We start from the raw sequence: 57,671 nt of genomic DNA on the forward strand, positions 1-57,671 counted from the left end.
CTGATAGCCAAAAGCGCCCATTGTATCTCTTAATGTCGCTTCAATTTTTTGCCAGATCTGAGTCGTGCCTGGCAGGCAATCTTTCATGCCACGAATTGCCTTAATTTGCTTTGCCACTGAAATTCCTAATTTTTAACTATTCTTTTCTCAAAATTACAAGCGCAGGATACAATAAAACCCTGAATACGGTACGAGTAAATGCCTCTATTATACCCTGCTCGATTAAAACGTAAACGAAATAAATTCAACCTACAAAAGGCTTATTCTTCAATGATTTTTACGTCTATGCTTGGTTGCGCTTCTTTTTTTGCAACATAGTCTCGCACCTGCTCTTCGAGTTGCTCAACAATATTGTCATTGTCAATTCGTGTTTTCTGACGCTCACCATTAATATAGAGTCCAGAGCGTCGATTCGCACCAGCTAAGCCCAAGTCACTCACGAGTGCTTCACCAGGGCCATTCACGACACAGCCAATCACAGAAACAGTGATAGGCGAGATGATATCTTCTAACCTTTCTTCTAGCTGATTCATAGTATTAACAACATCAAACTCTTGTCTTGAACAGCTTGGGCAAGCGATAAAGTTAATGCCACGAGAACGGATCCGCAAAGATTTTAGAATATCAAAACCCACTTTGATCTCTTGTACTGGGTCAGCGGCAAGCGATACACGTAACGTGTCACCAATGCCCTCAGCCAGTAGCATGCCTAATCCAACCGCTGATTTCACAGAGCCCGCTCTAAAACCGCCAGCTTCAGTAATACCAAGGTGAAGGGGCTGATCAATTTCTTTGGCAAGCAAACGATATGCGCCTACCGCTAAAAATACGTCTGACGCTTTAACGGACACTTTGAATTGATCAAAGTTTAGTCTTTGAAGAATTTCTACATGACGCATCGCAGACTCAAGCAATGCCTCTGGTGTTGGCTCACCATACTTCTCTTGCAAATCACGTTCAAGCGAGCCACCATTTACCCCGATTCGAATAGGGATATTTCGCTCTTGCGCGGCGTCTACAACGGCTCTAATTCGGTCTTCACTGCCTATATTACCAGGATTAATGCGCAAGCAATCAACACCATACTGTGCCACTTTTAACGCAATACGGTAATCAAAATGAATGTCTGCAACCAGTGGGATATCAACTTGTTCTTTGATGCTTTTGAAAGCCTCAGCGGCATCCATGGTTGGTACTGATACACGAACGATGTCTGCACCTGCATCTTGAATGGCACGGATCTGGGCTACTGTGGCATCTACATCGAGTGTATCCGTATTTGTCATTGATTGCACAGCAATTGGAGCGCCATCACCAATGGGGACATTACCCACGTTGATACGTGTAGATTTTCTTCGTTTAATGGGAGATTCTGAAAACATGACGACTACTCTGCTAACGGTAATTTAAACTTTGCTAAACGGTTTCTTGGTAACCCTGAAATATCGACTGGTTGACCATCCAACTCGATATTAACCACTTGATGTTTGCCTAAAACAACAGAAAAAGGCGCTTGACCTGTCACTGTCATTGTATATCCAGCCTTTTTTACACCAAATGCAACGCGCTCTTCGGTTGCATCAAAAATTTCGACCCAGCTATCTTCTTCAAAAAACATGACAACCGTACTTTGTTCAAGCGCAGTTGCATTTGATTCAACAGCCACAGCCGCAATTGGCTCGTTCTGCACACTCTGACCATTATCTTCAATGACGATCGGTGCAACTTCAGCTGTGCGCTCAGGCATAACGCCGGAGTCTGACTCATCGCCTGGCACAACCTCCGCTATTGTGTTGTCAATCACGGGCTGCGGCTCTGATGCTGGCATATTCAAGTTAGCGGTGTCGGTGTTTTGCACCGGTGTATTGATTGCTTGCGTATCCAAACCAGTTGAGCGCTCTAGAGTACGCGCTGCAGCTACAGAACTTGACGCTGAAGCCTGTTCAGTTAACCCGCTGACGTCATCAGAACTATCGCCATTGCTTGCAGTTTGCCACCACCAAAATGCTGATAAGCCAACAAACACTACTAACATTAAATAGCTGACGATCATCAATCGACTATCGTTGGCTTCTTTTTCAGTGCGCCTTGAAAAGCTCTTCATATTTCGCTTTTGCTCAGGGATATCTGACGACTCATATAGCGCGAGTACTTGCTCACTTTCCAAGCCTAAAAACGCACTGTAACTTTTAACGTAGCCGCGCACAAATGTTTCAGGTCCCAAGCTCTGATACTCATCATTTTCAAGCTTGGTAATTTGCGTATGGTTTAATTTTAAACGGGCAGCAATGTCATCAAAACTAAGGTTTTGCTCAGCTCTGGCTTTTGCTAGGGTCTGACCGAGTGACATTGACTCACTCGTCGTTTCATTCTCTTCTAAATTCATAAGATATAGTTATTGGGATCTACTATTAAAATGCGTCGCCCAGGCGTTAGGGCAACATCAGGTGTTAATCTGTTCCAGCGCATCAAATCATCGATGAGTAACTTGTGCTTCATTGCAATATCAAACAATGACTCTCCTTTGACAATTGCATGTGTCGTGTTAGGGTCATTTAAATAAATAACTTGATCAACGGACACCCTGTCTGACTTTTTCAACGCATTCCATTTTAGCAACTTTTCGAGCTTAATATTATATTTTACAGACACACTGAATAAGTTTTCTCCCATTTCGATGCGATGCGTTGGCACCTCGGGAAGTAGTACTTCTTCATTTAGTAATCGTCCAGAGCTATCATGCTCTACATGACGCACTTGTGGTTGCTGCGAAAACGTTATTTTACTCGGGTCAATACGGTGAAACACAACTTGCTCGGAGTCGGCTGCTTTTTTAGTCGTTGTTGAGAAACGTACCTTCGGCTCTTCCGTCGCTGTACTGATAACGTTCTCATCCAACTTAGTCACTTCACGGGAAGGTACTGTACTCACTGAGCGTGAACCACTCGTGAACACTTGAGGCTCAGATGAAACTGGCTCAGTCACTGTTGTAGTGCGATGCTGTATTTCAGCTTTTTGTGGCACATCATCCCGTGTTTTTGTCAGTAAAGAACGAGCAGTCAAAGTCGTGGCTGTGGGCCTTTCACTGGGCTGTTTTTGCGTTTTATCAACAACGGGAGTTGGTACCTTTCGCTTTATCTTAATTTGAGGATTAGCCACCACACGATTCTCATCAAGTTGAGTGATTTTATTGAGTTGAGCAGTTCTATATTGCTCTTTTAATTGCTCAAATTCACTTAACTGTAATGTATTATTCAGTACTAAACGCGCTTCAACAGAACTTGGATAAGTTTGTAATAGCAAAGTCTCTAATTCCTGGGCATATTGCAATCGACCCATTCTGGCCGACAATAAATGCTCAAGCAGCATTCCTCGTGCTGATACAAACCCTTTATTGGCATAGACCTTTAATACATCTTCAGCTCGGTGTAACTCACTTTTTGCATAAAACACACTGGCCATCAAAATCAACACAGACTGACGCTGCGAGTTATGGTCTAAAGCACGTTTCAAATAATCTAGCGCGAGGTCAAAGTTGTCTTGACGCAATGCGCACAAAGCGAGATTTTCATAACTCTCTGCCACACGCAAATAACTGGGAATATCGATGGCCTTAAAAAACTGTTCCGTCGCCGCATCGTAATCGCCTATGCGACATAAAAAAGCGCCATAGTTGTTACGCGTGTTGGGATCATTCGGGCCATATTTTAGGGCGCTAATATACGCGCTTTGTGCTTTTTCATTTTCGCCAACTTGCTCAAAATAGTAAGCAAGTGCATAGTGACTTTCAGGTAATTTTGGGGCTAGGGTTAAAGCTCGGTCAAGGTTATATTTTGCTTGAGTATTGTTACCCGTATTAAGGTACTGTAAGGCAAGGGCAATACGGGTTTTAGCCGCATCTTGGTTGTTGGTCTTCTTCTGCACCACAGGCTTGTTATTGTTGGCGTAACGTGTCTCCGTTACACAACCACTTAAACTCGTTAATATCGCGACACCACAAATACCGCTCAGCAAACGCTGAGGTGCACAAAACGCGAACTGAGTGAGTAAACCATCCTTTAAAGCAGGCATTGACCACCTTTTTGCTAAGACACAGTGACTCTATCTTACCTGAAAGCCACTGTGTTTCATCTATTTTTTAGCCTACTTTTACTGCTATCGAATTATCTTGGTTTTGCTGCTTTCTCACCACACGTTTGGTTCTATCAACAACATCACCCACTAATTGGCCGCAAGCAGCATCAATGTCGTCACCGCGTGTGCGTCGAACAATACAAGTTAGGCCCGCAGCCTGTAACACTTTAGAGAAGCGATCGATTCTGCTATTACTCGAACGGCCGTATTCATTGCCCGGGAATGGGTTGAATGGGATCAAGTTAATTTTCGACGGTGTACCCTTCAATACTTGCACCAGCTCGTGTGCATGATCTGTGCTGTCATTCACACCTTGCAACATCACGTACTCAATAGTGACATCTTTGTTTGCTTTTGAACCATCGATATAACGACGACATGCCGCTAAAAACTCTTCAATCGGGTATTTCTTGTTGATTGGAACTAACTCGTCGCGCAGTGGATTATTCGGCGCATGAAGAGAAATCGCTAAAGCAACATCAATTTTCTCTTTTAAAATATCGAGTGCTGGTACTACCCCAGATGTACTTAGAGTAACTCGACGCTTAGACAAGCCAAACGCCCAGTCATCCATCATTAATTCCATCGCAGGCACAACATTATTGATGTTTAGCAGTGGCTCACCCATGCCCATCATTACAACGTTAGTAATGGGTCGCTTAGTGCTATCACCATCATGCAGACCAATGTCTGTTGCGACACGCCATACCTGACCGATGATTTCAGATACCTTTAAATTACGGTTAAAGCCTTGCTGCGCAGTTGAGCAGAAAGTGCATTCAAGCGCACACCCAACCTGAGATGATACACATAAAGTGGCACGGTCTTTTTCTGGGATCCAAACAGTTTCAACTTCTTGACCACCTTCTAGGATCATCGCGTACTTAATCGTGCCATCACTTGCGACCTGCTTGACAGAAATCTCAGGTGCTTTGATTTCACATTGGCTCTGTAATTTAGCTCGTAACTTTTTATTGATATTGCTCATATCATCAAAGTTATCGACCCCAAAATGATACATCCACTTCATCACCTGATCGGCGCGGAATGGCTTTTCGCCAAATGAAGCAAATAACTCGCGCATCCCCTCGCGGTTTAAATCTAATAGGTTAATTTTTTTCTCAGTCGTGGCCATGAAACAACCTCAGTTCAGGTGACGGATTGAACAACATAAATAAAAGCGCGCAATTGTACAAAAATCAATCAAGCATCGCAATGATGTAATCGCTTTCAAAAACATCCCAATTGCTTTTCAAAACGATCAATACGTATTAAAGGGATTAAAAAAGGGCCCGAGAGCCCTTTTTCATCTGCTCAACTCGAAATTAACGAGTACGTGGGCAGATTTCTTCATCGCTGAAGAAGTAAGCGATTTCGCGAGCAGCTGATTCAGTCGCGTCTGAACCGTGTACCGCGTTTTCGTCGATGCTGTCAGCGTAGTCAGCACGTAAAGTACCAGCTAGTGCTTCTGCTGGGTTAGTAGCACCCATGATTTCACGGTTCTTACGAACTGCGTCTTCACCTTCAAGAACCTGAACCATTACTGGACCAGAAGTCATGAACTCAACTAGTGCACCGAAGAAAGGACGCTCTTTGTGCTCTGCGTAGAAACCTTCAGCTTTCTCTTGAGAAAGGTGAACCATTTTAGAAGCAACGATCTTAAGACCAGCAGACTCGAAACGGTTGTAGATTGCACCGATGTGGTTTTTAGCTACCGCATCAGGCTTAACGATTGAAAAAGTACGCTCTAAAGCCATCTTTTTAGCTCCAATAATAATTGTTGATATTTACGGGCGCGAATTATACGCGCTTTAGACGTAAAAGCCCACACCCTTGTTAAAATACACTGTGTATTGCTCTGAATTAAACCTGATCTACGTCAAAATCCCCCTTGCCAATCTCACTTATACTGCGCCGCTTTTTAATTCCCCCAGCAGCTGGCTTGTACCCAGTTCAATGTATGAGGTCTAGAAATGTTTGTACCAGAGCTACTATCACCGGCAGGCAGTTTAAAGAATATGCGTTACGCTTTTGCGTATGGCGCAGATGCCGTTTACGCCGGACAGCCAAGATACAGTTTGCGTGTGCGCAACAATGAATTTGATTTAGCGAACCTTGAGATCGGCATAAACGAAGCCCACCAGCAAAATAAAAAGCTCTATGTGGTGTCGAATATTGCACCGCACAATAGCAAGGTAAAAACCTATTTAAGAGATATAGAGCCTGTCATAGCAATGAAACCTGATGCATTGATCATGTCAGATCCAGGGTTAATCATGTTGGTTCGTGAAAAATGGCCAGATATGCCCATTCACCTCTCAGTGCAAGCCAATGCTGTAAATTATGCCTCTGTACAGTTTTGGGCAAATCAAGGGATTGAACGTGTTATCTTATCTCGAGAACTCTCACTTGAAGAAATCGCTGAAATTCGTGCCTTGTGTCCACAAACAGAATTAGAGGTTTTTGTCCATGGTGCGCTGTGTATGGCGTACTCTGGCCGCTGTTTGCTCTCTGGTTATATTAACAAACGCGATCCAAACCAAGGGACTTGTACCAATGCCTGTCGCTGGAGCTATGATGTCAAACAAGGGCAAGAAACCGAATTAGGCGATGTCGTACATAAAGTTGACCCAAAAGCGGTGATCCCAACGCTTGGCGAAGGTCAACCAACCGATCAGGTGTTCATGTTAGAAGAGCAAGGCCGCCCAGGTGAATTTATGCCTGCATTTGAAGATGAACATGGCACTTACATCATGAATTCAAAAGATTTACGCGCAGTGCAATACGTGGATCAATTGACCAAGATGGGCGTACACAGTTTAAAGATTGAAGGCAGAACGAAATCATTTTATTACGTTGCCAGAACAGCTCAAGTGTATCGCAAAGCGATTGATGATGCCGTTGCAGGTAAGCCGTTTGACCCTATCCTGATGCGCACGTTAGAAAACCTTGCTCACCGAGGTTATACCGAAGGTTTCTTAAAACGTCATGCACATCAGGATTATCAAAACTATGAATACGGTCACTCGATTTCTGACAAGCAGCAATTTGTCGGCGAAATCTTAGGCCGAAACAATAATGGCTTGGTCGACATTGATGTGAAAAACAAATTCTGTACCGGGCACAGCTTAGAGCTCATGACCCCACAAGGGAATATTGCTTTTAACTTAGAGCATATGGAAAACAAAAAAGGTGAAACCATCACCGATGCCAAAGGCTCTGGACATATAGTACAAATTCCATTGCCAGAAGACATCAACTTAGACCATGCTATTTTAATGCGTAATTTGGGCACCGACGAAGACACGCGCAATCCATTTAAAAAGGCATAAATATGGCGCTGCTCATTACCAGCAAATGCATCAACTGTGATATGTGCGACCCTGAATGTCCAAACCAAGCAATTTACATGGGCAGTAAAGTTTATGAAATTGACCCTGATAAATGTACAGAGTGTGTAGGTCACTATGATCAGCCCACATGTGTCAGCGTATGTCCAATAGATTGCATTAAGCCAGACCCAAATCACTTGGAAAGCCTTGATACCTTGGCAGACAAGTACCTTCGTCTAACCGGTCAATTAGACCAGTAATCTACCTATTGGCAAACACCATTATTTCAGATGGTGTTTGTCCATTGCGTCATGCCATTATTGCGACATTCTTCATTATCCTCTCTATTTGTACTTTTTATTATACAAACCCCCTTGTTTAGTGCTTAAGCTCTTATTTTACAATTTTGTTACTTCTCGATATACACATAAAAGCAGTACAAAAAACAATCAAGAGGATACAACATGAAATCACCTATTAATAAAATGGCCGCAGTACTACCTGCACTCATATTCACCTCCATAACAGCCCATGCCGAGGGACAGCACCTTGATATCACGCCCTTCAATTTTAACCCACAAACATTACAACAACTGAGCATAAACCCACTTATTCAAGTAGATGAAACACAATTTATTTTTACCAATGAATTATTAAATGAAGACTGGAGCGCTTTTCTTTACAGCGAAGCGCCGCATCTACTTGAACACCAAGACGCACTGCTACATTGGGCTGGATACACCAGCATCAACCCCAAGCTACTACTCGCCCTCATGGAGCATGCAAGTCAGCTCATCAGTGCACCAAGTCAAAAATCTTTATTGAAACCATTCGCAAATTGGTCTGAAAAAACCGGGTTCTCACAACAGCTCAAAGATGTGGCATTGCAACTGAACCAGCGTTTCTATGCGTTTGAGGAACATGCAGCTCATCACAGTGCAATCAAAAGTAACGCGGCCACAGTTGCACTTTCAAGCTTGTTAGGTAGTCCACAAGCACTGGCATCATTTGCATCTCAATATAAATTGTTAGTGTCAAAAGATTTATTCTCACCCAAAGAAACACGCTTCACACCAAAGAGCAATATACCCAGCAATGGCTTTTCAATGAATTTGCCTTGGCCTTCAGGTTATACCTGGACCAGTGGAGGAGCACATTCACATACAGGCTCTGGTTATCCTTATTCATCATTAGATTTTAACAATGGGTCTGGTGGGTGGGGCTCCAATACCCCTTGGGTGCAAGCTTCCCACGAAGGAAGAGTCACTCGCTATTCAGCATGTAATATCCGAGTCACGCATCCAAGTGGATACGCGACTCAGTATTACCACATGGATAATTTACAATACAGCTCAGGTGATTATGTCTCTGCAGGTGCTTGGCTTGGACGCTATGCCAACAACCGAAATATGGCACTTTGCCAAGGCGGTCAATCTAGCGGCCCACATGTACACTTCTCTTTGCTGTACAACGGCCGTTTTGTGTCGTTACATAACACTTATATCAGTGGTTACCGCATTGATGTTGGCAATTATAATTATGATAGCAATTGCTATCGCTTTTACTTTGAGAAAAATGGCTATAAGACTTGCGCTTGGTCTGGGTTATACCATTAAATTTTACAATAACAAATGACGCAAAAGGTCGTTTTTCAGCGACCTTATTATCATTTTATACTCGTTATCCTGTCAAAAACACTGCGTTACCTCACACTTTTGTATAACCATACTTTATAATTAATTTGTGATACTATTAAAATAAATTGAAAATTAAAGCTAAACTTATTGTGAAAAATATGTATATTTAAAAGTAATGGGAACAACGAGAGGTCGTCTCAAAATATGAAAGCGATTGAAACTAGCAACAAGGAAGTTAGTCTATTTGTTTTAACTCACAACAAAACCGATACACAAGATTTTGAATTCATCCGGTTTGTAAAAATACTCGAAGCCACTAGTAGCCAAATAAAAATAGATACACGCTTACCCGACCACACATTACGTGATCAATTTGACTTATATTTAGTTGATATCAGCCATCGCGAATGTCAAGACTTACTCAGTGCAGAAGTGAGTGCACTGGCATCACAACAAAATGTTTTACTATTTAACGCACAAGCCAATCTGGTTAACGAGCAGACAGCACTGCTGGCACGCATCAAGGGCGTCATTTACCAAAGTACCTCTGCGGAAAATATTTTTAAAGGGATCCAAAGAGTACTAAATGGTGAGCTGTGGTTTTGTCGCACCTCTATCTCACAGGCATTTAACGAACTTATCCAGCAGCTCCCAAATATACCTCGCTCTACTTCACTCGACGTTCAAGACACTGAATTAGACCTGCTTACCGCCAGAGAGAAGTCAGTTATCAAGTTATTGGCGAGCGGCGCGAAAAACGATGATATCGCAGACTCACTTAACATCAGCAGTCATACCGTAAAAACGCATATTTACAGTGCCTTTAAAAAGACTAACTCAAGAAACCGCATTGAGTTAGCCAATTGGGCACAAAAACACATTCCGCTTAACTCTGTACCAGCATCGACACAGCGTCATTAGAATTGGTATTTTGGGTTGCAATGTGTTCTTTTGCAGCCCATACACCGCGTTCAATGCCTTGCTCAACTATCATAGTCAGTGCTTTCTCGATTGCTTGGGTAACACAGATGTGCATTGGTTCATTTTCACTAAACCCAGCTTCTGCTTCGGCTAAACGTTTATAACTAACATAACGGAAAAAACCAGCACGCATTTCCATCGACAGCACGGTTTTAGTGGTTGCCACCGATAGCAGTACTTGCCCTGTACGCACATCAACCGCGCGCATATAAATGGAGATAACATCTTCTCGATAAAGTTCTGACGCGCCAATCCCAAAATACTCCATGCCTAAACCGCCGGTTTTCACATTAGAGTCATAACTGATGATCCCGCCCTCAAAAATAATTTTCGCCATGGTCAGAGGAGGCAAGCTCGCTGCTTTTTTTTGCTCATCTGTCATCGCAGCCCGGGTGATTTTGCGCTCAGTTAATAGATTTTGTAAGCCTTCACGCTCCACAGGAATAAACCATTGTGTTTCATGTAACGCTTGCATCAAAATTGAGTTTGCCCCTTGGGTCACCGCCGTGGAGAATGAACTCACATTGTCTTTTGGTTTATACTGACCGGTTTGGTCGCGAAATGAATAAACGGCAACGGGAATTTTGCCAATCGGCTCCGGCAAAGCCTTTAACGAGGCAAATTCATGGCTTTTTTCCAATGGCTTAGGCAAGCTTTGCGCTGGGGGTAAAACGGCTCCCAAACTACTACAGCCACTGAGTAAAACTAAACAAAACATTGTCACTACTTTATACATTAGCCAAACCTCGGCACTTCAATGATTGTGGTATCTCCATTATCAATGTGTTTGATCTGCACGGTGATCGAGTCAGGAGTGCTGGTGATGACCTGTATTTCGTAATCACCGCTAGTAAATGTCGAGTCTTCGTTAAAAATGCTATCTTCAACATCATCGCCAAACGCCATATCAGAAATTTCTCTGACCATACGATTGAGATAAGTGCGCTCTAATGACTCTTGAAAACGCTCACCATATGACTTTTCTATAATTGGCGCGCGATGTTTATTTTGAGCATTGGCTTTGTTAAGCAACATACTGGCATTGAGCGGATTACCGCCAAAGGACGGGTTAATTGGTTTATAAACTATTTCAGTTGCTGACACACTCAACGTGAAAAAAGATAAAGAGGCTAATATTATTGTTTTCATTTTTACCATCCACTTTCAGCTAAATCAGGGGATCTTTGTTGATGTTGCGCACTGGCCATTGCATCCATGACCGCAAATAAAGCCGCTTCAACACGTTCATCTAGAGATCCGCCTCGTCGTCCCATCGCCGTGCTGTAAACTAAATGACGATTCATGCGCACATCTAATCGCGTACCAGCGCGCGGCAGGACAGTTTCTTTTATGGTTATATTGACACCAGAAGTATTAGGCACCTCTCGCCAGAGTTGAGAGAAATCATAATAAAATTGATAACCAAAGCGACTAATGCTTTGGTCCATAACAAGACCACCTAATTCAACTTCTTCATGGTGTTTAGAGGGCTTCGCAAAAGAGGGATAGCTTTGCCCCAAAAGTATCAAAATACAAAATGCGTACTTCATAGTAATAAGGGGGGCAAAGCCCCCTCCTGTAATTACTGCTGTGTAATCGTTGCGACGTTATTGTCACCAATTTGCGTGATACGCAAAGTTTGTGCATTACCTGCCACACCACCTTCAACAAGGTTACCATTACCCGTTTGACTGATAGACACGATATTGTCATTACCCGCGACAACAAAGCCGCCAGACTCGATGCCTGCAACAAAGTTATTATTACCATCTTGTGCCAAGTCAATAGAGTTGTTGCTGCCTTCAAGTAATAAATCAATGACGTTCAGCTCACCCGCTTGCGCAATATCAAGCTGATTATCTGAACTTGCCACCACATAACCCATAGTAACAGCTGCACTATTACCAAGATCAGACTGTACTACTGTGATGTCGTTGTTGTTAGACTCAATACTTGGATCTGGCTCTGACGACTGCAATAAAAACTCATTTTGGCTACCGTTTTGTACGAGATCCACATCGTTGTCATCGCCATTAAACAAGGCAATGTGTGCATCGTTAGTATCGCCTAACTGTGTCGTTGAAATTTCATTGTTATCACCCACAAGGCCAACATACAAAGCATTTGAACCCAGCGCTTGCGCTGAAGCTTGTTGCATACTGATCACGGTGTTGTCATTACCTTGAATATCCACCGCAGCTGAAGATTCATCACCTTTTTGCGTCACGGTGACATCATTGTCACTGCCTTGAAACAAGCCACTGTCAAACTCAATTTTGCTGCCTTCTTGGTCCACTTTTAAGTCATTATCGCTACCGATGATACCAGCGATATTAACAGCATTGTCATCACCTTCACTGAGTTCAAGCTCAATATCATTATCATCGCCATTGATTTGTAAAATAGACACGCGGTGGTCGTCGCCAACTTGTGTCACTTCAATGTCATTGTCATTACCAACAACTGCTTCGACTTCAACTTTACTGAACGTGCCAATTTGGTCAATCGTAAAGGCGTTCTGATCGCCTGTTACATTGTTTAAGTGGACTTCATGCCACTCGCCTGACTGTGTGCTCGTAACCGTATTTTGGTTACCTTGCATGTTTTTATTGTACATCCAGTGACCGCCCGTGCTCTGTGATACACGCACATCATTTTCATCACCGTTGATGACATTCTCAACTTCGTTATTAATACCTAAGTAGCCTTGACCACTTTGTGCTACTGCAAGCTGGTTACTGTTACCTGTGATCACGGCTTCAGCACCGTGCGAGTCGCCTTCTTGCGCGTAACTTTGAATGTTGCTATCACCCGTTGTGGTCACCAAAATCGCATGGCTGGTGCCTGTTTGGTTCGTAGTCGTCTCATTGAAGCTGCCAGTTGTTGTGACATTCGCAAGGTTACTTGTACCTTCTTGAAAGCTCACGAGTGTATTACCACCGACAGACGCATTTTGTGTCACTGTCAGCGAGTTACCTGTTGTTGTACCTCTTTCAAGTTGGCTTAAAGTAGAGGTAGCTTGTGTTTTATTCGTCTCTTCTATCGTTTGCGCAGCAACCGATTGGGTAAATGCCAAAGCAAGCGCACAACTAATTAATGATTTAGAAAACTTCACACTTTTCTCCTTAGTGTTTTAGTATTTTTAATTTGGGGTTAGTACCTTTATCGCGCCACTTTAACTCAAGTTAACTACGTCAAATCTTGTCGTTGCCGAGACAAAGAATGATCAAATTAAATTAAAGTCAATCCACAATAGTGGTACTGCTAAATAAAATTGATTTATTCACTATCACAAAAATATTGAGAATAAATCACGATGCGTCCTGTTCTTATTTTGAAGTTCTTTAATTATTAGTTTGTCACTTTGTTGATCTATTTCAGTATGTGTTTTTATCCAACCCGATAGACTTTAAAGTGAGTCACGTATTCACTCTAAATTGGTATGTAAAGAAGATAAATGAGAAATTTTATTGAATAATTTAATTCATAATTATCATAAACTTACCCATAAGACATTACATACAATGTGATTACGCACGCTAAAATACAAAAAAAGTATGAGTAAAAAAAACTCAAATTTTTAAAGCCCCCACATTAAAAAATACCAAAAAAGTATGAACCGCCATCTAAAACACCTCTCAAATACCACAAAAAAACATGAAATTTGACCATTGAACTAATTTCAATTTGATGTGCTCACAATCTCTATACTAAGTTGAGAGTCGTTGCCAAAAACGATGCCGTCATCAGTTCTTATAGATAGAAGTCCTAACAAAAAAGTAGTCGTGCTAATCCGCACCACTTCTTACAACTTAGAACAACTAAAATTGGAAGAATGATGAAAACTAAACTTACAGCTTTAACGCTGGCGCTCACGCCATTGCTTGCTTTTACATCTCACGCCGCAGTGCAAATTCAATCAACATCTCAAACTATTGATGATAGTGTCCTTGTTGTGTTTAAAGACAATGCAAGTGTTGCAATGCGTGCGCAGGCTCGTCAACTTGTTAAAGCACGTATCTCAGATAGCAATGCTGATGGCAAAGATGATAATTACAAAAATATCTTGAAAGGTCGTTTAGCAAAGTTTGACCTAAGTACAGTTTCACCAAAAGAAGCCATAAAATTACTTGAAGATCACCCTGCTGTTGCTTACGTGGAACCAAACTACATAGTCAAAGCAATGGCTATCCCAGATGATAGCCTTTTTGATCAACTTTGGGGCTTACATAACACAGGCCAAACAGGCGGTACTAACGATGCAGATATTAATGCACCTGAAGCTTGGGATATTAGTGTCGGTTCTCGTGACGTCATCGTTGGAGTGATTGATACTGGTGTGGATTACACTCACCCTGATCTAAGCGCAAACATGTGGGTAAACCCAGGCGAAATCGCAGGGGATGGCGTAGATAATGATGGTAATGGTTATGTTGACGATGTATATGGTATCAATGCCATTACTGATAGCGGCGACCCAATGGATGACCAAGGGCATGGTACACACGTATCTGGAACGATTGGCGCATCTGGCAACAATGCAACTGGGGTTGTTGGTGTTAACCATGAGGTCTCCATTGTCGGCTGTAAATTCCTTAATTCATCCGGTAGTGGCTCAACCGCAGATGCCATCAAATGTATCGATTATATGGTCGGTTTGAAAAATGCGGGCCACAACGTCAGTGTACTAAACAACAGTTGGGGCGGTGGTGGCTTTAGCCAAGCATTATATGACTCAATGACAGCGAGTGATCAGGCCGGTATCTTATTCGTTGCGGCGGCTGGTAACGGTGCCAGAGACAATGATGTGTCACCAAGCTACCCTGCAAGCTATGACCATGATAGCGTTTTAGCTGTCGCGTCGACGACACACACTGACAGCATGTCTTCGTTCTCGCAGTGGGGTCTAACTTCTGTCGATTTAGGCGCGCCAGGCAGTGATGTATTGTCAACAGTCCCAGGCGGCAGCTACTCGTCTTTCTCAGGCACATCAATGGCAACGCCACACGTTGCGGGTGCTGCAGCCTTAGCGCTTGCTGTAAACCCTAGCTTGACCACCATTGAGCTTAAAAACCTACTTATGAATTCAGGTAAGCCAATCCCTGCACTGGAAGGAAAAACGGTGTCAGGTAAACGTCTTGATGTACATCAAGCACTCATTGACGCAGATCCAGAGCCTGGCTTTAGAGTGATAGCATCACCTGTTGCACAAGAGATCACAGCAGGTGAAACCGCTCAGTACCAATTGACTTTCACTTCAGTTGCGAATTGGCAAGGTGAAATAGCGTTGACAGCAGCTGGTGATTTGAATGGCGTTACCTTATCAACCGCAACGGTTACACCAGGTGAGACAGCTGTACTAAGTGTGCCTACCACAGCAGAAACACAATGGGGCGCATATAACTTCACTGTAAACGCGACATCAGGCCAGCTTAGCCAACAGAAGCAAGTTGCGCTGACAGTACTGCCGCAAGGCATGCGTGACTTCACCTATGACAATACAACCAGTGTGGATATTCCTGATAACGCTGCTGAAGGTGTGGAATCTAAGATCACGATTGTTGACCCAATTACTATTTTTGGCTCTAGTACGGCTTTAAATATTAGCCATACCTATATCGGTGATTTACTTGTTACCCTTACGTCACCAACTGGTACCGTGGCGACTTTACACAACCGTGCCGGTGGTAGCGCAGACAATATCGTAGGCAGCTTTGCATCAGGCGCCTTTAACGGTGAAGTTGCTGCAGGTGATTGGACATTAAAAGTAGTTGATAACGCTGCGGTTGATACTGGCACACTCAACAACTGGTCTCTTACTCTGACGGGTATTGGTGAGATCTCTGAACAGCCTCCTGTTGCAGGTTTCGACTTTGTACGTGACGGCTTAGATGTCACGTTTACTGACACCAGTACTGATGTCAACGATGACATAGTTAGCAGAGCGTGGGACTTTGGTGATGGCAATACCAGCAACCAACAAAATCCACTACACACTTTTGCTGCTTCAGGCGAGTATGAGGTGACACTCACAGTCACTGACAGCCAAGGTCACACGCACGCTAGCACACAAACTATCTCAGTGAGTGCTGATAAGCCACTTCTTGAAGTGGTGAGAGCGAACAAAACGCGTTTAGGCTCAATTCGTGTTGAATTACGCTGGAGTGGTTCTACTGCGGATCAAGTTTCCATTTACCGTGATGGTCAGTTAGTTAACACAGTAAACAACACAGGTAAGTTCCGTGACTTCACGCGTGACGCAGAAGCGACAAGCTACACCTACAAACTGTGTCAAGCAGGCGATATTTGCTCACCAGAAGTGACAGTTAACTTTCAATAGTCTTTGAATAGGCCCAAAGTGGTCTATGACTTTTAACGCTGCACGGCTACTTTGGCCGTGCAGATTTAAACACCTCACCTAAACTTGCAAATTCGGCGCCGCCAAGTCGCGCTAATGGATCTAGCTTTAACGCATCGACTTTACTACGTCCTTTGTCATCCAGTTGTACAATTTCATCACCGATATAAGCATGAGTGACTTCAACAAAAACGAGCTTCATCGGTAATTCACCCATTTCAACCACTTTGTGTAACTTACACGCAAAGGCAACCTTTGCTTTTTCAATACGAGGCAAAGTGGAACCAGGAAAATCACACACCGCCAAATCGAGTAAATCGAGCTCTGATTCATCATTGGGTAAAGAGGCTGCCGATTGTGTTACCTCATGTGCCAACGAACTGTCCGCAATATGGATCACCAACTCCTGTGTCGCCTCGACATTCACCACTGAATCTTTGTATTCACCCGTAGGCTTTTGCCCTACTGCATACATCAAAATGGCAGGATCAGAACTAATCGCGGTAAAATATGAGAAAGGCGCTAAATTCAGCGTGCCTTTTGCTGTTTTTGATAATACCCATGCGATCGGTCTAGGCACCACAGTTTGGGTCAATGTATGGTAAATATGATTTGGAGATAATTCCTTAAAATCTAAAATCATTATGATGGCCTTTAATTAAGTAGCGGATGTGCATGAATACGAATTGTACATGAAAATAAATCGAGCTCATTGAAAAGTATAAACATAATGACTAATAGTTATTTAAGGCTACCAACTCAAGTCTTCCTAAAAGTTAATCAACACCTCAACTAAAATAAATTTAATCCAAGCCGAACGGCATGCTTAAAAATAAAAACCGCTTTATTAATAAAGCGGTTTTTATAAATAATGCTCAAACAGGCTCGCTCACAGCATCATATCCATTGTGCAAAGCGACCACTTAACTCAAACCCCCAGAGTAATCCAGCCGTGCCGCCGATGACGCCAAATCCCCAACCTAACATGCCAAATTTATTTTGCTTTGAGAGTTGTTTGTATGCGAGCTCATCACCTTGCGCTTGTTGAATGATCCGCTGCTTATTTGCCACAGCCATGATCACAGTAAACCGAGTCACCCCAATCAATAAAAATACATAGCTTAAGGTGGGGAATAGCCAACCGGCACTAAATTGATAAGCCAATACCATCAGCAGCGCACTGACAACTATCCATGCATTGGTTAGCCTACGAGCGCGATGTAATTTGGCCACCACTTCAGAGTCATCAAAATGTTTAAGCGCTCTTTTGGCACTGATATCATTAGCTAGCAAAGCCATCGCCCCACCAGCCACCGCACCGCCGAAAATACTCGCTAGTTTCCATAACCATGAGGCTTGAGATTGTGTCGCAGCACCGAGCGTCGCAGCAGCCACTGGGGAGGAAGTGACTGCAAGGGATAAAACCAGCGATGACAGCCCAACCGGTGCGGTCGCTAAAATCAGCTTGCCATAGTTCGCCATCATTTGGCTTTTGAGTTGCGTGCGCACACGCTCCAAACGCTTTCTCAGTGCACTTTCACTGACCCCTAGTAAGGCACTCACATGCGCTGTACTTTGACCTTCTCGATAATAGAGTAAAACCGCCTCTTTGCTGTCATCAGGCAATTTATCTAAAAAGTGATACAGCAGCGCTGATTGCTGTTTTTTAATCAGCATATCATCTAACTCGCTTGCACCATCTACTAATTGTTGCAGAACCCGTTCGGCCTGTGCTGAACTCACCTGTTTATGTGATACCGCCCCCTGATCGCGAAGGTGGTTAATGGCTGTATAGCGCGTTAACTGCCTTATCCAAGGTAAAATACTGGCGTTACTTTTTAGCTCTCCCAGCTTGTGCCATGCCTTAATAAACACCTTTTGACTGACATCTTCACTGTGTGCAACATCTTTGGTGATTGCCAATGCAATGCTACTCACCACGCCAGATAGCCGCTCTACCAAAACAGAAAATGCTTTTTTATCGCCCGCTTTTGCACTCTCCACCAATTGAATAAGCTGACTTTCAACATCCATCGCATTTTCTCCTTGCATCGAAACCGGTAAGTACGCCTTTGACTCTATCATAACTTTTCCTTCCAACTGTCGTTATAAATAAAGTCACGGCCAAGAAGATAACTGTGACAAAAATTTAAAGGTTTACTTTTTTAAAAGTAAAAAATGAGAGGTAAGATACTTATTTTACCGGACAATGAATAACAAAGTGGGTACCTGATTGCGCCTTCGTTTGCAGCTCAATTTTACCACCAAACTCTTGGTGAATGATGTTATATACGCGGCTCAAACCAAGCCCACTACTTCCCTTGCCAAGCGCTTGTCCAGCAAATGGCACAAAAATATTGCTCGCCATTGTCTGCTCAATGCCACAACCGTCATCACCGTACGTCAGCATGATCATACGTTTGTTTTGCGAAAACTGTGCGTTTAACCAAATATTCCCTGAAGGCATATCAACAAAGCCATGTTTAAGTGAGTTTTCAATCAGCTTGCTCAGTACTTCATCCATGGCCTCGGCGGGCCCCGACAGCATAATTCCTGGATCTAGTTCCAAACTACATGTCACTTGCCTATCGGCAAATTTGGCGGCATATTTTTCAATGATGCTAGTGACTAACTCAGACAAAGTAAATATACGCGATGTCGCTGGATCCGTTTCGTGTCGATAGCCTAAGCCTTGAAACTTTTCACTCAATTTCAGTAAATGTACCAAGCTAGCATGATTAGACTGCAAACTCTGTTCAATGACATCCAAGACTCTCAGTAATTCCGACTTTTTCAGCTGTTCATTGTCTATCGTCTTGAGCAGCCCCACTAGCTGCGACTGCATCACTGATTCTGCTGTGGCGATATTGCCAAGTGGCGTGTTGATCTCATGGGCCATGCCCACCACCATACTGGTCATTGACGCCATTTTCTCCGCTTCAACTAACTCTTGTTGTGTCTGCTGCAGTGCCTGCAATGACGCCTCTAGTGCCTCCGTCTTATCCGTCAAATCTTGGTTTGTTGCTTGTAATTCTGCGGTCTTCAATGCAACTTTTTCATCTAGCGTCATATTTGCGACCTTCAACTTTTGCTCAGCCTCTTTGAGCTCCGTAATATCTGTGATCACTCCTTCAATACTTTGCTGATTATCGCTGTAGCCACCGCGCTCTATCATCCAGCGAATACCGCCATTACGGTGAATCACTCGGTAAATCACTTTAAATCGACCACTATTTGCCAGCTCATCTTGGATCACCTGCCACACCATTCCTTGATCATCTGGATAAATGATATCAGCAAACGCAAGCGCTTTATTTTGAATAAAATCCTCGGCAAGATACCCAGTTGCAGACTCTATCGCGCCATTCAAGTACATCATGGTCCAGTACTTATCATTTTTACAGCGATAGACGATTGAAGGGATTTTATCAACCAAGGTTTCATAGCGCAGTTTCTCATCAGACAAATTCTGCGACATATCTTGCAGATGTTTGACATAAGCTTTGTTACGGCGGTGAAAAAACGCAAACAACAAAGTCAGAATCATGACCTCTGCTGCAATACTGATAAATGCCATTGTTTGCACTGCAATAAAGGCTTGCTCAATTTTATCAATCGCGGGTTGCAAGGGCATAGACGTTAATAGTACCCAGCCTTTTGACTCAATAATTGACATCGTAAAAAGCCGAGACCTATGAGCCAAATAGGCTGTCTCATGTGACCATAGCTTTTGATATGCTTCATACCAGATCCCTTGCTCAACCGCTTCAAAACCCGCTCTTTGCTCTGTTTGTAGCAAATGAGAGATGTCTGACGCGACAATGTCACTTTTTTCATTGAGTAAAATAAAGCTGCTTTGCTGAGCGCCTTTTAGCAGCTTGGCATTATCTAACAAGCTTTGCAGTGTAATGTCATGACCGACATTGCCGTACCAAATACCATCGATATAAACAGGCGTGACCGCTGATAACATAAGTAGTTCGGGAATCGGATCTTCAATTAATGGCGTCCAGTATGTGCCAGGAGGCGTATCAGAGGTAAGCCAAGGGGTTCCTTTATAACTGAAGCCTGCTTTTGCCTTAAACACAAAATCAGGCTCGTCTGGCCAAAAAATAACGATACCGCCTGCTTCATTCATAAACCAAGTATCAGAGAATTGATTCGACAGCGCCCCTTGACCAAACGTCTCCACCGTCTGTTTAGCAATCAGTAACCGTCTTGTTTGCAGCGCAGATAAGTCGGTGCCCGCAGGTAAATAAACCCCTGCTTGCTCTTGCCCATTAAAGCCCTCCATGCGCGAGCGAATAGAGCCATCTGGATACGGTTGAATAAGATCGGTGAACTTTTGAGTGGGATTAACATCTGCGCTTTCGAAATTAGACTGAAGGGCGCTTGCCAGCCTAGTCGATGAGTCTGCGGCGTACTGCAATCGTTGTTCGATTTGCTCAGCAATAAACGCCGCCTGCCATGCCCGCTGCTCTTTTATTTCATACAGCTCTTTATCAATTAACTTAGATTGCTCCAACATGCTGTAATACAGCAATATAGTTAACACCAAGACTGCTGATATTGCAGGCACAAACCACGGCGTCGAGCGGTATTTTACACCCATAACCGCCCTATCTATTTACAGACCAAAACGGCTAACAAACTTAATCGACAACAATTCATAAACCATCTAACCACTTGTGCATTTACTTAATCATTGCCAATATTAGCCAATTTTCAAATTAATCCTGTAACTCCTTGGTTAAATCATTCTCATCGAGCAAGCAAAAAGTGACCATTTATTCATGATGTGGTCAGTCCCATCGTTAGAAGATGGAATAGGTGCCATTAAGGCACCTTGGCTATTTTAAAGTCAGCCCATGGATCGTCATCATCGCGCGACCGCCCGCTTTGTCGGTTAAATCAGGCACAAAATACAGCGCAGAGACAGAAGCAGTTACTATGCCTTTATCTTGTGACCAATTAGGCGTCCAATCTGGTCGAGCAAACTGCTCAAGGGTAACCTGCTGTGTTTTCGGCTCAAGCGCCTTTGGCAAAACCACCTGATAATGCGCGTAGCTTTTATCACCATCGCCACCATATTCAGTTTGCGACAGCTTAATCACTAACGGCTTATCACTTTGATAAGTGACTTCAATGGTCGTTAAATCAATCAAGTTGCCCTTGGGAATATCGTAAATGAGCTCTACCCACGAGTTATTTTGCTTATCAACTCTTGGGACGCGATCAAAGCCAATTTTAACTCGGTCATCCTGTACAAGAGGCTCATCCAAAATCACTTGGCTGCCATGAGGATCGGTCGCATAGCGCCAATTGTTAGCATCAAAAGAAGGGACAGCTTGCATACCGGAGCAACCTACCAGTAACAAACCACTCAAAAAAGACAGTGCACGCATCATGCTCTCCTTGTTTATTTTCACACCGATAATAAATCAATCACCATGTTTATACAGTTAATTGCGTCTAGCCACAGCACAAACCCGATAAATCAAAATCATCACTATGTTCTGGCCACCGCCACAAGCTGTTCGCGAAACCACTTAATTGCCTGCTCATCTTTATTTTTAATATGCCAGTATACTTTCATGGCATAACTTTTCATGGGTATCGGTGTTTCGAATTGAGAGATTTGAAATTGCTTACTTATCGCATCGAGAAAACGCCTTGGTGCAGTAAAAATGGCATCACTTTGCTCAACGATATATGGCGCACTTGAGAAATTAGCGACCTTGTACTGCACAGTCCGTGAGAGACCATGCTCATTTAACGCATCATCCACCATGCCTCGGGTGTCTTTGCCAGTGCCCGCGAGCAAATGAGGGTATTGGCAAAACAACTTAACATCCTGCGGATTTGCCAATATTGGATGGTCATTTTTTACCACCGAGACAAAATCATCACGATATAGGGTTGTCACCATCAAGCTCGGGTGGCTGGACTCAACAACACTAATTGAAAAATCTACTTCACCGCTTTCAATTTGACTGGCCAACCCGCGTTTGTCCAACTTGGTGAACACAACCCGCACTTGTGGTGCTACCTTAGCTAAATGGGTGATCAATGGCGCTGATAGGGCTTGCTCTACCAGATCACTCGTGGCGATATAAAATGTACGTGTCGAGGTTGTTGGTTCAAACTGCTCTTGAAAGAGAATATTCTTTTCAAAATCATTTAACCAACGATTAAGTTGCGGCTTTAATGTCTCTGCACGAGGCGTCATGACTAACTGATTGCCTTGGCGGATCACCAGCGAATCATTAAAACTATGACGCAGCTTTTTGAGGGTATGGCTCACCGCCGACTGTGTCAGCCCCGCTCTCTCGCCTGCTCGAGTTAAGTTTTTTGTCTCGAATATAATCTGCAACAATCTCAATTGATTCAATTCGATATCTGAAATATTAGCCATACCACCACTCAACTATTAATCATACTCATAACTATATTATGTCAATTAATTTCATTAATGAAGGTTAAATTCATAAGCTGTGTGACATCAAACAAATACACAGTTTTAAAAAATAGGAAGCACCATGAAATTAAAAACACTACTGGCACTAAGCACTTTGACTTTAAGCCCAATCGCGCTGGCTGACGACATCTTGGTTGTGATGTCAGATACCGCACAAATGACCCTCAAAAATGGTACCGAATACAAAACGGGTGTATATCTCAATGAACTAATGGAGCCTGTGAAACTCTTTTTAGAAGCGGGTCACACCTTAACCTTTGCCTCACCAAAAGGCATGGCCCCAAGACTAGACCCAGTGTCTGATACCGCTGATCACTTTTTAGATACCAGCAAAGCAAACTACACAGCGCATAAAGCGTTATTCAATCAACTGATGATCGATGATAAGTCACACAGCCCTGTTGTGAGCTTCTCTCGTATTGAGCAAATTGGTATCGAGCAATTTGATGCCGTATTTGTACCGGGTGGACATGCGCCGCTGGGAGATCTGGTTGCCAATCCACAGTTAGGTGAATTCTTAAAACATTTTAACTCAGCGCAAAAACCGACAGGATTGGTTTGCCATGGGCCGGTAGCACTGCTCTCCGCATTGCCTAATGCAGCAGAGTTTGAAACACAGATGAAACAAAACAAAGATGCTAAACCTGCACAGGGCTGGGTGTATGCAGACTATAAAATGACCACATTTAGTAATTCAGAAGAGACTGTCGCAACGAAATATTACCTAGGCGGCGATGAACTACACTATTGGCCGCAGGATGCCTTAACTAAAGCGGGCGGTAAATACTCCCGCGGTGAACAAGATTGGTATCCACATATTGTTGTTGACCGCGAACTCATTACAGGCCAAAACAACAAGTCTTCTGTCGGTGTAGCAAAAGCTCTACTAAAACAACTTGAGCAATAACCCGCTCTTTTACGATAAAGCGTGCCTCGGCACGCTTTTTTTGTTCCTACTGTACTCGCCTCCACTTCAAAAACCTATGTACTCAATGGCATGTCGCTCTCTTACATCATCTGCAATCAATCACTTTGCAATTTTGATTAAATTTAACCCATATGCATACCCGACACACTTGGCTCACCCACTGCGAATTAATATTACTAATACCTAAATAAAAGTAATTAATTTCATTAATACCACTAACATCGATAATCTAAACGCAATTCAACAGAGAGCTAATTTTGGAGTAAAGATATGACACAGTCTGTTTTAGTTACCGGTTCTAACAGTGGTTTTGGATACCTGATCGCAAACACCCTTGTTCGCCAAGGTTTTAAAGTGGTGGGCACAATGCGTGACCCTCAAGGGCGAAATGCATCGATTGCCAACGAGCTCAAAGCCAACGGCATCATGGTTATCGACATTGACGTCACCGATGATAAAAGCGTGACTGACGGCGTCGCTTTAGCCATCGAGCAAGCCGGGCATATTGATGTTGTGATTAATAACGCTGGTGTGGGCACATTGGGCTGGCAAGAAAGCTTTGATATTGATGACTTCAAAAAAGTATTCGACATCAATGTATTTGGCGTACAGCGCATGACGCGTGCGATATTAGGGCACATGAAACAGCGTGGTAGCGGTACACTTATTCAAGTATCAAGTATTCTAGGTCAGTTTGTATTGCCATTTTTGGGCTCTTACAATGCCACCAAACACGCCGTGGAAGGATTGGCAGAGAACTACAGAGTAGAGCTTTCTCAATTCGGTATCCAATCTCTTATTGTACAGCCAGGTGGTTTTGGTACCGACTTTGGCGCAAATCTATTGCGTTCAAGTGATAAAGCAGTCACTCAAAGCTATGGTGAGTTTGCCGATGCCCCCGAGCAAATGTGGGCAGGCACTGAAGCCGGACACGATGCGGATACAGCCCCGAGTCCACAAATGGTTGCCGACGCAGTACTTGAATTATTGAAGACACCAGCAGCGGAGCGTCCGTTTAGAACCACAGTGGATGGCTCAGGACTTAATCCGGTCATTGAAGCAACCAATCAAGCAAGAGAAGCGGCGATGCAACATATTTATAAGCTATATGATATGGACCACCTGCTAACATTAAAGCAAAACTAGACCCCAACCTTCCTCGTAGCCTCCCCTTGGCTACGAGGTCTGATTATGAATTTAACTCTGTCATATGATGTTTAAACACCGCTTCTAGCTCATTCATTTTAAATGGCTTACCCAAGTGACCATTCATGCCAATTGCTAGATATTTGTCCACTTCAGATTGCATAACATTTGCCGTAAGCGCGACGATTTTTAGTTGCTCCGCAGTATATTTTTCACGTATACGTTTGGTCGCTTCTACACCATCCATGACTGGCATCTGAATGTCCATAAATACAATATCAAAACGCCCTTGCTGCTTTGTGATTGTGTTCACCGCCGCTTGACCGTCTTGTGCAACTTCGACCTCAACACCTGTAATACGTCCCAGTAACTTGAGCGCAACGATCCTGTTGATTTCATTGTCTTCAACCAGTAGTACGCGCATGCTGTTACCTTGCAGCACATCAGAGCCCACATCTTGTGACTTTTTACCTTGCTGCTTATCTGTGACTTCAGGATTTAGCTGTTTTGGCTGCTTTTTCGGCTGCGACGTCATTGTTTCCGTTGTCAGCGCTTCAATCAAATCTCTTTTCAATAGCGGCTTGTACAAAATCGGAAAGCCCGACCCAGTCTCAATGCTCTCTCTGGTATGGGCTGTATAAATCACGACTTTTTTAGGCAAGTTGTTTTGCTCACTGAGCTTATTTAACAGTTCATTGGCTTCACAGTCAGGTAAAACCCAATCGACTAATAAAGTATCAAATGCCTGCTCTGTTAATATTGATTGCGCATCTTGTCCGGTCGTCACCCCTGTCACTTGCAGTCCAATCGAGTGTGCAATATTTTGACTTATCTCTAAATAAATAGGGTCATCTTCAACAATTAAAATTGAGCCAGATAACATCTGATGCTCAATCTCTGCTTGAGCACCGGTCACAAGTTCAAGAGGCAGTTTCACCGAGAATTGAGACCCTTTACCCAACTCACTACGTACCAGAATTTCTCCTCCCATTAACTCTGCAAGCAGCTTGCAAATGGTCAATCCAAGTCCCGTACCACCATACTTTCGTGTGGTCGATGACTCTGCTTGTGTAAAGCGCTCAAATAACTGCTCCACTTTATCTGCCGCAATTCCGATGCCAGTATCTTCAATGGCGACCAAAACCCAGACCTTATCCCCATCTTGCTGCTGTTGCTTTACCCTGAGTGTAATCGTTCCCTCTTCAGTGAATTTGACCGCATTCGACGCAAAGTTAAGCATAATTTGATTAATTCTAACCGGATCACCAATATACTGTTTGCTAAGTGTTGGGTCTAAATCAAAAACCAGTTTCACGCCCTTAGTATTGGCAAGTGGGGTAATTAAAGAACGTAAATTATCCAGTAAGTCTTCAAATTGAAACGGAACATGCTCAATATGCAGCTTTTTAGACTCAATTTTAGAAAAGTCCAAAATATCATTAATAATGGTGGTCAACGCATTGGCTGAGAAGCGCACCTTCTCAAGGTAGTTGCGCTGCACACCCGTTAGCTCTGTTGAGAGCAAAATATCTGTTAGGCCCAAAATCCCATTCATTGGCGTACGAATTTCATGAGACATGTTAGACACAAACAGAGATTTGGTTTCTGCTGCTTGGTTCGCCATAAAATTCGCTTGTTTTAAGTCAACTAACAGGCGAGCGAGTGCAAGAATAATCAGTAAAAAAATCACACAAATAAGTAAAAAAAGAGCACGCATCATTTGCCACTTAACAGTATCAATTGACTGAGAAACACCATTAATATCACGCAAGATAACCATCGCAACATCGCTTTGTTGAATGGGCACAAGTAAATTGGATGCTTTAAGTGCATTTTCCAACACAAACTCGATATGCAGCCGTAGTACTCTCAGTTTAGGCGCTTGAGACTCTCTCTGCTTTAGCTGAGATACCAAAATGGATAACTGGTGGTTAACACCATCAACCACTGGCACAGAATTGGTGACATGGAGATTAGAAACCAGCGCAACACTGCTGCTGATCAACGCTTGTGTATCTGCATCAAAGTCATCTTTTGCCAACTCAAGTTGCGCAATATATCGATATGATGTTTTCAACATGGATGCCAATTGCATATAGGTATCTATGATATTTTTAAACTCGTCGAGTGACGACTTAAGCTCAGTACTTAATCTTGCATTAAGCATGAGCTCATTGATCACGCGTTCAAACTCTAACTGCTTCTGAGCATGTCTATCAAAGTGATAGACATTGCGGTCCATTGCAGAAAAAGTCTCCAGAGACAACTCCGTCGCGATGCCTTGAAGCTGCCTTTTCAACTTAAGCTCTTGCTCATGGTGCGCACTAATAAAATAAGCATCAATTGCCTGAGCGCCAAACATCCAAATGAGTACTAGCAAACATCCTTCTATTAAATATTTCACTCGGCTAAAGACCTCGGCAACTCTCCTGAAAATGATTGCAGTAACGCCTCAATATCCGCAACATCCTCATCACTTAAATCCAAACCCAATTGACCTCTTGCCATAATGCGGATCGCATCAGACAAACTGTCAACCGACCCATTATGAAAATAGGGTGCAGTCAACGCCACATTACGTAAACTGGGCACTTTAAAAACGTACTTATCTTGCGGGTTTTGTGTCAATTCATAGCGCCCGAAGTCATCGAGCAACTGAGCCGGCACTTTATCTAAGCGCCCCACTTTTTGATATAAGTTCCCACCTATATTTCGCCCTTGATGACAAGTAACACAACCGTATGATACAAACTTGTCATACCCTCGCTGTTGCTGAAGCGTCAAAGCACTGCGGTTGCCAAGCAAAAAGTCATCAATTGGGCTGTTTTGAGAAATAAGAGACGCCTCAAATGCGACTAAGGCTTTGATAATATTGTCTGCTGTGATCCCATCGCTTGAAACCGCATTGAAACTTTTTACAAACCCCGGTTGGCCACTGAGTTTTTTTATCACCTCTTGCCAGTTAGTACCCATTTCCATCGGGTTATGGATAGGCTCGGGTGTTTGCGACTCTAAATTTGGGCTACGACCATCCCAAAATTGCCTAAAATTGAGTACGGAATTAATCACAGTAGGAGAGTTACGGGTACCAAGTTGCTGCTTAATACCAACCGACACAGGAAAACCATCATCTCCGCCATTGTAAAGGTCATGACATGATGCACAAGATACCGTGTTATCCGATGAAAGTAAGGGGCTTTTGAATAAAGCTTTTCCTAATTGCGCCCATGCAACATCGTACTCCTTTACCACAGGTAAGGGTTGGATAGGGGCATCTACGCTCAATTCTTGGTAAATAATTTCTGTAGAATGAACCTCTTCATCCTGTTGCCATTGATGCTGCTGTGACGCTTTGAACTTTGCAAAAAGCACAGCCACGATGAAAAGCAAACACACAGTTACAAACACCACATATCTACTACTCATAACGCATCCTTGGTACCTATCCTAATTAGTTTGACCATGCAACCTAGTATAGACATTAACAAACACTTTAACTGGAATTTTTAAATAAATCGCATGCATGGCTTGAGACATTACACGTAGTAAGTCGCTGATGAGATGAGCTATTAATAGACTATGTATATCTGCGATACCTTATTCAGTCAGCTTAAGAATCACTTATGATTTATCCACATACCGTTAGGTAAATGCAACGCCAACATTTCTCTTACCAGACTGGGTAGCCCATTTCATCGAAAAGTGCGTCCAAGTCTTACTGTTAAAGTTTACACATTCATTAGGTGCTAATTTTAACTCTAAATGTGTTTCGAATAGCGATAAGCAATCAAACTTCTAGTCCCACCCCCAACGTGTCGCAGCATTATCGACATCGCTGGGACCGCCGCTCAACGGCGTGATTGATAACTGTAGTTGCAACAGCAGTTGGTAGTATGCTTCATCTGATGTTTTTCATAGCTTGCTACACTGTCCCAGTAACTGTAGACGTTTTTATTCAATGCTTTTGAGTAAGTGAGATGCAGCGAACTCAGTACATTATATGCTTTTATATTTAAACCACTTTGTGTACTTACACCCACCGCGGCCAAATCGAGCTCGCTAGGTATAATGTCATTAGGTATCGATTTATACTGTACGAATTCAATATTAAACATTCCTTTACTTCATTCTGCTTTTTATCTTTATACTCACTTATGTATCATGCTGGTCGCTGAGCATACTAAACCTCACAGCTTCAATCATATGCCATTCCAATGAAAGCAGCCTCTGAGCCATTTTGTTGCTCCATACGTCACTTCGAGCTTCTCTTTTCTTTTCTTTTCTTTTCTTCAAGTATAGTTCCAACCGCTTGTGTATTCACCTCCCCCCTTTTTGCCTGCGCGCTTTGCGGATGTTGATATATACTTTTTTCAACAACGTTTAGCCATCGATAAAACCGTTTAATTTGACAATCAAAGAGTTGGTAAATAAATCACCTGTATTTAAGCCAACGAATAAACGTTTATTTGAAAGTGATGTTATATCGGATTAATTCGTGATTATTACCGCTAATTTAGAAGAAGTTACTTACTATGATTGAATGAAGTTACTCAACGCGTTACGCGTGATTTCAACACTTTTTGGCGAACCCGCAGATCCCGACGCATGTAAGGCATAGATGAGGTCATCATTATGCTTGCCCACTACCCTATCATTACCTGACTGAAATAAAATCATATCTATGGAGTCAAACAAGTATTGTGTTGTCTCAGCGCTAGGGAAAGGTGATGCCGCCCAGCACCACCATGAAAATAAAACCTTTAAAAACAATGAATTAAAAAATAATTAAGCATTCAAAATACAAGCTACTGTTGATAACACGCTGTACCAATTCCTACTCGCTGCTTTGAAAAGGCTTCAAATATACGAACCACTCTCACATATAAATACTATGACAATTGATTGATGTTCATTTAAATTAAACTCACGCGTGAGTAAAACCATATGAGTTAAGTTGTTTTGTGCCCCCCTAACAAATAAAGACCAATTTATTCAATGAAAAAACAACAAGCTCTTGAAAAATACATTATAAACAAGTGCTCGGTGGGAATGAGTCACCCATTAATCTGATAGCGCTGATTCACGGTACCTACTTGTGAAACGACCAAAAAGACAATATAGCTCTCTTAAAAACTAGATAAGTGAGAAATAGGTAAAATAAACAATCATAATCGCGCTTTATGTTAACTAAAAATTCAGCGAGTAAAAGCTATAATAAGAACGATATTGATTTTTTAGTACTTAAAAAACAATAAGTAAGCTGCGATTAACATATTTTTTAGTACACACAAGAGACAATAGTGAATCTTAAGGTGTATACAATAAGTCATACTTGTAAGTGTATTGAAAATAACGTGAGGTTTACTTACAACACCCTCATAAATAATAAAACGCCAGTGAACTTACGAGCGCTCTTTTCTGGCGATTCATATATTTAATATCATTCACAATGCAAACTCTCAGCTCCCTCTAAAAAAGCAACACTTTCAATGACACGACTGCTCATATGTATGCCATTGACACCATCTTGTCTACCTTGAAGATAGCCTTGTTTATAAGCTAATTTGATCAGTTCACTCTCTCTTTGAGAGACCGCTCCTATATCTTTAAATTGTACAGTTTGAGTGTTCATATCATTCTGTTTCCTTATCCTCTTCTATTGCTCAAAGTAACACAATTGATTTTTGGATAGAAGTAAACAAAGCTATAAAAACGTGAATGTTGTAACAATTTACAGGGTCTTTTGTACAAAAAACAAACCCCATTAAAAAATTCCATAACCGCCTATTTTTCACGATTTAAAATTTCAATCCGTATTACTCTAGACAAACTATTATTATCTTAAAGTGCACAGTATAAACAAAAACTAAATCGGCTAGTCAGTACGTATTATTCAAAATAAGTGAAAGCAGAATTGAAAAGAGGTAGCTAAAAAAGTTATGCTCTCCAACGAGATAAGTTAAAAAACAAACCGTAAGACTTTGTTATATATAAATTTATTTTTCATATTTGGCAAAATTGCAACTGTTTGGAATTACTATAATTTTTATAAAAAACAACCATATGAAAAACTAGCCTATCACTTCATTACTTTTTTTAAAAAGTTAAATTAGTGTATTGATGCAGATACATTCAAATCGCTGTGAAAAAGATAAGCTCACAGAGTAACGCTGACGAAATTGAAAAACTCCCCGATAATCACACGATTCTAAAATGAGAAAAGGTAACAATAGATGCCTCAATTGATAGATCTAATTCTGAGGCTAGCTTATCTTATTTAATGGAAGCCAATTGTCCCCCCCCTGAATAGTCAACATAATTAAATAATACATAGCATGGAAATTGAACCACAAAGAGGCTGAGTCAAGTCTGTCTGAAAATCATAAAAAGTAATAAAGCTGAGTCAAGTCTGTCTGAAAATCATAAAAAGTAATAAATGAGAGGGGTTAAGTTGCTCAGCTCTATGTCTCATTATCCATCCGGTGACTGGACGGAGACAAAATGCAAACAAAAAAGCAAGAAGCGCATTTCTTGCTTTTTTTTGGAAACTTTGCTGGCGCCTAGCGCAGTTTATTTAGCAAGCCTTCCAATGCCTTATTAACTTGAGTATGATCATCCCAATCTAACTGCTCCCAATCGATATCTGTATCGAGTGTAGAAACATCCAAGAAAAGCAGCTTTTTCAAAACGTCTACTTGAGTTATTTTCTTCAAGTTATACGTTTTATTTTTTCCATTTGGTGTCGTTTTACCGGACAAACGAGCAACTATTGTTTCACCTATTTTCTTCTTATCACCAAGATTTAAGACTTTTTTATCGTGCAATTCTCTGTAGTTTTGCTCGCACTCTAAAATGATCTTTTTAACCTTAACAAACGACGCGCTCAAACCTTTTTCATATGCGTCAATCACCTCTGAATAGCGAGTTAACACATTGTAGTTATCGAATGCGCCCATTGAGACACCAAGATTTTTCGCCTTATCTCTAATGGTCATCTTTTTTTCGCCAATTTTTAGCCTTGCTTGATCAATGCCATCAATTTCTTGCATTGCTGATAAAAAGGCTTGTAACTTGCCGTATTGTGGCAAATCTTCTCGACTCGCATTTTCTTGAAACTGCTTTACTTTGTATAACAACGGTTTTGAGTCATACACCTTGAATTGCGCGGCATGATCAAGACCAAAGGTAAAGATCAAAGCAAAAAAACGTCTATGCCCCGTAAGAATTTGATACTTATTCCCTTCTAAAGGGTATACCGTTGGTGCCTGAATAACTTCAGAAACAGAAATGTTTTCACCAAGCTCAATAATAGACTCAATAGTTTGGTTGGCTTTTTTCCAGTCGCTAGAAGCATATTTTAGACAGTTAATAATACAGTCTTTGCCTATTATCACTTGCCCTTCAGCATCGTATAGATCAACTAATTGCTTTTTGGTTAGTTTACGCTCGATAAACTGTCTAGCATGTTCATTTTCAATGAAAACACTGGGTAAAAAACGCGCGTTAGTCGCGTCTGGCACGATCAAATTCAAAAATAGAGATTGGTACTCAAAACTTTCACTGTGAAGTTTTTGACTATTGCTCAAAGTCGCTAAAATTAAATCGTCTCTATTATTAACCATGTTGAATCGAACTATATTGCGTTGTATTTGGGGAATCATATCACACCTCAAAAAGGATGCCACTTTGTGCACTTATTTACTCAAAGTGATGATATCGCGAGGAAGAGTCTGCCCCAGTTAGACCTACCTCCCAGTAAATTTGAGTAGGTTCCACACCAAAGGCTCAAAGCAATGTTCAAAGACCCCTTATTAGAAACAACCTTCTCTTGCTTATATTGCATTAAAGTTTATAATTGCGAACAATTTTTATTCCTATTGAGAAAGGCGAAGGAGTTGTTTTGCAAATAACGTCTTTATATCAAGACCATCATTTATGGTTAAAGCAGTTTTTATATCGCAAGTTAAATTGCCAAGCTCAAGCCGCTGACATCGCACAAGATACCTTTCTCAGGATTTTAAACAAACAAAAAAACAATACACTTGAGCAAATACAATCACCTAAAGCCTACCTAACTACTTTAGCAACCGGGCTGGTAAACAATCATTGGCGCAGGCTCTCTATTGAGCAAGCCTATTTAGAGACGCTTGCTGCACAGCCACAGCACTTAGCGCCAAGCCCCGAAACGCAACAGCAAATTGTGGATTTATTAGAACAATTAGCACAAGTTTTAGAAAAGCTGCCGCAGCGTGAGCAACAAGTCTTTATTATGGCCCGTATTGACGGTATGGCGTATAAAGACATTGCAGAGCAATTACAGATCACGGTTAACATGGTGCAAAAATCGATGTGTAAAGCGGTACTTGCCTGTATTGAAGTACAGACTCAATAATGCAGCAAAATCATGACGTCCTTGAGCAAGCGATTGAGTGGTATGTAAAACATGAAACCGCCCCCTTATCGCTGGCGCAAAAACAAGATTTTGAGCAATGGCTAAACGAACACGACAGCCACCAGCAAGCCTGGCAGCAAGTAACCCATTCACAGCAAATCTTTGCAAACTTGCCGCTATCATCAGCGCAATCACTGTCGACGATTACCAAGGCAAATCAAAGCCGCCGTCATGTCTTAAAATCTATCGCCGCATTGTCTATATCTAGTTGGCTCACTTGGCGATATCAAAAAGAGTTGGGGATCAGCGCGCACTTGGCAGATCACCATGCACAAATTGGCGAACAATTGCAGTTGACGCATTTAACGCAAGCTCAAGTTGCCCTAAATACGCACAGCGCCATAAACTTAGACACAAACACGCTTTGGCTCAAATATGGGGAAGCGCATATTGTCTGCCAAGTGCCCTTGGCTATCTCGAGCCCTCATTGCCACTTTAATGCCGAACTTGGCGATGAATTCATTCTCTTTGATGACGATAAACAAGTGCGCTTTAGTGCCTTAAATCAGCGTTTTGATATTGTCGCTCATGGGCAAAGTTATACCGTAGACAAAGGCCATACCCTCATCGCCGACCGCAATAGCACACGCATTGTTGAAACACCCAGACACATGACAAGTTGGACCAAAGGCATGCTCAGTGTGTCTCAAATGCCGCTTAAGCAATTTATTGCAGAACTATCTCGCTATTTGCATGGCAGTATCAGAGTTGCGCCAGCGGCTGCTCAATTGCATATTAGCGGCACTTTTTCTCTGACAGATCCCAAGCAAATCCTATCGCAAATACTCAGTACCTTCCCTGAACTGACACTCAATGGTGTGCCAAATGTCTGGCAGGTAATTAATAAAAAACCATAAATTTCAATATTGTAAGAAAAATTAAAAAATAAATTGAAAAAATTTGGCAGATTTTGGCTGCTCACGGGGCATAGAGAGTGACACATTATTTTAAACTAAGGAAAATCATGGTTGCTCAGCCTATTAAATCATTTAAATTTAGCCTACTCGCAGCGAGTCTCTCGGGTGTACTGCTTGCCTCTCCCATGCACACTATGGCAGAGGATCAAGTCCACGCGTTAAATTTACCTGTGAGCACGCTTGATCAAGCAATTTCAGAGTTGGGAGAGCAAACGGGTACTTCTATTTCAGTCAACAGTAAGCTAAGTAAAGATCTCAGAAGCAACCAGATTTTAGGCAATTTGAGCGTTCACCAAGCCATCACCCAATTATTGGCCGGCACTGGACTCAGCTTTGCAAAAACAGACACCGGCTACGTCATCTATGATGCGGATACTGACGCGCCTGTCGCACAACTACCCGATATGCATGTCAAAGCCGTTGAAACCATCGAGATTTTAGGTCAGCCCATTGAGCGTAGCTCCTCACCAACTGGGCTTGATTTATCTGTTAAGGAAACCCCTCAGTCAATTTCAGTCTTAGATGCTAATTTTATTGAATATTATGGACTGGATGATGTTGAAGATGTGCTCAACAATAGCGCGGGTGTTTATCGCTATAAATATGGTACATCAGACGATACGCTGTTTTCTTCTCGCGGTTTTTACGTCAATGAATATGTTAAAGACGGCATGCCAGCAGGTTTTTCTCGCGGCCAAGAATTTCGCTTAGACAGTGCCGTTTATGACTCAGTCGAAGTACTGCGTGGTGCGGCTGGTTTAATGGCGGGTGCAGGTGAGCCATCAGCAACCGTAAACCTTATCTCTAAAAAACCAACACGCGAACGTTTACTGAATGTCTCAGCCGAGCTGGGTAGCTTCAACCACAAACGCGCTGAGCTAGATGCCAGTAGTGCCTTAACCGAAGACGGTAAATATGCGGCACGCGTTGTCTTGGTATTAGAAGATGGTGATACCTATGTAGATAGAGAAGACACCCAAAAGCAGGTGTTCTACACACAGTTTCATGGCTATTTTGGCGCACAAGAGCAAACTGAAGCCGCTTTGACACTTCACCACCAAAAACTAGATCATCATGGTGTGCAGTGGGGAGTGCCTATTTTTTATAACGATGGCAGCCGTACAGATTTACCCGCATCAACTAACCTCGCCTCGCCAAATGCATTTCAAAATAGAGAGCATACTGGTTATACCTTTAAGATCTCTCACCAGTTAAACCTTGATTGGCAGCTCAATGGTGCAATTTACCACGGAACCAATGATTTAGAGTCTATTTTCACCTACTTCTCATCATCCGCAGATCCTAAAACAGGTCTTGGCCTATTTGGTATCGATTCACTTTTTGCCGATGAAGGCGAAGTAACGACTATGACAGCCAGTGCAATCGGCCGAATTGAACTGTTTGATCGCGAGCACCAAATCAATATTACTTACTTAAACAACGAGACAGAATATACAAATGTAACGTACGAAGAGGAAACACCTGAAGGTCGTCGTGCTTTTTACCCAATGGCAAGCGTGTTTGACGCTAACCCTGCTCGAAACATACAAGCGCCAAACATCAATCAGAAAATCATGGACAGACTGGAAGCCGTAGATGAAGAAACATTAGCACTGAGCACCAATATCGATGTGCATGATCAGGTCAATGTGATCGCGGGTATCAAGTTTTATAAATTCAAACAAAACAATAAAAACTATACGTCTTGGCAAGGCCACTCGGCTTCTTCGTCGTCTGATGATGGCGACAGTAAGTACTTAGGTCTAGTATACAGTCCCCTCGACACTTTAAACATCTATGCAAGTTACACGGATACATACAAGCCTCAACCCGGCTTGGTTGATGTTAACCTAGCACCAATTGAAGCCATTACCGGCCAAAATATTGAACTTGGACTCAAGCTGGCGCTATTTGACGATAAATTTAATATCAACTTTGCTGCATTTGATACTTTGCTGAAAAACGTCGCGGAAGCCATTCCAGAGTATGCCAATGCAACCCCCATTCGATACCGCCAAGTCGACGGTGCAAACTCAACCGGTTTTGAGCTTGAAATCGCGGGTGATATCACTGAAAACTGGCAACTTAACGCCAGTTATAGCGAGTTCTCACTAGAAGATCAGCAAGGTGAAGACGTCAACAAAGAAGCGCCACGCAAGCTGCTTAAGTTAAACACAAGCTATCAATACCATGATTGGCGAGCAGGCCTTGGCTTGCAGTGGAACGATGACACCACAGTCAACGTATTGGCACCTCGTGGCGTTGACCTAGGGCTACCAGCGGGTACTCGACGTGGTTCACTGGCCGATACCAAGCAAGGTGAAACCCTGGTTTCAGCTCACCTTGGTTATCAGGTCACCGAGCAACTGGATGTGAAGGTACATGTGCGCAACCTATTAGATGAGTCTTACTACGATACATACGGGTTTGTACCTAAAAAAGCGGGTTCCCCACGTACTTGGGTCATCAACGCCAACTATAAATTCTAATAACAATAAGGCGGCGAAAGCCGCCAATACGTGACTATGATGATGTATTATTTTTTGCCCAGTTTATGGCTATGCGGCGTGCTGTACTATGCAACCAGCACACGACAGCGATGGCTATCACGTCCCTTATCTGGACGCCTATTGTTACACCTATTTGCACTGATCCTATGCCTGCTCGCAGTGTGGGGCTTTGTGCAAATAGGTATGACAATCGGTGCCGCACTTACTTATACCCTACTATTAAGTATGTTTGCCCTTGCGGCACCGGTTTTTTTAATTCACCACTTTAATCACGCAGTTTGGCCAAGTGTGATTGTGTTTGTGCTAATTGCCACTGCTTTGCATTTTGTTTTTGGAGGCCTTTATGTGGCATAAAACGTTTGCGGGCTTCATCTGCGGTTTAATCACCATCACTTTGCTCCCTAGTAGTTTAATCCATTTTTATAGTGACTTAAGCGCCATCTCCGCTGCTTTTTTCATGACGGTTGGTCTAACCGGTTGGGCATGCATCATGACGTATTGCTATGGCGCAAGCAGTGCCAAAGCGGCTTGGCTTCGCGGCCTATATTGCGCTGCGCCCGCAGTGCTCATTTATCTGACAGCCTTTTTTACCTAATGGTTTCTTCATGTTTTCTAAAGATACTTTAAAAAACCTCACCCATGCGCACACTTGGCTTGGCTTGATTATTTCTGGCGCACTCATGATTATTTTTGTCTGTGGTAGCCTCTCTTTTTATCGCGCTGAGATTCATCAATGGGACCGATTTCATAACTTTCATAAAGCCTTGCCCACAGAGCAAGTCCCCATCAGTCACGTCATTGATAAGTTGCAAGGGCTTGGCTATGACATTCGCTTCAATGACCGAATCAGCATTGATTTACCTAGCGAAAATAAACCGTTTTACACGGTGTTTTTTCTCGCTACACAAGACGGTAAACGACAATATTTAAACTACAGTTTTGCCGCCGATGATGGACGTTTACTCGACCTCGATCGCAATCAGTTTTTTCTTGCCGACATGCTGTATCGCATGCACTACCACCTGTATATTCCAAACATTGGATTTGAACTGGTCGGGATAATCACTTTAATTTTTTTTGTGGTGCTGCTAACAGGCCTGCTCATCCACCTAAAAAAAATCATCAGTCATTACTATCAATATCGGACCAACAAAGCCAAAGATAAATACCTTGATGGCCATATATTGATTGGGGTGAGTGCATTTCCTTATACCTTTATGTATGCACTGACCGGCGTCTATTTCAATCTCGCATTATTATTTCAAGCCAGCTTTGGGTTTGCAGCATTTAATGGCGACTTTAGTGAACTGGATAAAGCGCTTGGTAAACCGGATGCAATACAACAAACAGCCAGTGGCCTGACGCTGCCAACGCAACAATATGATGCCTTGTTATCACACATTAAAACGCGCTACCCAACGCATCAGCTTACCTATCTATTTTCATATGGTATGACAGACAAAGCCGCTCACGTTGAAGTGATTTTGCGCCACCCCGGATCATTGCATGAATATCATAGACTGCGCTTTGCATTAGATGACTTTACGCAACTGAGCGGCGATATCACCAAACATAATCCGGCGCAGGCAAGCGCAGCGACGTTTGAAGCGCTGCATTACGGGACGTTTGGCGGAGATCTCATGCGCTTTTTAATGTTTTTAATGGGTCTTGCGTGCTGTTATTTGATTTTAACCGGTAACCTGATCTGGTTAGAAAAGCGGGCAAAAAAGCGTCAGCAAAGCAAAATAGGTTTGCGCTTTGTCAGTGCAATGACTTTAGCCCTTTCAAGCGGCGTATTCATCTCAGTCGCCATGTGCTTTGTCATCACACGCTTTTTGTCTGAGTATTTTGCGATGCAAAATATACTAGTGCCTGTATTTCATCTCAGTTGGTTTTTTGCCATGCTCCATGCTTTTGTTATAAACGCGCCAAGGCAAGTCATGGTCCAGCAATTAATGGTGGCCGCTTTACTCTTTTTATTGGCGCCCGCCTATGATTTATTCAACGGTATGTTAGCCATACAACCACTATTGCTGGCCGATAAAGGGATATGGTGGGTCAATGGTGCGCTAATGACCATGGCAATACTGTGCTTATTAATAGCAAAGCACTACCACAAAGGCACCACCGAGTAACATCTTAATGCCTAGCTCGCCGTCAATGTCGTATGTTGCTCGGCGGGCTAATTATTGATTAGTATTAAACAATTCAATACCATAAGCATGATTTAAACCAAATAACTGTGATTGGATGATGCGATTTGTTGTTTTGCTAATATTGGTTGCGGCCCTGCACATACTTGTACTGGGGTTTTTGACTGATGATAAAAAAGAAGCAATCTCTATAGTACCGAATCACCTTACAATGACGCTGGCAGAATTACCGCCTCCAGCGGCAAACACACCGCAGCAAAGTGACTTTGCACACACAAACACGCAACAGCACGCCACACCAAATGAAAATGCGAAACCCAAACCATTGGTAAGCACTCACAATCAAGAAATACCTAAACAAAATGGTATCAGTGCAAGAGCTACACCTGCACACCAGAAGCAGCTTGCTAGGCCAGTTAACACGCCGCAGCCAGTCTACCCAGAAGATGCAAAAGCCGCTGGCCAACAAGGCGTTGTCACCATCACGTTTTTGGTCAATGCCCGTGGTGGTGTAGAGTCTCCACGCATTGTCAAAAGCAGTGGCTTTAATACCCTAGATATGGCCGCGAAACGCGCCATTTTAGACTGGTCTTTTTATCCCACATTACTCAATAACGAAGCGGTTTCACACTGGTACCAGCAACGTATTATTTTTGAAATTGAAAAAGCCCACATACATACCAATAAAACCATCGAGCCCACCCCATAATGACAAACATATTTATATATCTCAGCCAGTTTGACCCAATCATTCTTACCATTTTTTTACTGCTTTTAGCCATGTCATGTTTGACTTGGAGCCGAGCACTTCATTTGTGCTGGTCTTTGCTATGTATCAAACGCCAACAAAGTTACGCAAAGCAACTGTGGCATAAACAAGAAACAATGGTCGCATTTCGACAAGCCCATGTATCGCCAAGCCCTAAACTTTTTAAACGCTTTGGTCTGTATTACCACATTGCAAAAGTTGGCAACTTGGCAAAGCAGCAATATCTAGACGCCCCCAGTGAACAACTATCATTGTCTGATTTTCTCGCCAGTCAATTAACGCTGTACAGTAAGCGCGCCTTACCTAAGCATGGCTTGAACTTACTTGCTACCACCGCCGCCTGCGCGCCCTTTATCGGTTTACTCGGCACAGTCTGGGGCATTCACTTATCCCTGAATGTCATTGGCGAGCAAACAACGACAACGCTGACCGCCCTCGCGCCAGCCATTGCTGAGGCACTGATTATCACTGGAGTGGGTATCGCTGTTGCCATTCCAGCAGTGTTGTTTTATAACTTTTTTGCCAAGCAATATGAGCAGCTACAAACTGACCTCAATTATTTTGCCCAGCAGTGGCATAATTACCTATTAACTGGCCACTCGCCTGCACATTTATCGGGATCTTAATATGGATTTTAATCAGCAAGATGGACAGACACCTAGCATTAAAGAGCCCAATATGCTGCCTTTGATTGATGTCATGCTGGTATTGCTGGTCATTGTTCTGATCACCTCCCCTTTGCTCACCAAAGCGCTTAATGTCGATGTCAGCAATGGACAAACTCAAGCCGTACAATCTGCACAGCTCACTCTATCAATTAATGACAAGGGCACATGGCGAGTAAACGGCCAAACGCTTAACCAAGCTCAAGTCAGACACTATTTAGCTGAACAAGCGGAGCAGACAGATTTAAGTGTGCATTTAAATGTGGGCAGTAAAACCCAGTATCAGGATGTGCATGGTTTAATGTCGCTGTTAAACGAGTTAAATATAGATAAAGTCAGTTTTGCAAAGCAGGATGAGCAAAAAAAATAGGCAGGCAGCAACCACACTGCTTGCCTATTGGCTTCTCAAGAAAACTGTACACCTGAACTAAATCACAACTCAATGTCATCACATCGGTATGCATCCACTATATCCTTGAGCCAGGCCAAAAAGATATTACGGCCGATTACTACCAAGTTATGCGCTCGTATATGCGCTGTGCCAAGCGCTGCCAATCAATATCGTTTTCACTCCAAAAATCTCAATACCTGTTGAAAACCGCACTATAATTTTGACTATCACTGACGTTAAACCCGACCGTCCGCATTGATAAACCCGTCGTCCCAAGGAGTAGACATGACAAGATTACCCGACCCCAACCAATATGAGTCAGCCCTACCCAAACTCAACTCTATGTGTATTGTTGGGCATACCACAGACTCCACCGCTAAGATTTGGCTACGCACCTTCACGCCTGGGCAATGGTATATTGTCCTCGTTGAAGCCGCCCACATAGACACAATCAAAACCCGCCTTGACGAATTTAGCTCTCACCCTGATGATGTCTGCTTCAGTGGCGCAGGTATAATAAAGTACCCAGTCGATACAGAAGAAAAATATGACAATTGTGCCTGTGTCACGCTAGAACACTTAAGTCCAGACACTTGCTATCATTACTTTTTATTTGCCTATGGCGATACCCACCAGACACTGCCGAGAAAAATTGAAAAAGGTTATCGTATCGAGCACACCTTCTACACGGATCAATCAGGGTCCAATTGGCGTGACTTTAGTTTTGGGTTTTATAGTTGTCACGACCCCTTTGGACAGAAGTCGATTACAGATGGCTTATGGCCAGATCTGTGCGAAGCACTTAAAGCAAGGAACACCCGCTTTGTAATAGGCGGCGGCGATCAAGTCTACTGTGATACCCATGGCAAACGAGCGCAGTCAAAGTGCAAACAGGTTCAACCTGACATTGAAGATTTATGGGATTGGCTCAGTCGCCACAAAAACGCGTTATATGACGCCTACACCGAACAAGGCACACTCAACAAAGAAGGCGTTATAGACTACTTAGCCAAGCTTTATCGCATCTACTATCGAATTTATTGGAACTTCGGCTCGCAGCAATCGGTATATCGCGCTTACCCTCAATACATGATGTGGGACGACCATGAGATTATGGACGGCTGGGGCTCACTCACCAAAGCGCAGCGAATAGATAAACTAAGTATCTTTTTTGGTTACGATGATGACCATATAAACGCGACCATCGCGCGCTTGGCATACCAAGCCGCTAAGAGAGCTTATTTGGATTATCAGCATTTGCATAATCCAGATACGAATGTGTCGACCAGACATTATGATATCGAAGATAACCAGCAACAATGGGACTACGGATTTATAAAAGGCCCTATTGGTGTTTATGTGCTTGATACACGCTCGCACCATGATGTGGAAAACCAAGCAGACGGCGCGCGTTTATTGGGCCCTGAGCAAATGATACGCTTTACACAGTGGCTTAGCGACACAGCAACCAGCGGTGTGAAAGCCATCTTTATTGTCACTGCCGTCCCCGTCGTGCATTGGAATGACGCGGTAATGAATAACATGGAGCTACTTTTAAAGATTTTTGGAGCCATGGACGATGCCATTGATGAATGGGGCAATGACACCAATATCAAAGAGCGAAATATCATGTTAGACCATGTGTTTGAGCTATCCCATGCCAATCAAGTTCCCATCACCTTTTTAAGCGGTGATGTGCACTGCGCATCTGCTTTCAAGATCTCATCCCCGACCTTCCCCAACGCCAAGGTGATGAACATCACCTCCAGTGCCATCTCTCGAAAACCGCCACCAAAAATGGCTGCCGTTGCCATCGATAGCAGCAAAAAGATGTATCGCTCAACCCATATCAAGATAGAAAACATATTTGAAATGGCAGGTAAAAATAACTTTTTAGTGGTCGATATCTCTGAGCAAAACAATGCCTTGTCGATTATCGCCAACGTCTATTATGGCAAGCCCAATGATGATGAATTGCAGAGGGAAGAGATAAGGATTGTTTGATGGTGGCTTTGCAGTATGTGTTGCTAAGCAATCATATTGTCGAAAGTACCTTTATTAAATTGTGCTATCAGCACCGTTATAAATATTAACAGGTTAGAGCTGTGTATCGCTCTAACCTTAACGAAGTTCAGTAGTTTGAGTTTTCAATATGTAATGAAGGCTACTTTGCGCTTAAAAATTTTAGGAGTACAAAGGCAGTTTTAACGCATTGTTTTGTATGAAAAGAGTTCTACTTACGAACTCTGCTAAAACTGGAGCAGCTAAAATTGCTCGTAACTCCTTTCTCAATCAATTTGCACAAAGACCCTTTTGGTCTAGAAGCCATTCCATGCCGCCATTTTTCAAAATTGATTCTGCTGTTGTTGTTGAAACTTGCGTTATATTGGCTTCGCTTACAACATTCAGTAAGCTCGCAGGCAAACCGATTAATACTTCACGTTGCTTTTGCACTTCGTAACTATCTAAGCCATTCAAAGCAGTAAAAAAGTAATTTACTGAAGCAGGAACATCGCTGATATCATAATTCAACAAATCCATACAAACTTTAGCAGCTCTTTTTGCGATATCTTGCTCAGCCTGTTCGATTGCAGCTACTACACTTTGAATTTCACCATCACTGGCAAATCTCTCGTCTTTCAACATTGATTTAATCACTCTGAAAGTAAAGCGAGTATGCGCCTCACTCATTTTTACTATAGAAGTAGCAGAGCTGTTAGGGTTTGCTATCGGTGCATCCACTCTTGCACCTGCTGCAGTTGCCAACAAAGGCATACAGACAAGTGCTAGTATCATATGTCTTATCAAATCCATTGCTTTTCATTCCTTGAAATTTGAAGTCCTCAAATTTCATCAGATCCTTTTTTAGATATTAATTAAACGCGGTTTTGCAAACAGTTTAAACGTTAAATACGCTATATGCTTTGACGAAACCACGCCACAATTTAGTGCAAATAAAGAAGCAAAAACATCAATAATTCACTTGGGGTTAATTATTCAAACCAACAAACAATACAGTCCTAAATTGGACTTAAAGCAGCGTATTTATTAGCCAAGTTTCCACAACGCCATCATTTGTCTCACTGATGACAACTTGCTTAGACTCATTCACCGCGATGCTTAATACTGAAGCTCGATTTCGACCATCGACTTTATTCGCCATAAACTTTGCAATTAAATCCCCATCTGCAACACGCCAGATCTGCACTTTTTGGTTTGGAGAAGCGGTAAGTAACCACTGATCATTGTTAATAAATACCGACTGATTAAACTCTATGAAGTTGCCAAATGTAGATAAGGACGAGCTTAACTCTTGTGCTTTTAAATCAATAAACTGACGAGCATCCACAGAGTCCAGTACAAATGCCTTAGTCGCGTCTGCATTTAGAGAAACATGGTTGACTCTGGTAGAGAATTTATAAGACTGTAATTCTTTGCCTGTTTGTACATCCCACAGCTTAGCGAATTTATCACTGGAGCCTGTCATCGCAGTACGCCCATCAGCAGAAAGCGCCACGGTGTTTACATCTAAGTCGTGTAATTTGTATAGCGATCGGCTATTAGTTCTGACATTTATCACTTCCGTTTTGCCGCTTCTATACCCTAACAGTAAAGTTTCACCGTCATTAGATATCGCAATATCTCTAATAATATTTTCACCACTTGACCATGCGCCTAAGGGCTTGCCAGACTTTGTAGAAAATAAGCTGACAGACAGCCTGTTGGATATATAAAACACACTGGCGTTTTCAGCTATCCCTGACAACTCAATATTGCCCTCAGCGATACAGGGAAACACTTTTTTATCTGAGAGGTTACTCCATAAGCAAACTTCATTTTGCCTTGCAATAATAGACAAAGCACCGTCATGAGAGAGATCAGATGATTGTACTAACCCTGAGCCATGTTGCTTTTGGGAGCTTGCTGGCGCTTCAAAGTGAGAGCCCCAAAAACAGCCCGTTAATAATAACGAGAAGGCCATAGCGGATATTTTTTTCATTTTTATATTCCTTTCAATATTAGGCGCTAAGGCCAATAATCTTGTTTCCGAATAAACGTTCACAACTGCAGATATTACTCTTGGCATAATCCAACAAATTATCTGATTGGACAATTTGCTTTGAACGGTCGTCGCAATCCACGCTCATAAAGTCGCCAAACCAAAATTCCAAATTAGAAACAAATGGAGTCAGGTTCCGCATTTTGCATGGTGATATTGCGTTTTTCAACGAGAGGTATGTTCTCAATGCTTTTTAATATGTGTGTGAGTTGCTCATTTCACCTTGCACAAAAGTCATTGTTCAAACTGACAGCGCTGCAAAATGGTTTCTGACTTTTGTCAGAATGACGAGGGGTAGAGTGCACATAAACTTAGCGCCTCAGCCAAATGGCACCTGTCCTTAGTCAGAATAACGAGGGCAGGCTCTTTGATATAAAGGCTTCAGGCAACACCACTTCCCTTTCTATGACGCCTGAAAATAAGCAATTGATGAGTCGTGTACTGGCATTGATGCGGGCCAAAGCATGCAGGTACACGAATGTTCTAATCAGGACTTTTTAATATGTGTGTGAACTGCTCATTTTGCATTGCGCAAAAGTAACCTTGCTTCGCAACGTATATTTTGCACCTATGTGCAGATACAATATAGGGGCGAAGCGATCACCCCTTTGTTACAAACTTTATTGTTCCTAAACTAAAACTAGCACACCTGCCCACATGCCCAGCCGCTAGACCATGCATATTGGAAATTATAGCCGCCAAGCCAGCCGGTGACTTCGGTGACTTCACCAATAAAGTACAGGCCTTTGGCTTTTTTCGCTTCAAACGTTTTAGAGCTTAGCTCGTCACTGTCGACGCCACCTAACGTGACCTCTGCGGTGCGGTAACCTTCTGTACCGTTGGGTTTTATTTGCCAAGCAGTTAATGTCGCGGCGATGGTATCAATCTCACCATGAGTTAGTTGGTTAGCTGGTTTATCAGGTATGCTGTTATCGTTAATTAACGCATCAACAAAACGTTTTGGTAGCAGTTGTCCAAGCAGGTTTTTAACAGACTTTTGGCCTTGGTTTTGACGCCAATCGTGCAGTAGTTCAGCAATGTTTGTATCTGGTAATAAGTTGATACTGACCGCCTGCCCAGCTCGCCAAAACGAGGATATCTGTAAAATGGCAGGGCCCGACAGGCCGCGGTGAGTAAACAAGATGTTTTCTCTAAACTGCGTGCCATCATCACTGGTCACTAGACTATCCACACTGATCCCAGACAAGCCTTCAAAGCGCGCTTTATCGTGGTCGTGCAAGGTAAAAGGTACTAGTGCTGCGGTTGTTGGCAGTAAATTTAAACCAAACTGCTCTGCAATTTTGTAACCGATTGGTGTTGCCCCCAGCTTTGGCATGGTTAGACCGCCTGACGCGACCACTAAAGAAGTACAACTAAATGTATGCTCTGAAGTAGTGACTATATATAAGCCTTGCTCGTCACGTTCCACATTGAGCACTTCATTACGTAAAAAGACTTCAACGCCGGCCCACTCACATTCAGTCATCAAAATATCAACGATGTCCTGCGCGCTGTTATCACAGAATAGTTGCCCAAGTGTTTTGTGGTGATAATTTAAACCATGACGGTCCACCAGCTCAATGAAATCATGCTGGCTATAACGGCTTAAACTGGATTTTACAAAGTGAGGGTTGGCACACAGATAGTTTTCTGGGCTGGCATTTTCATTGGTAAAATTGCAACGACCACCACCGCTAATGAGAATTTTTCTTCCCACTTTTTTACCCATATCAACAATAGCGACCTTTCGGCCTCTGTAACCAGATTGCGCCGCACACATTAATCCAGCGGCACCTGCGCCGATGATCACCACGTCAAATTGCAACATTGTATACTCTGAAACGAAAAACTTATGCCGCAATTATAACTTTTTTTAAGCTTGAGGGGGAGTTTATAGTTCAAAACACAACCAAAAAAGCATATTTCTATCACTTTTTAGAATATGAGATAAATCATTTACATTTTTTTACATTGCAAAATAGTTTATTCTTTAACCAGGAATATTTTGATAAAGTTTAATAAAAACATAATGATAATGAAATAATAAAGCCTTTTATCCATCTCCTTATAACTAAATCAATAGTGTAAATAACAAAACAATACTTTCACAAAAAGAACAATGAATTTACGTTTGTTAACCTCTTGGCTCAGAGAGGTTGCCAAGAAAAACAACAAGTAAAACAAGGGTAAAAAAATGACAACAGGAAATTTTAAATTAGCAGCAATATCAATGGCTGTGACAGGATTACTTTCAGCAAACGCAGTAATGGCAATGCCAGAAGGTGTTAACACACAAGTTGAGTTATTAGCGCCAGCACTGCCAAGCCAAGCCCAAATCGCACAAAAACTAGAATCACAAAGCGGTTTTGGTACGCAGTTCATCATCAAATATAAAAACAACAACAGCGGCAATGACATCATGTCACTTTCAAGTGTCGATATGTCTCCTGCCATGATGAATACACGCGCTCGCAGTTTCGTAAAAGGCTTCAACAGCAAGCGTGCAGCAGCTAAAGCGCAGTACGTTCGTCCGATGGCGCTTTCAAACCACCACGTAATGCGTGCAGACAAGAAACTTAATGCAGCAGAAACACAAAAATTCATGCAAGACATGATTGCATCAGGCAACGTTGAGCACATCGAAGTTGACCAAATGCTACAGCCATTTGCTGCACCAAACGATCCAAGCTATAGCTCACAGTGGCACTACTTTGAAGCAGCAGGTGGTATTAATGCACCAGCAGCTTGGGACAAAGCGACAGGTAGTGGTGTGGTAGTTGCGGTACTAGATACAGGTTACCGTCCGCACGCTGACTTAAACGCAAATATCCTACCAGGTTACGACATGATCTCTAACCTGTCAGTAGCAAATGACGGCGGCGGTCGCGACAGCGATGCACGTGACCCAGGTGATGCAGTGACAGCCAACGAGTGTGGTTATACTCACAGCGCACGTAACTCAAGCTGGCACGGTACACACGTTGCCGGTACTGTTGCTGCGGTAACTAACAATGGTGAAGGTGTTGCCGGTGTTGCTTATGATTCTAAAGTTGTACCAGTACGTGTACTTGGTAAGTGTGGTGGTTTAACGTCTGATATCGCAGATGGTATCATCTGGGCATCAGGTGGTTCAGTCGCTGGTGTCCCTGCAAACGCCAACCCAGCTGATGTTATCAATATGAGTTTAGGTGGTAGCGGTGCATGTAGCTCTACGACACAAAATGCGATTAACCAAGCGCGTGCAAACGGCTCTGTGATTATTATCGCTGCGGGTAACGACAACGACAATGCAAACAACTACAACCCAGGTAACTGTGCTGGCATCGTCAACGTTGCATCTGTAGGTCGTGACGGTGGCCGTGCATACTACTCAAACTACGGCTCTTCAATTGACGTTGCAGCACCAGGTGGCGCGCAAAGCTTCGCCAATGACCCTGAAGGCATTCTTTCTACTTATAACTCAGGCAGCAACACACCTGTGAGCGATAGCTATAGCTACTCACAAGGTACGTCGATGGCAGCACCACATGTTGCAGGTATTGCAGCGCTTATCAAGCAAGCAAAACCTACTGCAACGCCTGACGAAATCGAAACAATTCTTAAAAATACCACACGTAGCTTCCCTGCAACGTGTACTAACTGTGGTACTGGTATCGTTGACGCAAACGCAGCTGTTGATATGGCACTTGGCAATGACAATACAAACCCAGGTGACAATGTATTAGTTGATGGTGAAGCAAAAACAGGCCTAAGTGGTGCAAAAGATGCTGAAGCTTTCTTCACATTTGAAACGCCAGCTGGCGCAAGCAAAGTCACGTTTACAATGAGCGGTGGCACAGGTGATGCTGACCTTTACGTCAGAGCAGGTGCTAAGCCAACAACAACAACGTATGACTGTCGTCCATATGAAGGCGGTAACAACGAAGTGTGTACTATCGATAACGCTTCTGGCACATATCACGTAATGATGCGCGGTTATTCAGCGTATAGCGGTGTAAGCCTTGTTGCAAACGCAGAAAGCACAGGCACACAACCTGGTGGTATCACTGAGACAAACCTGTCTGCATCAACAGGCAACTGGAGCCGTCACCAAGTGACTGTCCCTGCTGGCATGTCGAGCCTAACGGTTAAAATCTCAGGTGGTTCAGGTGATGCTGACCTTTATGTAAACCCAGGTAGCGCTCCTTCAACGTCTACTTACCAGTGTCGTCCATATGAAGGCGGTAACGCTGAAACATGTACCATCACTAACCCAGCTGCTGGCGTTTGGCACATTGGTCTACGTGCATACCGTACTTTCTCTGGTGTGACACTAGACGCACAGTACAAATAATCCCTAGCACTTAATGTAACAAACTAAGCCGGAGTAACTCCGGCTTTTTACATCCCGCGTCAGCTACATTAAGACAATAAAAAAGCCAAACATTTGTTTGGCTTTTTGCTTACTCTCACGTTAATCATTGATTATGACTGCAAACCCAAACTTGCCCTGATCTGCGCCATTTGCTGTTCTAAGCGCTGTTGAATATCACTGATCTGTTGGTTTGACCCACTCACCTGCGCTTTCATCGTCGCCATAGAGCTGCTAAAACTATCTACCAATTCGGTTTGCTGATTACTCAGTGACATCGCATCCGCGGCGACTTGGCTGGCACCTTGTGCACGCTCAGCAACGCCTTCTGAGTTTCGCTTTAACTCTTGGGCATGTTCAGTTTGCTGCTGCGCCTCTTGGGCTAATGCACTGATCTGATTTGATACCTTACTGGAATTATCACTTAAAATATTAAGCTGCGCATTGATGTCTGTAAGCGAGTCCTGCGTTTGACGGGCAAGCTTTCTCACTTCATCGGCCACTACCGCAAAGCCTCGGCCGTGCTCACCGGCACGTGCAGACTCAATGGCCGCGTTCAGTGCCAATAAGTTAGTTTGCTCAGCAATGGTGTGGATCATCTCTATCACCTTGCCGACATCTTCAACCCCAACGAGCAATTCATTGAGACTCACCAGCCCTTGATCCACACGGCTTTGTGTACTTGAGCTGGCCTTGAGCATAGACTCTGCAAAGCCGACACTTTGCGTCATCGCATTAAACGTATCACTGGCGTTATCAGCCACTTGCTGATTGATATTACTGGCTTCAAAACCGATTGATTTGATCTCATCCAGCTGATGTTGGTTATGCGCTACCTGCTCATAGGTATGCTCTGACTGCTGACTAATGCTGGCCAAGTTTCGATTCATGTCTTGCATAAAGTCGTTGATCACTTGCAGCATTTGTTCGCGCTCTTGTGCTTCTACCCGTTGTCTTTCAATCAATTGATTAAAGTACTGGGCAATTTCACCCACTTCAGTATTGGCTCGCTTACACTTAATCTGTTTCAGCTCATTACTCTCAATTAAAAAGGCAAAGCCATCTCGTAAGTTGCGCAGCGGCGTCAGCACTTGACTAAACTGCACCCAATACACACCAACAGCCAGCAATACGAGCAAGCCAATGGCAGCGCCAAAAATAGTAAATACTTGAGACTTGAGCTCTACCTGACGGCGCTTTAACTGCTCGCCTGCATCTAACATCAGTGCAGATAATTGCTTAATATCATCACGCAGTGCCGTGATCCCCGCTTGGCGTTGCTGTGCCTGACGTAGTGTATTTTCTAAGTCACGGCTGAAGCGATTTGGCCAGCTACTCAATTCAGACTTGATCTCTTGCGCTAAATCTTCAGGCTCTTCCCCCAGAAAAAGCTCATCCTCATCCACTTCGGTCATTACGCCTAAATCATCTAGCCTATCAATTTGCGATGCGAAGGTTTGTAGTCTGTTGAGTGATTTGTGCAAGCTTTGCTGTGTTGCTTGGTCGTAGTGCAACACCAGTTGGTAGGTATAAATACTTAAATTGGTGGTTTCAAAATAGTAATCGGACGCCAATGCATAATAGCGATCACTCAGAGCATGGCCTTGCGCCTGTGCAACATAATTCATCAATGAGGAAGCTGAGCCCGCCATTTGCCGCAGTGCATTATCAAGTAGTGCTAATTCATTGCCCGATAATTTGCCCAGCGCTCGATACTTACCCTGAATATCACCATTTAATGCATCTAGTTGCTTTTCCATATCCGTCATTGCATCACTAGACATGGTTGCTAAGTGCTTATTTTTGATTATATTGATCTGCGCGCTGGCCTGATTTAAATACAGGCTATCACCTGAGCTGAGGTAATCTTCAACCGTACCAGCTAAATCAATTAAAACCGTATTTTTAAGCTGAGTATATGCGCTATCTTGCTGATCTAACTTACTAAACACCTGACTTGCCCACAATAAGGTCGCCGCAAGAATGATACTGGCAATGGCTAACAACACCGCCAGCAGCCGAGTGAAAGATGAAACACGCATATGTACTACAATCCCAAAAAGTGAATTTCGGGCTCAGAGTATTAACCTTTTATGACACTTTGATGTAAGTTGTTTGCAAAATAAGCAATCTCAGATAAAAGCATACTTTTTTAGTATGCTTTTTGTGTACAAACTCGCGACAAGGTAAAAGTCTGCGTGTAGATGTTTACTTCATCGCCGCGTTGACATAGACATCAAAACGGTTCTTCTTAGTGGTAATTTGCATGCTGGGTGTGTGTGAATTTAAAAACGGTGCGTAATCTGGGCGTTTTACCACAACTCGCTTGGTCGCCAATTGAGTCGCAAAAGGCAGCAAGGCGTCGGCGTCATTGTCTGCACCAACTAAGGATTGAAACACGCGCATTTCTTTTTTCACTTGTGCGGATTTTTCACGGTGCGGAAACATAGGGTCTAGATACACCACATCAGGGCGTCTCGACTCATCCTGCATTGCCTGTTCAAGTAGTGCGTGGCTTGAACCAAATGCGATATGCATATTCTCTTGCATCCAGCTGCCAATTTCTGCATCTTGATAGGCGCGCTGCAATCCGTCATATAAAAGCGCTGCGACTACGGGGTGCCTTTCATGCATCAATACTTTACAGCCTAAAGACGCCAATACAAATGCATCGCGTCCAAGACCCGCAGTGGCATCGAGCACCACAGGCGTTACGCCTTTATTTAATCCAACCGCCTTGGCAATGGCTTGACCTTTGCCACCACCAAACTTACGTCGGTGGGCACTGGCCCCAGTGACAAAATCGACACGAATGGCCCCAAGCTTTGGCTCATCTTTTTTAAATAGCGCCAACCCCGCTTCATCATAAACCAAACGAAACTCCTCATCGAGCGCTTGGTGTTTATCTAACTCAAAGCGTTTTGTGATCTCATCTAAATAAGAACGGTTTTCTTCAAATGGCGTGTGAATATACAACTGCAGGCTCCTGTCGGTTAAGCCTGCAGATTATATCGCTTAATGAAGGAAAAAAGAATCCAATCGACGCTGTTGTGTCGCATCGACTAAAACAATTCAATGTCGGTTTGTGCGGGTACCTCATCCTCTCCCCAAGGCTTAGCCATTTGATTGAGGCTTTGAATAAGCTCTTGGCGTACTTGAGTGATTTCACCCAGCTTATAGCGAATAATTGAAAACTCATCATTCACAAATAAAAAATGTTCACTCAAGCGCTCAAGAGACACCTTATGCGCTTCATTCAGTCCGGTTTTAACAGCGTCATCTTTAACAAATTGCTCAAACTCCGCGACCTTCGCGCCATAAATCTCACCAATGCCACCAAGCTGCTCACTCAACTGCGCAAATGCCAAGCCAATTTCCTCAACCTTATTCAATGCCACTTCGCTCACTTCCATATCTTTTATTTTGGCATTGGTGGCCTCGAGAATATGCGGCAGCAAATCTTTAAAGCGGCCATAAAGCGCAGGATCATCGGTAGGCATGTTTTTAATTAATAAGGATACTTTGGGGTAATTAATAATAGTGCGGCGACCAAAATCAACAAACCGGCTGCCCTCTTTGTTGGTTTCTAACAACTCTTGCTCTATTGGTTGTATTGCACCTTCTTGGGAAAAGAATACCGCTTGATTGTGGTACCAAAAAGCCAGCGCCACCTCTAAATTGAGCGGCGTAAAAAACTCTAAAAAGTACTCCGACAGAGTGGTTAAATCATGGGCATGGTAAGACTGGCCGACATAACGCATGATACGACCCATATCTCCAGAGTCTGTCATGGCGATTTCAGCGGTTATTTGCGCCCTTTGCATGTCTTGCTTAAGCGCCACCGATTGACGGCGGTAATCATCCAAGACTTTGATCCGCGCCAATAATTCAGACCCTTCAAATGGCTTTACAATGTAATCAGCGGCTCCCGCATTATACCCGCGCATACGTTCGCTAATATCTGATTTGGAAGATAAGAACATTACGGGAATATCTGCGGTGTGCTCTCCTGCTTTTAGGCGTTCACACACTTCAAAGCCAGACATGCCCGGCATTTCCACGTCGAGCAAAATAATATCCGGTTGATATTTAATTGCTAACCTTAAGCCCTGCTCGCCATTTTTTGCGTGGATCAATTTACAACTTTGCGATAATGACTGCTCGATAACATGGTGAATGAGCTTGTCATCGTCAATGGCAAGCACTAAATTTGTCATATGGCTTTCCCTACAAGATCAGGTCTTTACCAAAGCATAGACGGAACTGTTTATTTTGCGAGTGCAAAAACAACAAAGCGCCCTTTCGGACGCTTTGTTCATATGAAGATTGCAATACGCGTTTATGCGGCTTTGCCAATACCACTGTGACGCAACAATGCATCAACTTGTGGCGAACGACCTCTAAAGCGCTGGAATAACACCATAGGCTCTTCTGAACCGCCCATTTCTAGGATGTTTTCCATAAAGTCTTTACCTGTTTGCGCATTGAAGATGCCTTCTTCTTCGAAGCGAGAATAGGCATCTGCTGACAGTACCTCAGCCCATTTATACGAGTAGTATCCTGCGCTATAGCCCCCGGCAAAAATATGACTAAAGCTATGCTGGAATCGGTTAAACTCTGGCGCTTTAATAATGGCGACTTGCTCTCTGACTTGGTTCAGTCTCGCTTGAATTTGGCACGCTTCATCTTGCTGATAATCGGCATGAATATGGAAATCAAACAATGAGAACTCAATCTGTCTGAGCATTTGCATGGCTGATTGATAGTTTTTAGCCGCCAGTAACTTTTCTAATAACGCTTTTGGTAGCGGCTCACCACTTTCGTAGTGCCCAGATATAAAGCTCAGCGCCTCTTCTTCATAGCACCAGTTTTCTAAAAACTGACTTGGAAGCTCGACCGCATCCCATGCCACACCATTAATGCCCGCAACAGCAGGCGCATCAATTTGCGTTAGCATGTGGTGAATACCATGACCAAACTCGTGGAATAACGTGGTGACTTCGTTATGCGTAAATAGCGCTGGTTTATCACCAACCGCTTTATTAAAGTTACATACCAAGTAAGCAACCGGTGTCTGCAATGTGCCATCTGACAATGTACGTCGGCCCATACAATCGTCCATCCAAGCACCACCGCGTTTGTGTTCACGCGCATATAAATCTAAATAAAAATGACCGCGCAGCACGCCGTTGTTGTCATGGATAGCAAAAAAGCGCACATCTTCGTGGTAACTGTCAAAGTCACTCACTTCAGTGACTTTAATGCCAAATAGGCGATTAACGGTCTCGAATAACCCACTTAACACGCGATCCGCTGGGAAGTAAGGACGTAATAATTCATCTGAGATGGCATATTTGGCCTGTTTTAGCTTTTCACCATAATAGCCATAATCCCAAGCTTCTAGCTGCTCAACCTGATGTTCATCTTTGGCGAATGCTCTCAATTCATCAACTTCTTGCTGCGCTTGAGGCTTAGACTTTTTCGCCAAATCATTTAAAAAATCAAAAACTTGTGATGGTGTTTCAGCCATTTTGGTTGCCAGCGACTTATCTGCAAAGCTATCAAAACCTAATAGCACAGCTAATTCGTGACGCAGTGCAAGCTCTTCCGTCATGATCGCTGAGTTATCAAACTCGCCACCATTTGGGCCCTGATCTGATGCGCGCGTCACAAATGCGCGATACATTTGCTCACGCAAGTCGCGATTGTCTGCGTACGTCATAATCGGTAGGTAAGAAGGAATATCTAGCGTAAATACCCAGCCTTCAAGCTCTTTTGCTTGTGCAGTATGTGCAGCTAGGGCCAGCGCTGATTCTGGCAAACCACCTAAATCGGCTTCATTAGTGACATGTAAATGCCACGCTTGAGTAGCATCCATCACATTGTTACCAAATTTTGCGCCCAGCTCAGAAAGTCTGGCACTTATCTCGCCATACCGTTTTTGTCCCGCTTCATCCAAAGCAATACCCGTTAATTTAAAGTCCCTTAGCGTATTTTTAATGGTTTTTTGTTGTGCTGTGCTTAAGCTTTCAAACTCGACGCTTTGTGCAATTGATGAGTACGCTTGGTATAAACCTTGGTGCTGGCCAACATACGTTGAGTATTCTGAAATCAGTGGTAGGCACTCATCGTACGCTTTTCTTAATTCTTCATTGTTAACAACTGAGTGCATGTGAGACACTGGGGACCACATTTTAGATAGCTTATCATCTGCTTCTTCAAGAGGTTGAACAAAATTTTGCCAATTAAACTGCGTCTGCTCAAGCACTGAATCTATGGTTTTACGACAGTATTCAATGGCTGACTTGAGTGCAGGTACAACATGCTCAGGCTTTATTTTTGAAAATGGCGGTAATCCTTCAAGGCCAATTAATGGGTTGCTCATAGTGTCTCTCTTAATTTTTTATTTCCTGAATAAACTTGAAATAAGGGCTAATAGCGCAAATACAAGTAAAACTTACTAATCTAGTTGAAAGTTATGGCGTATAAAAGCTGTCATACTAAGACTAGTTCAGCGAATTCAGAAGAGGAAACATTATGGCTCAACATTTTGACTACATTGCCATTGGCGGTGGTAGCGGTGGTATCGCATCAGCAAACCGAGCGGCAATGCGTGGCGCAAAGGTCGCCCTTGTCGAAGCAAAACACATGGGGGGCACCTGTGTGAATGTCGGGTGTGTACCTAAAAAAGTAATGTGGCACGGCGCGCAAGTTGCTGAAGCCATCAAACTTTATGCACCAGATTATGGCTTTGACGTTGAGCTAAAAAACTTCAATTGGGCCAAATTAGTTGAAAGCCGTGAGGCTTATATTGGCCGTATCCACCAAGGTTACAACAAATACCTTGCCAGCAATGGCGTTACCGTGATCAATGGTTTTGCCAAGTTTATTGATAATAAAACCATCGAAGTAAATGGCGAACAGTACACCGCAGATCATATTTGTATTGCGGTGGGCGGTCGTCCAAGCATTCCAAACATTCCAGGAGCAGAGCACGGAATAGACTCAAATGGCTTTTTTGAGTTAAATGAGCAGCCACGCCGTGTTGCCGTCATTGGCGCAGGTTATATTGCTGTAGAGCTTGCTGGCGTATTACACAGCCTAGGCACGGAAACTCACCTATTTGTTCGTAAACATGCTCCACTGCGCAACTTTGACCCTATGGTGGTTGAAACGCTCACTGAAGTCATGGAAAAAGAAGGCCCAACATTACACACTAACTCAACGCCTAAAGAACTCGTGAAAGAGGCTGATGGTTCAGTGACTCTACACCTTGAAAATGGTGAATCACACACTGTTGACCAAGTGATTTGGGCGATTGGTCGCGAGCCTGTAACTGATAAAATCAACCTTTCAGCAACTGATGTGGATGTTACTGAAAGAGGCTTTGTGAAGGTTGATGAGTGGCAAAATACCTCAGTACCTGGTATTTACGCACTTGGCGATATCATGGAAGGCGGCATCGAGCTGACACCTGTTGCAGTGAAAGCGGGCCGTATGCTGGCTGAGCGCCTATTCAATCCAGAACTGCCTAACGCCAAAATGGATTACAACCTAGTCCCGACTGTGGTATTCAGTCACCCACCGATCGGCACCATAGGTTTAACGGAACCCGAAGCCAAAGCGCAATATGGTGAAGACAACATCAAGGTATACAACTCGACGTTTGCAGCCATGTACACAGCAGTGACACAACATCGTCAACCATGTCGCATGAAGTTAGTATGTGCAGGCCCTGAAGAAAAAATCGTCGGCTTACACGGCATTGGCTTTGCCGTTGATGAAATGATCCAAGGCTTTGGTGTCGCAATGAAAATGGGCGCAACCAAAGCAGACTTTGATTCTGTCGTCGCTATCCATCCAACAGGCTCAGAAGAGTTTGTAACAATGCGATAATTTCCACCAAAAATGCAAAAAGCGCACACTGATTAAACAGTGTGCGCTTTTTAAATATTAACTCATCAAAGGCGTGTTTTGACTTTATAGATAAGTGTGAAACCAGCTAGATAGCTCAGAAAACGCGGCCTCTCTATTCAGATCTAAACCATGATTATCACCTTGGTAAACAACCAATTTGTGCGGCACCTTGTGTTGCGCTAATGCTTTTGCAAATCGAATTGAGTTATCCACCGATACGCGTTTATCTTTGTCACCGTGCATAATCAAAATAGGAGTCTGCTTTGGCAATTTATCTACCCATGTCATCACGGAACGCTTTGCTAATTGGGCATGTTTCTCAGCGCTGTAATTCGGGATCCGTTTTTTATAAACTTTTTCCATCGCAGGACGAAACTCAAGTTCTTTGTTTAGATCGACAACCCCAGCCTGAGTGGCAATGACTTTCACTGCTGGCATCTCTTTTACCGCTAAGTGTGTTTGCATTGCACCGCGACTGACACCATACATGCC

Annotated in this window: 48 protein-coding genes (2 of these 48 cut by a window edge); 19 read left to right on the forward strand and 29 right to left on the reverse strand. The window is 43.0% G+C overall.

Annotated elements, in window-relative coordinates:
• From hisS to ndk, 6 genes are all read right to left on the reverse strand, one after another.
• Nucleotides 1-117 carry the 5' end (the start) of a histidine--tRNA ligase gene (hisS, locus tag N477_RS02045; RefSeq protein WP_081216375.1) on the reverse strand. Its footprint begins 1,161 nt before the window's first position, so 117 of the gene's 1,278 nt are visible here — the first part of the coding sequence; its start codon is at nucleotides 115-117; the stop codon falls past the left edge of the window.
• Between the two features lie 143 nt (nucleotides 118-260).
• Nucleotides 261-1,382: a flavodoxin-dependent (E)-4-hydroxy-3-methylbut-2-enyl-diphosphate synthase gene (gene ispG, locus N477_RS02050; protein ID WP_039611838.1), complete on the reverse strand. Its 1,122-nt coding sequence runs from the start codon at nucleotides 1,380-1,382 to the stop codon at nucleotides 261-263.
• Between the two features lie 5 nt (nucleotides 1,383-1,387).
• A complete protein-coding gene (locus tag N477_RS02055) occupies nucleotides 1,388-2,386 on the reverse strand; it encodes a RodZ domain-containing protein (protein WP_063360961.1) in 999 nt (332 codons plus the stop codon).
• A complete protein-coding gene (gene pilW / locus N477_RS02060) occupies nucleotides 2,383-4,071 on the reverse strand; it encodes a type IV pilus biogenesis/stability protein PilW (RefSeq protein ID WP_081216376.1) in 1,689 nt (562 codons plus the stop codon). The genes N477_RS02055 and pilW overlap by 4 nt, the downstream gene beginning before the upstream one ends.
• Before the next feature lie 67 nt (nucleotides 4,072-4,138).
• Nucleotides 4,139-5,269, reverse strand: coding sequence for a bifunctional tRNA (adenosine(37)-C2)-methyltransferase TrmG/ribosomal RNA large subunit methyltransferase RlmN (locus N477_RS02065; RefSeq protein WP_039611840.1), 1,131 nt, complete (start codon nucleotides 5,267-5,269; stop codon nucleotides 4,139-4,141).
• A gap of 190 nt (nucleotides 5,270-5,459) precedes the next feature.
• Complete coding sequence (ndk, locus tag N477_RS02070; protein WP_023399882.1) at nucleotides 5,460-5,891, reverse strand: nucleoside-diphosphate kinase; 432 nt, start codon at nucleotides 5,889-5,891, stop codon at nucleotides 5,460-5,462.
• A gap of 216 nt (nucleotides 5,892-6,107) precedes the next feature.
• Here ndk and yegQ point away from each other — a divergent pair, with 216 nt between their 5' ends.
• From yegQ to N477_RS02090, 4 genes are all read left to right on the forward strand, one after another.
• A complete protein-coding gene (yegQ, locus tag N477_RS02075) occupies nucleotides 6,108-7,466 on the forward strand; it encodes a tRNA 5-hydroxyuridine modification protein YegQ (protein WP_063360962.1) in 1,359 nt (452 codons plus the stop codon).
• Between the two features lie 2 nt (nucleotides 7,467-7,468).
• Nucleotides 7,469-7,726 carry a YfhL family 4Fe-4S dicluster ferredoxin gene (locus N477_RS02080; protein WP_046356970.1) on the forward strand — a complete coding sequence of 86 codons (258 nt, stop codon included), beginning with the start codon at nucleotides 7,469-7,471 and terminating at the stop codon, nucleotides 7,724-7,726.
• Nucleotides 7,727-7,930: 204 nt separating this feature from the next.
• Nucleotides 7,931-9,082: a M23 family metallopeptidase gene (locus N477_RS02085; RefSeq protein ID WP_063360963.1), complete on the forward strand. Its 1,152-nt coding sequence runs from the start codon at nucleotides 7,931-7,933 to the stop codon at nucleotides 9,080-9,082.
• 225 nt (nucleotides 9,083-9,307) lie between these two features.
• Entirely contained in the window at nucleotides 9,308-10,024 is a 717-nt protein-coding gene (locus N477_RS02090; RefSeq protein ID WP_063360964.1) for a helix-turn-helix transcriptional regulator, read from the forward strand.
• Here the strand turns inward: N477_RS02090 and N477_RS02095 are convergent.
• The 4 genes from N477_RS02095 to N477_RS02110 all read right to left on the reverse strand — a co-directional run bounded on the left by N477_RS02095 (nucleotide 9,990) and on the right by N477_RS02110 (nucleotide 13,199).
• Entirely contained in the window at nucleotides 9,990-10,820 is an 831-nt protein-coding gene (locus N477_RS02095; RefSeq protein ID WP_063360965.1) for a CsgG/HfaB family protein, read from the reverse strand. The genes N477_RS02090 and N477_RS02095 overlap by 35 nt on opposite strands.
• Nucleotides 10,820-11,233 carry a curli assembly protein CsgF gene (locus N477_RS02100; protein WP_419555229.1) on the reverse strand — a complete coding sequence of 138 codons (414 nt, stop codon included), beginning with the start codon at nucleotides 11,231-11,233 and terminating at the stop codon, nucleotides 10,820-10,822. The genes N477_RS02095 and N477_RS02100 overlap by 1 nt, the downstream gene beginning before the upstream one ends.
• 2 nt (nucleotides 11,234-11,235) lie before the next feature.
• Nucleotides 11,236-11,532: a CsgE family curli-type amyloid fiber assembly protein gene (locus N477_RS02105; RefSeq protein ID WP_063361151.1), complete on the reverse strand. Its 297-nt coding sequence runs from the start codon at nucleotides 11,530-11,532 to the stop codon at nucleotides 11,236-11,238.
• A 134-nt stretch (nucleotides 11,533-11,666) separates the two neighbouring features.
• Nucleotides 11,667-13,199 (reverse strand): curlin, encoded by a 1,533-nt coding sequence (locus N477_RS02110; protein WP_063360967.1) that lies wholly within the window; start codon nucleotides 13,197-13,199, stop codon nucleotides 11,667-11,669.
• 723 nt (nucleotides 13,200-13,922) lie between these two features.
• Between N477_RS02110 and N477_RS02115 the strand changes: the two genes are divergently transcribed.
• Nucleotides 13,923-16,424 carry a S8 family serine peptidase gene (locus N477_RS02115; RefSeq protein WP_063360968.1) on the forward strand — a complete coding sequence of 834 codons (2,502 nt, stop codon included), beginning with the start codon at nucleotides 13,923-13,925 and terminating at the stop codon, nucleotides 16,422-16,424.
• A gap of 46 nt (nucleotides 16,425-16,470) precedes the next feature.
• Here N477_RS02115 and N477_RS02120 read toward each other — a convergent pair whose 3' ends face one another.
• From N477_RS02120 to N477_RS02140, 5 genes are all read right to left on the reverse strand, one after another.
• Nucleotides 16,471-17,085 (reverse strand): flavin reductase family protein, encoded by a 615-nt coding sequence (locus N477_RS02120; protein ID WP_063360969.1) that lies wholly within the window; start codon nucleotides 17,083-17,085, stop codon nucleotides 16,471-16,473.
• Nucleotides 17,086-17,339: 254 nt separating this feature from the next.
• Nucleotides 17,340-18,527, reverse strand: coding sequence for an RNA polymerase sigma factor (locus N477_RS02125; protein ID WP_081216378.1), 1,188 nt, complete (start codon nucleotides 18,525-18,527; stop codon nucleotides 17,340-17,342).
• A 109-nt stretch (nucleotides 18,528-18,636) separates the two neighbouring features.
• Nucleotides 18,637-21,054, reverse strand: coding sequence for an ATP-binding protein (locus tag N477_RS02130; protein ID WP_063360970.1), 2,418 nt, complete (start codon nucleotides 21,052-21,054; stop codon nucleotides 18,637-18,639).
• A gap of 238 nt (nucleotides 21,055-21,292) precedes the next feature.
• Nucleotides 21,293-21,850 carry a hypothetical protein gene (locus N477_RS02135; protein WP_231098066.1) on the reverse strand — a complete coding sequence of 186 codons (558 nt, stop codon included), beginning with the start codon at nucleotides 21,848-21,850 and terminating at the stop codon, nucleotides 21,293-21,295.
• A gap of 101 nt (nucleotides 21,851-21,951) precedes the next feature.
• Nucleotides 21,952-22,857: a LysR family transcriptional regulator gene (locus N477_RS02140; protein ID WP_063360972.1), complete on the reverse strand. Its 906-nt coding sequence runs from the start codon at nucleotides 22,855-22,857 to the stop codon at nucleotides 21,952-21,954.
• 124 nt (nucleotides 22,858-22,981) lie between these two features.
• Here N477_RS02140 and N477_RS02145 point away from each other — a divergent pair, with 124 nt between their 5' ends.
• The gene (locus N477_RS02145; protein WP_063360973.1) at nucleotides 22,982-23,827 is read left to right on the forward strand and encodes a type 1 glutamine amidotransferase domain-containing protein; all 846 of its coding nucleotides are present in this window, start codon (nucleotides 22,982-22,984) and stop codon (nucleotides 23,825-23,827) included.
• Nucleotides 23,828-24,118: 291 nt separating this feature from the next.
• Nucleotides 24,119-24,994, forward strand: a complete 876-nt coding sequence (locus tag N477_RS02150) for an SDR family oxidoreductase (protein ID WP_063360974.1) — start codon at nucleotides 24,119-24,121, stop codon at nucleotides 24,992-24,994.
• 43 nt (nucleotides 24,995-25,037) lie between these two features.
• Here N477_RS02150 and N477_RS02155 read toward each other — a convergent pair whose 3' ends face one another.
• The 6 genes from N477_RS02155 to N477_RS02180 form a co-directional block, all read right to left on the reverse strand.
• Nucleotides 25,038-27,374 (reverse strand): response regulator, encoded by a 2,337-nt coding sequence (locus N477_RS02155; protein WP_155731769.1) that lies wholly within the window; start codon nucleotides 27,372-27,374, stop codon nucleotides 25,038-25,040.
• A 20-nt stretch (nucleotides 27,375-27,394) separates the two neighbouring features.
• On the reverse strand, nucleotides 27,395-28,420 hold the full coding sequence (locus tag N477_RS02160; protein WP_063360976.1) for a cytochrome-c peroxidase: 1,026 nt from the start codon (nucleotides 28,418-28,420) through the stop codon (nucleotides 27,395-27,397).
• A 422-nt stretch (nucleotides 28,421-28,842) separates the two neighbouring features.
• The gene (locus N477_RS02165) at nucleotides 28,843-29,109 is read right to left on the reverse strand and encodes a hypothetical protein (protein ID WP_063360977.1); all 267 of its coding nucleotides are present in this window, start codon (nucleotides 29,107-29,109) and stop codon (nucleotides 28,843-28,845) included.
• A gap of 415 nt (nucleotides 29,110-29,524) precedes the next feature.
• Nucleotides 29,525-29,671, reverse strand: coding sequence for a hypothetical protein (locus tag N477_RS25865; protein ID WP_155731770.1), 147 nt, complete (start codon nucleotides 29,669-29,671; stop codon nucleotides 29,525-29,527).
• Nucleotides 29,672-30,434: 763 nt separating this feature from the next.
• Entirely contained in the window at nucleotides 30,435-30,626 is a 192-nt protein-coding gene (locus tag N477_RS02175) for a hypothetical protein (protein WP_063360979.1), read from the reverse strand.
• 928 nt (nucleotides 30,627-31,554) lie between these two features.
• Nucleotides 31,555-32,655, reverse strand: coding sequence for a hypothetical protein (locus N477_RS02180; protein ID WP_231098067.1), 1,101 nt, complete (start codon nucleotides 32,653-32,655; stop codon nucleotides 31,555-31,557).
• Nucleotides 32,656-32,894: 239 nt separating this feature from the next.
• Between N477_RS02180 and N477_RS02185 the strand changes: the two genes are divergently transcribed.
• The 10 genes from N477_RS02185 to N477_RS02230 all read left to right on the forward strand — a co-directional run bounded on the left by N477_RS02185 (nucleotide 32,895) and on the right by N477_RS02230 (nucleotide 42,855).
• The gene (locus tag N477_RS02185) at nucleotides 32,895-33,386 is read left to right on the forward strand and encodes a sigma-70 family RNA polymerase sigma factor (protein WP_081216379.1); all 492 of its coding nucleotides are present in this window, start codon (nucleotides 32,895-32,897) and stop codon (nucleotides 33,384-33,386) included.
• Entirely contained in the window at nucleotides 33,386-34,303 is a 918-nt protein-coding gene (locus N477_RS02190; protein WP_063360981.1) for a DUF4880 domain-containing protein, read from the forward strand. The genes N477_RS02185 and N477_RS02190 overlap by 1 nt, the downstream gene beginning before the upstream one ends.
• Before the next feature lie 107 nt (nucleotides 34,304-34,410).
• Nucleotides 34,411-36,852, forward strand: a complete 2,442-nt coding sequence (locus N477_RS02195; RefSeq protein WP_063360982.1) for a TonB-dependent siderophore receptor — start codon at nucleotides 34,411-34,413, stop codon at nucleotides 36,850-36,852.
• Nucleotides 36,853-36,888: 36 nt separating this feature from the next.
• A complete protein-coding gene (locus N477_RS02200) occupies nucleotides 36,889-37,227 on the forward strand; it encodes a hypothetical protein (protein WP_063360983.1) in 339 nt (112 codons plus the stop codon).
• Nucleotides 37,217-37,468, forward strand: coding sequence for a hypothetical protein (locus N477_RS02205; RefSeq protein WP_063360984.1), 252 nt, complete (start codon nucleotides 37,217-37,219; stop codon nucleotides 37,466-37,468). Before N477_RS02200 ends, N477_RS02205 begins: the two co-directional genes overlap by 11 nt.
• Before the next feature lie 10 nt (nucleotides 37,469-37,478).
• Entirely contained in the window at nucleotides 37,479-39,008 is a 1,530-nt protein-coding gene (locus N477_RS02210) for a PepSY-associated TM helix domain-containing protein (RefSeq protein WP_063360985.1), read from the forward strand.
• Nucleotides 39,009-39,123: 115 nt separating this feature from the next.
• A complete protein-coding gene (locus N477_RS02215; protein ID WP_063360986.1) occupies nucleotides 39,124-39,735 on the forward strand; it encodes an energy transducer TonB in 612 nt (203 codons plus the stop codon).
• Nucleotides 39,735-40,421 carry a MotA/TolQ/ExbB proton channel family protein gene (locus N477_RS02220; RefSeq protein WP_063360987.1) on the forward strand — a complete coding sequence of 229 codons (687 nt, stop codon included), beginning with the start codon at nucleotides 39,735-39,737 and terminating at the stop codon, nucleotides 40,419-40,421. The genes N477_RS02215 and N477_RS02220 overlap by 1 nt, the downstream gene beginning before the upstream one ends.
• 1 nt (nucleotide 40,422) lies before the next feature.
• Nucleotides 40,423-40,830, forward strand: a complete 408-nt coding sequence (locus N477_RS02225) for an ExbD/TolR family protein (RefSeq protein ID WP_063360988.1) — start codon at nucleotides 40,423-40,425, stop codon at nucleotides 40,828-40,830.
• 306 nt (nucleotides 40,831-41,136) lie between these two features.
• On the forward strand, nucleotides 41,137-42,855 hold the full coding sequence (locus N477_RS02230) for an alkaline phosphatase D family protein (protein ID WP_063360989.1): 1,719 nt from the start codon (nucleotides 41,137-41,139) through the stop codon (nucleotides 42,853-42,855).
• Between the two features lie 288 nt (nucleotides 42,856-43,143).
• On the opposite strand, the gene N477_RS02235 is transcribed toward N477_RS02230, so the two are convergent.
• The 3 genes from N477_RS02235 to N477_RS02245 form a co-directional block, all read right to left on the reverse strand.
• The gene (locus N477_RS02235; protein ID WP_063360990.1) at nucleotides 43,144-43,665 is read right to left on the reverse strand and encodes a hypothetical protein; all 522 of its coding nucleotides are present in this window, start codon (nucleotides 43,663-43,665) and stop codon (nucleotides 43,144-43,146) included.
• Nucleotides 43,666-43,882: 217 nt separating this feature from the next.
• A complete protein-coding gene (locus N477_RS02240) occupies nucleotides 43,883-44,851 on the reverse strand; it encodes a WD40 repeat domain-containing protein (protein WP_063360991.1) in 969 nt (322 codons plus the stop codon).
• Between the two features lie 700 nt (nucleotides 44,852-45,551).
• A complete protein-coding gene (locus N477_RS02245; RefSeq protein WP_063360992.1) occupies nucleotides 45,552-46,739 on the reverse strand; it encodes an NAD(P)/FAD-dependent oxidoreductase in 1,188 nt (395 codons plus the stop codon).
• Between the two features lie 366 nt (nucleotides 46,740-47,105).
• On the opposite strand from N477_RS02245, the gene N477_RS02250 reads away from it, so the two are divergent.
• Complete coding sequence (locus tag N477_RS02250) at nucleotides 47,106-49,244, forward strand: S8 family peptidase (protein WP_063360993.1); 2,139 nt, start codon at nucleotides 47,106-47,108, stop codon at nucleotides 49,242-49,244.
• A 131-nt stretch (nucleotides 49,245-49,375) separates the two neighbouring features.
• Here N477_RS02250 and N477_RS02255 read toward each other — a convergent pair whose 3' ends face one another.
• From N477_RS02255 to prlC, 4 genes are all read right to left on the reverse strand, one after another.
• A complete protein-coding gene (locus N477_RS02255) occupies nucleotides 49,376-51,304 on the reverse strand; it encodes a methyl-accepting chemotaxis protein (protein ID WP_063360994.1) in 1,929 nt (642 codons plus the stop codon).
• A gap of 166 nt (nucleotides 51,305-51,470) precedes the next feature.
• Nucleotides 51,471-52,238, reverse strand: a complete 768-nt coding sequence (locus tag N477_RS02260) for a class I SAM-dependent methyltransferase (RefSeq protein WP_063360995.1) — start codon at nucleotides 52,236-52,238, stop codon at nucleotides 51,471-51,473.
• An 86-nt stretch (nucleotides 52,239-52,324) separates the two neighbouring features.
• Nucleotides 52,325-53,479, reverse strand: a complete 1,155-nt coding sequence (locus N477_RS02265) for a response regulator (protein WP_063360996.1) — start codon at nucleotides 53,477-53,479, stop codon at nucleotides 52,325-52,327.
• A 122-nt stretch (nucleotides 53,480-53,601) separates the two neighbouring features.
• Nucleotides 53,602-55,647: an oligopeptidase A gene (gene prlC / locus N477_RS02270; RefSeq protein WP_063360997.1), complete on the reverse strand. Its 2,046-nt coding sequence runs from the start codon at nucleotides 55,645-55,647 to the stop codon at nucleotides 53,602-53,604.
• A 152-nt stretch (nucleotides 55,648-55,799) separates the two neighbouring features.
• Here prlC and gorA point away from each other — a divergent pair, with 152 nt between their 5' ends.
• Nucleotides 55,800-57,158 (forward strand): glutathione-disulfide reductase, encoded by a 1,359-nt coding sequence (gene gorA / locus N477_RS02275; protein ID WP_063360998.1) that lies wholly within the window; start codon nucleotides 55,800-55,802, stop codon nucleotides 57,156-57,158.
• Between the two features lie 84 nt (nucleotides 57,159-57,242).
• Here gorA and N477_RS02280 read toward each other — a convergent pair whose 3' ends face one another.
• On the reverse strand, nucleotides 57,243-57,671 hold the final stretch of the coding sequence (locus N477_RS02280) for an alpha/beta hydrolase family protein (RefSeq protein ID WP_231098068.1). The gene runs 435 nt beyond the window's last position; 429 of the gene's 864 nt are visible here — the last part of the coding sequence; the start codon falls outside the window, past its right edge; its stop codon occupies nucleotides 57,243-57,245.

The organism is Pseudoalteromonas luteoviolacea H33-S (assembly GCF_001625695.1).
GTDB classification, from domain to species: Bacteria; Pseudomonadota; Gammaproteobacteria; order Enterobacterales; family Alteromonadaceae; genus Pseudoalteromonas; species Pseudoalteromonas luteoviolacea_B.

Excerpts from the sequence above, each read along its gene's own strand:
- N477_RS02215 (WP_063360986.1), top strand. The coding sequence starts at position 39,124 with ATGATGCGATTTGTTGTTTTGCTAATATTGGTTGCGGCCCTGCACATA.
- N477_RS02135 (WP_231098066.1), bottom strand. The coding sequence starts at position 21,850 with ATGATGCGTGCACTGTCTTTTTTGAGTGGTTTGTTACTGGTAGGTTGC.
- N477_RS02220 (WP_063360987.1), top strand. The coding sequence starts at position 39,735 with ATGACAAACATATTTATATATCTCAGCCAGTTTGACCCAATCATTCTT.
- N477_RS02160 (WP_063360976.1), bottom strand. The coding sequence starts at position 28,420 with ATGAGTAGTAGATATGTGGTGTTTGTAACTGTGTGTTTGCTTTTCATC.
- N477_RS02255 (WP_063360994.1), bottom strand. The coding sequence starts at position 51,304 with ATGCGTGTTTCATCTTTCACTCGGCTGCTGGCGGTGTTGTTAGCCATT.
- N477_RS02190 (WP_063360981.1), top strand. The coding sequence starts at position 33,386 with ATGCAGCAAAATCATGACGTCCTTGAGCAAGCGATTGAGTGGTATGTA.
- N477_RS02180 (WP_231098067.1), bottom strand. The coding sequence starts at position 32,655 with ATGATTCCCCAAATACAACGCAATATAGTTCGATTCAACATGGTTAAT.
- yegQ (WP_063360962.1), top strand. The coding sequence starts at position 6,108 with ATGTTTGTACCAGAGCTACTATCACCGGCAGGCAGTTTAAAGAATATG.
- N477_RS02175 (WP_063360979.1), bottom strand. The coding sequence starts at position 30,626 with ATGAACACTCAAACTGTACAATTTAAAGATATAGGAGCGGTCTCTCAA.
- prlC (WP_063360997.1), bottom strand. The coding sequence starts at position 55,647 with ATGAGCAACCCATTAATTGGCCTTGAAGGATTACCGCCATTTTCAAAA.
- pilW (WP_081216376.1), bottom strand. The coding sequence starts at position 4,071 with ATGCCTGCTTTAAAGGATGGTTTACTCACTCAGTTCGCGTTTTGTGCA.
- N477_RS02245 (WP_063360992.1), bottom strand. The coding sequence starts at position 46,739 with ATGTTGCAATTTGACGTGGTGATCATCGGCGCAGGTGCCGCTGGATTA.
- N477_RS02120 (WP_063360969.1), bottom strand. The coding sequence starts at position 17,085 with ATGATTTTAGATTTTAAGGAATTATCTCCAAATCATATTTACCATACA.
- N477_RS02265 (WP_063360996.1), bottom strand. The coding sequence starts at position 53,479 with ATGACAAATTTAGTGCTTGCCATTGACGATGACAAGCTCATTCACCAT.
- N477_RS02055 (WP_063360961.1), bottom strand. The coding sequence starts at position 2,386 with ATGAATTTAGAAGAGAATGAAACGACGAGTGAGTCAATGTCACTCGGT.
- N477_RS02115 (WP_063360968.1), top strand. The coding sequence starts at position 13,923 with ATGAAAACTAAACTTACAGCTTTAACGCTGGCGCTCACGCCATTGCTT.
- N477_RS02095 (WP_063360965.1), bottom strand. The coding sequence starts at position 10,820 with ATGTATAAAGTAGTGACAATGTTTTGTTTAGTTTTACTCAGTGGCTGT.
- gorA (WP_063360998.1), top strand. The coding sequence starts at position 55,800 with ATGGCTCAACATTTTGACTACATTGCCATTGGCGGTGGTAGCGGTGGT.
- N477_RS02100 (WP_419555229.1), bottom strand. The coding sequence starts at position 11,233 with ATGAAAACAATAATATTAGCCTCTTTATCTTTTTTCACGTTGAGTGTG.
- N477_RS02205 (WP_063360984.1), top strand. The coding sequence starts at position 37,217 with ATGTGGCATAAAACGTTTGCGGGCTTCATCTGCGGTTTAATCACCATC.
- N477_RS02210 (WP_063360985.1), top strand. The coding sequence starts at position 37,479 with ATGTTTTCTAAAGATACTTTAAAAAACCTCACCCATGCGCACACTTGG.
- N477_RS02080 (WP_046356970.1), top strand. The coding sequence starts at position 7,469 with ATGGCGCTGCTCATTACCAGCAAATGCATCAACTGTGATATGTGCGAC.
- N477_RS02240 (WP_063360991.1), bottom strand. The coding sequence starts at position 44,851 with ATGAAAAAAATATCCGCTATGGCCTTCTCGTTATTATTAACGGGCTGT.
- N477_RS02200 (WP_063360983.1), top strand. The coding sequence starts at position 36,889 with ATGATGATGTATTATTTTTTGCCCAGTTTATGGCTATGCGGCGTGCTG.
- N477_RS02195 (WP_063360982.1), top strand. The coding sequence starts at position 34,411 with ATGGTTGCTCAGCCTATTAAATCATTTAAATTTAGCCTACTCGCAGCG.
- N477_RS02145 (WP_063360973.1), top strand. The coding sequence starts at position 22,982 with ATGAAATTAAAAACACTACTGGCACTAAGCACTTTGACTTTAAGCCCA.
- N477_RS02105 (WP_063361151.1), bottom strand. The coding sequence starts at position 11,532 with ATGGACCAAAGCATTAGTCGCTTTGGTTATCAATTTTATTATGATTTC.
- N477_RS02235 (WP_063360990.1), bottom strand. The coding sequence starts at position 43,665 with ATGGATTTGATAAGACATATGATACTAGCACTTGTCTGTATGCCTTTG.
- N477_RS02090 (WP_063360964.1), top strand. The coding sequence starts at position 9,308 with ATGAAAGCGATTGAAACTAGCAACAAGGAAGTTAGTCTATTTGTTTTA.
- N477_RS02150 (WP_063360974.1), top strand. The coding sequence starts at position 24,119 with ATGACACAGTCTGTTTTAGTTACCGGTTCTAACAGTGGTTTTGGATAC.
- N477_RS02225 (WP_063360988.1), top strand. The coding sequence starts at position 40,423 with ATGGATTTTAATCAGCAAGATGGACAGACACCTAGCATTAAAGAGCCC.
- N477_RS02085 (WP_063360963.1), top strand. The coding sequence starts at position 7,931 with ATGAAATCACCTATTAATAAAATGGCCGCAGTACTACCTGCACTCATA.
- ndk (WP_023399882.1), bottom strand. The coding sequence starts at position 5,891 with ATGGCTTTAGAGCGTACTTTTTCAATCGTTAAGCCTGATGCGGTAGCT.
- N477_RS02140 (WP_063360972.1), bottom strand. The coding sequence starts at position 22,857 with ATGGCTAATATTTCAGATATCGAATTGAATCAATTGAGATTGTTGCAG.
- N477_RS02125 (WP_081216378.1), bottom strand. The coding sequence starts at position 18,527 with ATGATAGAGTCAAAGGCGTACTTACCGGTTTCGATGCAAGGAGAAAAT.
- N477_RS02230 (WP_063360989.1), top strand. The coding sequence starts at position 41,137 with ATGACAAGATTACCCGACCCCAACCAATATGAGTCAGCCCTACCCAAA.
- ispG (WP_039611838.1), bottom strand. The coding sequence starts at position 1,382 with ATGTTTTCAGAATCTCCCATTAAACGAAGAAAATCTACACGTATCAAC.
- N477_RS25865 (WP_155731770.1), bottom strand. The coding sequence starts at position 29,671 with ATGATTTTATTTCAGTCAGGTAATGATAGGGTAGTGGGCAAGCATAAT.
- N477_RS02065 (WP_039611840.1), bottom strand. The coding sequence starts at position 5,269 with ATGGCCACGACTGAGAAAAAAATTAACCTATTAGATTTAAACCGCGAG.
- N477_RS02165 (WP_063360977.1), bottom strand. The coding sequence starts at position 29,109 with ATGTTTAATATTGAATTCGTACAGTATAAATCGATACCTAATGACATT.
- N477_RS02250 (WP_063360993.1), top strand. The coding sequence starts at position 47,106 with ATGACAACAGGAAATTTTAAATTAGCAGCAATATCAATGGCTGTGACA.
- N477_RS02130 (WP_063360970.1), bottom strand. The coding sequence starts at position 21,054 with ATGGGTGTAAAATACCGCTCGACGCCGTGGTTTGTGCCTGCAATATCA.